Source organism: Aestuariibacter sp. GS-14 (assembly GCF_006494365.1).
Taxonomy (GTDB): Bacteria; Pseudomonadota; Gammaproteobacteria; order Enterobacterales; family Alteromonadaceae; genus Alteromonas; species Alteromonas mangrovi.
Map to the genome: position 1 here is coordinate 57,672 of NZ_VHIP01000009.1, position 57,671 is coordinate 115,342.

General features: G+C 48.7%; 53 protein-coding genes (2 of these 53 cut by a window edge). 25 read left to right on the plus strand and 28 right to left on the minus strand.

Annotated features, from left to right (window positions below; genetic code table 11):
- The 5 genes from FJ444_RS14695 to FJ444_RS14715 form a co-directional block, all read left to right on the plus strand.
- Positions 1-473, plus strand: the final stretch of a protein-coding gene (locus FJ444_RS14695; RefSeq protein WP_140959422.1) for a tryptophan halogenase family protein. Its footprint begins 1,030 nt before the window's first position; the window shows 473 of its 1,503 coding nt (coding positions 1,031-1,503); the start codon falls outside the window, past its left edge; the stop codon is at positions 471-473.
- The gene (locus tag FJ444_RS14700; RefSeq protein ID WP_140959424.1) at positions 470-1,132 is read left to right on the plus strand and encodes a DUF6445 family protein; all 663 of its coding nucleotides are present in this window, start codon (positions 470-472) and stop codon (positions 1,130-1,132) included. The genes FJ444_RS14695 and FJ444_RS14700 overlap by 4 nt, the downstream gene beginning before the upstream one ends.
- A gap of 325 nt (positions 1,133-1,457) precedes the next feature.
- Positions 1,458-4,511, plus strand: a complete 3,054-nt coding sequence (locus FJ444_RS14705) for a TonB-dependent receptor (RefSeq protein WP_140959426.1) — start codon at positions 1,458-1,460, stop codon at positions 4,509-4,511.
- A gap of 74 nt (positions 4,512-4,585) precedes the next feature.
- A complete protein-coding gene (locus tag FJ444_RS14710; protein ID WP_140959427.1) occupies positions 4,586-5,350 on the plus strand; it encodes a SapC family protein in 765 nt (254 codons plus the stop codon).
- Positions 5,347-6,858, plus strand: a complete 1,512-nt coding sequence (locus FJ444_RS14715) for a tryptophan halogenase family protein (protein WP_140959429.1) — start codon at positions 5,347-5,349, stop codon at positions 6,856-6,858. The genes FJ444_RS14710 and FJ444_RS14715 overlap by 4 nt, the downstream gene beginning before the upstream one ends.
- A 300-nt stretch (positions 6,859-7,158) precedes the next feature.
- Here FJ444_RS14715 and FJ444_RS14720 read toward each other — a convergent pair whose 3' ends face one another.
- The 7 genes from FJ444_RS14720 to tkt all read right to left on the minus strand — a co-directional run bounded on the left by FJ444_RS14720 (position 7,159) and on the right by tkt (position 18,633).
- Positions 7,159-8,511: a lipopolysaccharide assembly protein LapB gene (locus tag FJ444_RS14720; protein ID WP_140959431.1), complete on the minus strand. Its 1,353-nt coding sequence runs from the start codon at positions 8,509-8,511 to the stop codon at positions 7,159-7,161.
- A gap of 10 nt (positions 8,512-8,521) precedes the next feature.
- Positions 8,522-10,711, minus strand: a complete 2,190-nt coding sequence (locus FJ444_RS14725; RefSeq protein ID WP_140959433.1) for a DUF3857 and transglutaminase domain-containing protein — start codon at positions 10,709-10,711, stop codon at positions 8,522-8,524.
- Between the two features lie 253 nt (positions 10,712-10,964).
- Positions 10,965-11,315, minus strand: coding sequence for an energy transducer TonB (locus FJ444_RS14730; protein WP_181405182.1), 351 nt, complete (start codon positions 11,313-11,315; stop codon positions 10,965-10,967).
- A gap of 194 nt (positions 11,316-11,509) precedes the next feature.
- The gene (locus FJ444_RS14735) at positions 11,510-12,694 is read right to left on the minus strand and encodes an endo-1,4-beta-xylanase (protein ID WP_140959437.1); all 1,185 of its coding nucleotides are present in this window, start codon (positions 12,692-12,694) and stop codon (positions 11,510-11,512) included.
- The gene (locus tag FJ444_RS14740; RefSeq protein ID WP_255439201.1) at positions 12,695-15,412 is read right to left on the minus strand and encodes a glycoside hydrolase family 3 C-terminal domain-containing protein; all 2,718 of its coding nucleotides are present in this window, start codon (positions 15,410-15,412) and stop codon (positions 12,695-12,697) included.
- A 187-nt stretch (positions 15,413-15,599) separates the two neighbouring features.
- Positions 15,600-16,619, minus strand: coding sequence for an aldo/keto reductase (locus FJ444_RS14745; protein ID WP_140959439.1), 1,020 nt, complete (start codon positions 16,617-16,619; stop codon positions 15,600-15,602).
- Positions 16,612-18,633, minus strand: coding sequence for a transketolase (tkt, locus tag FJ444_RS14750; protein ID WP_140959441.1), 2,022 nt, complete (start codon positions 18,631-18,633; stop codon positions 16,612-16,614). The genes FJ444_RS14745 and tkt overlap by 8 nt, the downstream gene beginning before the upstream one ends.
- Before the next feature lie 225 nt (positions 18,634-18,858).
- On the opposite strand from tkt, the gene FJ444_RS14755 reads away from it, so the two are divergent.
- The 3 genes from FJ444_RS14755 to FJ444_RS14765 are packed head-to-tail and all read left to right on the plus strand — an operon-like array spanning position 18,859 to position 21,940.
- Positions 18,859-19,758, plus strand: coding sequence for an acyltransferase (locus FJ444_RS14755; protein WP_140959443.1), 900 nt, complete (start codon positions 18,859-18,861; stop codon positions 19,756-19,758).
- Between the two features lie 4 nt (positions 19,759-19,762).
- Positions 19,763-20,659, plus strand: a complete 897-nt coding sequence (locus FJ444_RS14760; RefSeq protein ID WP_140959445.1) for an acyltransferase — start codon at positions 19,763-19,765, stop codon at positions 20,657-20,659.
- A gap of 6 nt (positions 20,660-20,665) precedes the next feature.
- On the plus strand, positions 20,666-21,940 hold the full coding sequence (locus FJ444_RS14765) for a mechanosensitive ion channel family protein (RefSeq protein ID WP_140959447.1): 1,275 nt from the start codon (positions 20,666-20,668) through the stop codon (positions 21,938-21,940).
- An 86-nt stretch (positions 21,941-22,026) separates the two neighbouring features.
- Here FJ444_RS14765 and FJ444_RS14770 read toward each other — a convergent pair whose 3' ends face one another.
- Positions 22,027-22,218, minus strand: a complete 192-nt coding sequence (locus tag FJ444_RS14770) for a hypothetical protein (protein ID WP_140959449.1) — start codon at positions 22,216-22,218, stop codon at positions 22,027-22,029.
- Between the two features lie 283 nt (positions 22,219-22,501).
- On the opposite strand from FJ444_RS14770, the gene FJ444_RS14775 reads away from it, so the two are divergent.
- Positions 22,502-23,320, plus strand: coding sequence for a DUF2884 family protein (locus tag FJ444_RS14775; protein ID WP_181405183.1), 819 nt, complete (start codon positions 22,502-22,504; stop codon positions 23,318-23,320).
- Positions 23,321-23,418: 98 nt separating this feature from the next.
- A complete protein-coding gene (locus tag FJ444_RS14780) occupies positions 23,419-24,234 on the plus strand; it encodes an NAD-dependent epimerase/dehydratase family protein (protein ID WP_181405184.1) in 816 nt (271 codons plus the stop codon).
- Positions 24,235-24,277: 43 nt separating this feature from the next.
- On the opposite strand, the gene FJ444_RS14785 is transcribed toward FJ444_RS14780, so the two are convergent.
- The 3 genes from FJ444_RS14785 to FJ444_RS14795 all read right to left on the minus strand — a co-directional run bounded on the left by FJ444_RS14785 (position 24,278) and on the right by FJ444_RS14795 (position 27,000).
- Positions 24,278-25,705, minus strand: a complete 1,428-nt coding sequence (locus FJ444_RS14785; RefSeq protein WP_140959455.1) for a sodium-dependent transporter — start codon at positions 25,703-25,705, stop codon at positions 24,278-24,280.
- 174 nt (positions 25,706-25,879) lie between these two features.
- Complete coding sequence (locus FJ444_RS14790) at positions 25,880-26,596, minus strand: SDR family NAD(P)-dependent oxidoreductase (RefSeq protein WP_140959457.1); 717 nt, start codon at positions 26,594-26,596, stop codon at positions 25,880-25,882.
- On the minus strand, positions 26,593-27,000 hold the full coding sequence (locus FJ444_RS14795) for a thiol-disulfide oxidoreductase DCC family protein (RefSeq protein WP_181405186.1): 408 nt from the start codon (positions 26,998-27,000) through the stop codon (positions 26,593-26,595). The genes FJ444_RS14790 and FJ444_RS14795 overlap by 4 nt, the downstream gene beginning before the upstream one ends.
- Before the next feature lie 123 nt (positions 27,001-27,123).
- Here FJ444_RS14795 and msrA point away from each other — a divergent pair, with 123 nt between their 5' ends.
- Complete coding sequence (gene msrA, locus FJ444_RS14800; RefSeq protein ID WP_140959459.1) at positions 27,124-27,660, plus strand: peptide-methionine (S)-S-oxide reductase MsrA; 537 nt, start codon at positions 27,124-27,126, stop codon at positions 27,658-27,660.
- Between the two features lie 39 nt (positions 27,661-27,699).
- Here the strand turns inward: msrA and FJ444_RS14805 are convergent, their stop codons facing one another.
- The gene (locus FJ444_RS14805; protein ID WP_140959461.1) at positions 27,700-28,098 is read right to left on the minus strand and encodes an energy transducer TonB; all 399 of its coding nucleotides are present in this window, start codon (positions 28,096-28,098) and stop codon (positions 27,700-27,702) included.
- Between the two features lie 28 nt (positions 28,099-28,126).
- Positions 28,127-28,576 carry an Lrp/AsnC family transcriptional regulator gene (locus FJ444_RS14810; RefSeq protein ID WP_140959463.1) on the minus strand — a complete coding sequence of 150 codons (450 nt, stop codon included), beginning with the start codon at positions 28,574-28,576 and terminating at the stop codon, positions 28,127-28,129.
- Positions 28,577-28,773: 197 nt separating this feature from the next.
- Between FJ444_RS14810 and FJ444_RS14815 the strand changes: the two genes are divergently transcribed.
- The gene (locus FJ444_RS14815; RefSeq protein ID WP_140959465.1) at positions 28,774-29,610 is read left to right on the plus strand and encodes a PhzF family phenazine biosynthesis protein; all 837 of its coding nucleotides are present in this window, start codon (positions 28,774-28,776) and stop codon (positions 29,608-29,610) included.
- Positions 29,611-29,685: 75 nt separating this feature from the next.
- On the opposite strand, the gene FJ444_RS14820 is transcribed toward FJ444_RS14815, so the two are convergent.
- Positions 29,686-30,819 carry an esterase-like activity of phytase family protein gene (locus FJ444_RS14820; protein WP_140959466.1) on the minus strand — a complete coding sequence of 378 codons (1,134 nt, stop codon included), beginning with the start codon at positions 30,817-30,819 and terminating at the stop codon, positions 29,686-29,688.
- A 262-nt stretch (positions 30,820-31,081) separates the two neighbouring features.
- On the opposite strand from FJ444_RS14820, the gene FJ444_RS14825 reads away from it, so the two are divergent.
- From FJ444_RS14825 to FJ444_RS14840, 4 genes are all read left to right on the plus strand, one after another.
- The gene (locus FJ444_RS14825; RefSeq protein ID WP_255439204.1) at positions 31,082-32,893 is read left to right on the plus strand and encodes an alkaline phosphatase family protein; all 1,812 of its coding nucleotides are present in this window, start codon (positions 31,082-31,084) and stop codon (positions 32,891-32,893) included.
- Positions 32,894-32,914: 21 nt separating this feature from the next.
- Entirely contained in the window at positions 32,915-33,457 is a 543-nt protein-coding gene (fldB, locus tag FJ444_RS14830) for a flavodoxin FldB (RefSeq protein WP_140959468.1), read from the plus strand.
- The gene (locus tag FJ444_RS14835) at positions 33,447-34,241 is read left to right on the plus strand and encodes a CLCA_X family protein (protein WP_140959469.1); all 795 of its coding nucleotides are present in this window, start codon (positions 33,447-33,449) and stop codon (positions 34,239-34,241) included. The genes fldB and FJ444_RS14835 overlap by 11 nt, the downstream gene beginning before the upstream one ends.
- A gap of 135 nt (positions 34,242-34,376) precedes the next feature.
- The gene (locus tag FJ444_RS14840) at positions 34,377-34,778 is read left to right on the plus strand and encodes a biopolymer transporter ExbD (RefSeq protein ID WP_140959471.1); all 402 of its coding nucleotides are present in this window, start codon (positions 34,377-34,379) and stop codon (positions 34,776-34,778) included.
- A gap of 50 nt (positions 34,779-34,828) precedes the next feature.
- Here the strand turns inward: FJ444_RS14840 and FJ444_RS14845 are convergent, their stop codons facing one another.
- Both FJ444_RS14845 and FJ444_RS14850 read right to left on the minus strand, forming a co-directional pair.
- On the minus strand, positions 34,829-35,500 hold the full coding sequence (locus tag FJ444_RS14845; RefSeq protein WP_140959473.1) for a tRNA1(Val) (adenine(37)-N6)-methyltransferase: 672 nt from the start codon (positions 35,498-35,500) through the stop codon (positions 34,829-34,831).
- Between the two features lie 80 nt (positions 35,501-35,580).
- A complete protein-coding gene (locus FJ444_RS14850; RefSeq protein WP_140959632.1) occupies positions 35,581-36,207 on the minus strand; it encodes an NAD(P)H-binding protein in 627 nt (208 codons plus the stop codon).
- A gap of 378 nt (positions 36,208-36,585) precedes the next feature.
- Here FJ444_RS14850 and FJ444_RS14855 point away from each other — a divergent pair, with 378 nt between their 5' ends.
- Entirely contained in the window at positions 36,586-38,790 is a 2,205-nt protein-coding gene (locus FJ444_RS14855; RefSeq protein WP_140959475.1) for a S9 family peptidase, read from the plus strand.
- Between the two features lie 220 nt (positions 38,791-39,010).
- Entirely contained in the window at positions 39,011-40,855 is a 1,845-nt protein-coding gene (locus FJ444_RS14860; protein ID WP_140959477.1) for a S8 family serine peptidase, read from the plus strand.
- Positions 40,856-40,931: 76 nt separating this feature from the next.
- Here FJ444_RS14860 and FJ444_RS14865 read toward each other — a convergent pair whose 3' ends face one another.
- Complete coding sequence (locus FJ444_RS14865) at positions 40,932-41,306, minus strand: PH domain-containing protein (RefSeq protein ID WP_140959479.1); 375 nt, start codon at positions 41,304-41,306, stop codon at positions 40,932-40,934.
- A gap of 42 nt (positions 41,307-41,348) precedes the next feature.
- Entirely contained in the window at positions 41,349-44,231 is a 2,883-nt protein-coding gene (locus FJ444_RS14870) for a bifunctional diguanylate cyclase/phosphodiesterase (protein ID WP_140959480.1), read from the minus strand.
- Between the two features lie 209 nt (positions 44,232-44,440).
- Here FJ444_RS14870 and FJ444_RS14875 point away from each other — a divergent pair, with 209 nt between their 5' ends.
- The 3 genes from FJ444_RS14875 to FJ444_RS14885 are packed head-to-tail and all read left to right on the plus strand — an operon-like array spanning position 44,441 to position 47,443.
- On the plus strand, positions 44,441-45,436 hold the full coding sequence (locus tag FJ444_RS14875; protein WP_140959634.1) for a serine/threonine dehydratase: 996 nt from the start codon (positions 44,441-44,443) through the stop codon (positions 45,434-45,436).
- A 10-nt stretch (positions 45,437-45,446) separates the two neighbouring features.
- Complete coding sequence (locus FJ444_RS14880) at positions 45,447-47,102, plus strand: amidohydrolase (protein WP_140959482.1); 1,656 nt, start codon at positions 45,447-45,449, stop codon at positions 47,100-47,102.
- 56 nt (positions 47,103-47,158) lie between these two features.
- Complete coding sequence (locus tag FJ444_RS14885; protein ID WP_140959484.1) at positions 47,159-47,443, plus strand: pyrimidine/purine nucleoside phosphorylase; 285 nt, start codon at positions 47,159-47,161, stop codon at positions 47,441-47,443.
- 95 nt (positions 47,444-47,538) lie between these two features.
- Here the strand turns inward: FJ444_RS14885 and FJ444_RS14890 are convergent, their stop codons facing one another.
- The 3 genes from FJ444_RS14890 to dinB form a co-directional block, all read right to left on the minus strand.
- The gene (locus tag FJ444_RS14890; protein ID WP_140959486.1) at positions 47,539-48,393 is read right to left on the minus strand and encodes an MBL fold metallo-hydrolase; all 855 of its coding nucleotides are present in this window, start codon (positions 48,391-48,393) and stop codon (positions 47,539-47,541) included.
- A gap of 114 nt (positions 48,394-48,507) precedes the next feature.
- Positions 48,508-48,750 (minus strand): DUF1653 domain-containing protein, encoded by a 243-nt coding sequence (locus FJ444_RS14895; RefSeq protein WP_140959488.1) that lies wholly within the window; start codon positions 48,748-48,750, stop codon positions 48,508-48,510.
- 254 nt (positions 48,751-49,004) lie between these two features.
- Positions 49,005-50,084: a DNA polymerase IV gene (gene dinB, locus FJ444_RS14900; protein ID WP_140959490.1), complete on the minus strand. Its 1,080-nt coding sequence runs from the start codon at positions 50,082-50,084 to the stop codon at positions 49,005-49,007.
- Positions 50,085-50,252: 168 nt separating this feature from the next.
- On the opposite strand from dinB, the gene FJ444_RS14905 reads away from it, so the two are divergent.
- From FJ444_RS14905 to FJ444_RS14920, 4 genes are all read left to right on the plus strand, one after another.
- Entirely contained in the window at positions 50,253-51,056 is an 804-nt protein-coding gene (locus tag FJ444_RS14905) for a helix-turn-helix domain-containing protein (protein ID WP_140959492.1), read from the plus strand.
- Positions 51,057-51,103: 47 nt separating this feature from the next.
- Positions 51,104-51,574 (plus strand): carboxymuconolactone decarboxylase family protein, encoded by a 471-nt coding sequence (locus tag FJ444_RS14910; RefSeq protein WP_140959494.1) that lies wholly within the window; start codon positions 51,104-51,106, stop codon positions 51,572-51,574.
- Positions 51,561-51,725 (plus strand): YrhK family protein, encoded by a 165-nt coding sequence (locus FJ444_RS14915; protein WP_140959496.1) that lies wholly within the window; start codon positions 51,561-51,563, stop codon positions 51,723-51,725. The genes FJ444_RS14910 and FJ444_RS14915 overlap by 14 nt, the downstream gene beginning before the upstream one ends.
- Before the next feature lie 81 nt (positions 51,726-51,806).
- Positions 51,807-52,496, plus strand: a complete 690-nt coding sequence (locus tag FJ444_RS14920) for an ion transporter (protein ID WP_140959498.1) — start codon at positions 51,807-51,809, stop codon at positions 52,494-52,496.
- A gap of 40 nt (positions 52,497-52,536) precedes the next feature.
- Here FJ444_RS14920 and nqrM read toward each other — a convergent pair whose 3' ends face one another.
- The 7 genes from nqrM to FJ444_RS14955 form a co-directional block, all read right to left on the minus strand.
- Positions 52,537-52,770: a (Na+)-NQR maturation NqrM gene (gene nqrM / locus FJ444_RS14925; RefSeq protein ID WP_140959500.1), complete on the minus strand. Its 234-nt coding sequence runs from the start codon at positions 52,768-52,770 to the stop codon at positions 52,537-52,539.
- A gap of 5 nt (positions 52,771-52,775) precedes the next feature.
- A complete protein-coding gene (locus tag FJ444_RS14930; protein WP_140959636.1) occupies positions 52,776-53,774 on the minus strand; it encodes an FAD:protein FMN transferase in 999 nt (332 codons plus the stop codon).
- A gap of 132 nt (positions 53,775-53,906) precedes the next feature.
- The gene (gene nqrF, locus FJ444_RS14935; protein ID WP_140959502.1) at positions 53,907-55,139 is read right to left on the minus strand and encodes an NADH:ubiquinone reductase (Na(+)-transporting) subunit F; all 1,233 of its coding nucleotides are present in this window, start codon (positions 55,137-55,139) and stop codon (positions 53,907-53,909) included.
- 22 nt (positions 55,140-55,161) lie between these two features.
- Entirely contained in the window at positions 55,162-55,770 is a 609-nt protein-coding gene (gene nqrE, locus FJ444_RS14940) for an NADH:ubiquinone reductase (Na(+)-transporting) subunit E (protein WP_140959504.1), read from the minus strand.
- 3 nt (positions 55,771-55,773) lie between these two features.
- On the minus strand, positions 55,774-56,406 hold the full coding sequence (locus FJ444_RS14945) for an NADH:ubiquinone reductase (Na(+)-transporting) subunit D (protein ID WP_140959506.1): 633 nt from the start codon (positions 56,404-56,406) through the stop codon (positions 55,774-55,776).
- Positions 56,407-56,418: 12 nt separating this feature from the next.
- Entirely contained in the window at positions 56,419-57,174 is a 756-nt protein-coding gene (locus FJ444_RS14950; RefSeq protein WP_140959508.1) for a Na(+)-translocating NADH-quinone reductase subunit C, read from the minus strand.
- Positions 57,164-57,671, minus strand: the 3' end of a protein-coding gene (locus FJ444_RS14955) for an NADH:ubiquinone reductase (Na(+)-transporting) subunit B (protein ID WP_140959510.1). Its footprint extends 695 nt past the window's final position; only the last 508 of its 1,203 coding nucleotides appear in the window; the start codon falls outside the window, past its right edge; the stop codon is at positions 57,164-57,166. The genes FJ444_RS14950 and FJ444_RS14955 overlap by 11 nt, the downstream gene beginning before the upstream one ends.

Here is a 57,671-nt window from a genome sequence, read left to right on the forward strand (position 1 = left end):
CCAGCCTGCATCTGGTTCAGGTAGCTATTTCAAAGTTTTTCAGTTTCTTTCCGTTCCAAACGCCAACCCAGAGCGACATTGACGAATACAATGCGCAAATGGATTTTGAATTCACTCGCATTCGCGATTTTCTGATCCTGCATTATCACGTTACCGAACGCGAAGACACGCCTTTCTGGCGCTACTGCAAGCATATGTCTATCCCGGATACATTGCAGGAAAAAATCGATCAATTTAAAGCCAATGGCCGCATCAATAGATTCAACAACGAATTGTTTAATGATTTGAGCTGGTTTGAGGTGATGTATGGTCAGGGTTTGCGCCCACAAGGCTATCATGCGCTGGCCGATATATTTGGGGATGACGAACTGGCAAAACGTTTGGAAGGCATTCAGCGAGTGGTGAGAAAGTCGGTAGATTACATGCCCTCTCACGCCGAGTTTATTGCTAAAACCTGCCCGGCCAAGCCATGACAAGCATCTCGACGCTACCCGTGCCGGGCACTCAGTTTCAGGTTGTGATCATAGACAACTTTATGCCCGGCCCACGCAAATTAGTGGATTACGCATTAACCAACGGCAAGGCTCCTCATGATGAGGCGCTATACCCGGGACTTCGCATGCCAACGCCTCCCGGCTATCTGCGCTATGCATTGGCAAGCATTAATCTGGTGTTCAAAAAATTAAAAATTGCCGATACGCTTTGCGACGGCGAAGCTTTTTTTGCCATGGTGACCCGACCTCCAGCTACCTTAACCACAATGCAATCCATACCGCATTTCGACCGCCCTTATACCCACGAATATGCAGTAGTGCATTACCTGTGCTCGCCTGTTTATGGTGGTACCAGTATTTACCGCTACAATCCCACCGGGCAAATCGCCATTACCGAGGCATCGCTTAATCGCTACCAACAGAGCCTGGATGCCGAATTAGCCAGGCACCCGGTGCCGCCAGGCTATATCAATGGCGACACCGAACTATTTACCCGCATTGTGCAGATACCCTGCGAGTTCAATCGGGCGGTAATTTACCCCTGTGCATTACTGCATTCCGGTGACATCTGTGCCGATTTCAAGCCCGACCTGAATCCCTATACCGGACGCTTCACTGTAACGTCATTTTTGCGCTAAACCGCGCACAGGCAATCAAATAAAATCAGTTCAACAAGAATAACAAAATCAATAAATTGAATGTCAATTTAAGTAAGGATTTGGCCTATCCGCATTTCAAAAAAAGCACTTGTCATACAAAAAAAAATAATGGCTGCTGACGCCCCTCGCATGGAACAGTTAACAAGCCATTAACAGGTGCAATACAGGCGTATTGCATTTGATTTATTGCCTGCAACTTACATTCAACCCGTCAGTACCGGGGCAGTGTTGTTGCATAGCGCCAGGAGAAATTGACACCGCAGGCAGGTATGGCACACACACAATCCCATACAGGACATAACAGATGAAAAAGCCACATCAGTTTAAACAATCCATGGTCACCAAAGCAGTTTCCGTACTGCTGGGTACGGCCACTGTGTTTCCCGTGGTCGCGCAATCCGCCGACCCGGTTGAAGTAATAGAAGTTACCGGCCTGCGCTCAAGTCTTGCCGAAGCTGCCTCAATTAAACGCGAATCCATTGGTGTTGTGGATGCCATTTCCGCCGAGGACATTGGTAAATTCCCGGATACCAACCTTGCCGAATCACTCCAACGCATCACCGGTGTTTCGATAAGCCGCACAAACGGTGAAGGTAACGAAATTACTGTGCGTGGTTTCGGCGGTAGCAATAACATGATCACGTTGAACGGCCGCATGATGCCTGCCGCCCAAACTTATGGTGGTGGCAGTGGCGCTGACGGTACTACCCGTGGTGGCAGTACCCGTGCATTCGATTTTGCCAACCTGGCGTCTGAAGGTATTCGCGGCGTTGAGGTATACAAAACCAGTAAGGCCGACATTGCCACCGGGGGAATTGGTGCCACGGTAAACATTAAAACGGCGCGACCGCTGGATACACCCGGAGTACGAGCAACAGTGGGAGCCAAGGCCGTACACGACTCCACCAATCGCGCAGGCGATGACCTCACCCCAGAGCTGTCTGGTTTAGTGAGCTGGACTGACGATGACGCGAAATTTGGTGTGGCGTTAACCGGCAGCATTCAGGAACGTCACTCAGGCTATGTAGGCGCCACAGTAAACGACTGGAATATCGGCGTGTGGGGCGATCCAAACGACCCGGATACCCTATTCAATAACAGTGGTGATATTTATGAGAATGCGCCAGACGTTGGTCAGCTTTACGCCCGCCCTAACGACCTGCGCTATGCGTTCTCCGACACTGAGCGCACTCGTACTAATGCACAGTTAACCCTGCAATACGCAGCGTCTGACAACCTGGTAGCCACCTTCGACTACCTGTACGCTGAAAACGATATTCAGGAGCACCGCGGTGAAATTACTAACTGGGTGCAAAACGGTTCAAACGTGACCTCGGTTATTTTTGACGATGGTCCGGTAGCCACGCCCATCTACATTGCCGAGTCATACCCCGGCACCGTGGATGAAGGCTATGAGCAACAATGGCGTGAGCAAACCAACACGCTGAATTCTGCGGGTATCAACCTGGAGTATTTTGCGTCTGACAGCCTGAAGTTCTCTTTGGACGCACACAACTCGAAAATGGAGAGTTTACCCAGTGGTCCAAGTGATAACGCAGCCTCGGGAGAAATTGCTGTGGGTATCGGTTCGCCTACCGTGACCTCGCGTGAATGGTGGTTTGACACCGAACTGCCTACTTACCGCAATGTGTATGACGACAGCGCACGCGGCAATGGCAACGGTATGATTGATGCGGGAGACGTAGGTTCATCCATTCTGCGCTTCCGCCATGCATCACAAGCCACTGAAATCACTCAAATCAAACTCGACGGCACCTGGATGTTCGACGATGGTGACATCGATTTTGGTGTTGAAACCCGTGCGATGGAAATGGTGGCTCGCCAAACTGCTGGCGACAACATGACACTGGGTAACTGGGGTATTGCCAACCCAGGCGAATTCTCCGACGGCCTGCTGCAACCCATCAATGTAGGCGCAATGTTTGACGACTTCGACACTGGCCAGAGTCAGGGAATTGGTTTTATTGCCGACCCTATTGCGCTTGCCCGTGAAGGGATTGCACTGTACCCAAGCGATGCGAACTTTTTTGGCGTAAGCAGCGTATTTTCCAACAACGACGTGGTGAAAGAAGATACGCTAGCCGCTTACTTCCAGGTACGCATGAGCGGTGAAATGGGCGGTATGCCAGCCAACTTCCTGGCCGGTGTGCGTTATGAGAAAACCGACGTAACCTCAACCTCACTGGTAACCCCGCCCAGTTACCTGGTTTGGGAAAACAACAACGACTTTAGCTTGTACACGGATCCAAGCACCGACACCATTCCGCTGTCGGTGAAAGCCGATTACGACCACCTGCTGCCCAGCCTCGACTTTGACATCATGTTAACCGACGATGTGAAAGCCCGCTTCTCGTACAGTAAAACCATTGCCCGGGCAGGCTATGGTGACCTGCGCGTATCACCCAGCGGCTTCGGCACATCGGGTTCAACACTCAACGGCACCCGCGCAACAGCCAGTTCGTCTAACCCGGCCCTGCTGCCACTTGAGTCAGACAACTTCGACGTATCCGCCGAATGGTACTTCGACGAAAACAGCTATGCGTCGGTAGGTTTCTTTGAGAAACGCGTGGCTAACTTTATTGGTACCGGTCAGGAAGATCGCTCGTTCTTTGGCATTCTTGACCAAACCAATGGCCCTCGTGCTATTGCAGCGGCTGAAGCGTTGAGAGATCGCGGCTTTGCCGTAGATGACACATCATTGTTTGCCATGATGGTATTGCTTGAACACCCTGAGGCATTCCCTAACGGCGCAGACGACTACACAGGTACCTCTGAACAGTTACTGCAACTGGGTGAAACTCCCGGATGGGACATTATTCCTGAAGCCGGCGATCCGGAAATGGTATTCCGTACCAGCCTGCCCCAGAACAACAAAGAAGCCAAACTATACGGTACCGAACTGGCTGTACAGCACTTCTTTGGCGAAACAGGCTTTGGTATTCAGGCCAACTACACGCTGGTTCGCGGTGACATTGGTTTCGACAACACAGGTAACCCGAACGTATCGCAGTTTGCCCTGGCAGGTTTGAGCGATACCGCCAACTTTGTGTTTATTTACGACAAAGATGGTCTGACGGCGCGGGTTGCGTATAACTGGCGTGATGAGTATTTGAACCGTATTAACTACCGCGGCTCGAATAACCCAACCTACGTTGAAAGCTACGCCCAAATCGATGCCAACGTGAGTTACGCGTTTAACGACCAACTGACTGTGTTTGTTGAAGGGATCAACATCACCGGCGAGAACCGTCGCGAACACGGCCGTACACGCAATCAACTGTGGTATCTGGAAGACTTAGGCGCCCGCTATCAGCTGGGTGTGCGGTATAACTTCTGATATCGTAGGCTGTAACATCGTTGCCGGGCACCTGCCCGGCTTCGTTGTTTATTTTTCTCCTGTCCGGACACACTATGGCTACCTTACAATTACTTAATAATATTACCCATAAAGATCTTCGTGTGCAGTCGCACTACAGCGCAACGTTTGGCGACAACATCAGCAGTGTACTGGTTTTCCCCACCGAATTTGACGCGCTGCATAAAGAATACCCCGTGTTATTTCGCCGCCATGCCGAGCAAGGCATACAGGCCATTGCCCTACTGGGCCTCTGCGCTGGCGAAAACCTGTATTTAAACGAACACTATCCTCAGCCGCCTGTAGCAGGCAGTTGGATGGCCCGCTACGTTCCCGGCCTGTTGGCTAAAGGCCCCTTCATGATTGGCTATCAACAACAAAGTGGGGCCAGCGAAGCGGTGCTTCACGTCGACATGGACCACCCCAGAATAACCTACCCAATAAGCGACACAGAGAAGGATACGGGTAAACCGGTGTTTTTACCCAAAGGCGGTGAAAGCGATTACCTGCAGCATATAGTGGCTATCCTTAATCGCCTGCATTTGGGGCAGCAGGAAGCCAAGGCGTTTTATGCCGAGCTGGACCGCCTGGGTTTACTTACGCCGGTGAATCTAGCCATCACGTTGTCCAACGGCGATAAACTGGAAATTCAGGGCCACGAAACCATTTGTAAAGACACCTTTGCCGCATTACCCGCTGACACACTTGCCATACTTCACCAAAAAGGCTGGCTGGCCTATGTGTATGCGATTCAATCGTCACTGCACAATTTGTCGTGGTTAATTGACATGAAAAACGCATTGGAGCACAGCCGCTCATGAACCATTCCCAGCCGAATCATTCAGCGCAAGCAACCAAACCCCATGTTGTCATAGCCGGTGGCGGTACTGCCGGATGGATGACTGCCGCCGCGCTGGTAAAAAAGCTTGGCCCGCTGATCCGTATTACGTTAGTTGAATCGTCTGACATTCCCACCATTGGCGTTGGCGAAGCCACTATTCCGCCATTGCGGGTCTTTCATCAGCTATTGGGTATTAACGAAGCCGACTTCATGCGCGCCACGTCTGCTACCTTTAAACTGGGTATTGAATTTGCCAGTTTTGGCAAGCTCAACCAACGATACATTCACTCGTTTGGGCAAACTGGTCAATCGAGCTGGCTGGCTGAGTTTATTCATTTCTGGCGCGAAGGGCTGGACCGCGGCATCGCTACCGATTACGGCAGCTATTGCCTGGAACTGGCAGCGGCCAAAGCCAATAAGTTTTATACCTCTGCGCAAAACGCACCGCTGAATTACGCTTATCACTTAGATGCGGGTGCCTACGCCACGTTTTTGAAACGCTTGTCGGTGCAGGCAGGCGTTAAGCATGTAGTAGATACCATAGAGCAGGTAACACTAAACGACACGGGCAATATTGATGCATTGAAGCTCGCACAGTCGGGCAATTTACAGGGTGATCTGTTTATCGATTGCACCGGCTTTCGCTCGCGGCTGATGGGCGAGGCATTGAACGTAGGCTACGAAGACTGGTCACACTGGCTGTTTTGCGACCGCGCGCTGGCAGTGCAAACCGAACTCGCGCCACCACTAAAGCCTTACACGGTAGCCAGTGCCCACAGAGCTGGCTGGCGCTGGGAAATTCCGCTGCAACATCGCATGGGCAATGGCTTTGTGTACAGCAGCCAGTTTCTAGACGACCACGCAGCGCGTGACACCTTCAGCAAAGCACTAAGCAATAAACCATTACAGGAGATACGCGCATTACAGTTTACCACCGGCCGACGCTTAAAAGCCTGGCATAAAAACTGTGTGGCAATTGGCTTGTCCAGCGGTTTCGTGGAGCCCATGGAATCCACCAGTATTCACCTGATCGTAATGGGCATTACCCGGCTTATGCAGTTGTTCCCCTACTCGGGTAACACTCAGCATTTGCAGGACGAATACAATGCGCAAACGCAAACGGAGCTTGAGCGTATCCGCGACTTTATTGTGTTGCACTATCACGTAACCCAGCGCGAAGACTCGGCGTTTTGGCGTGCCTGTAAAAACATGCGCATCCCCGACTCACTGGCCGAACGTATTGAGTTGTTCACAGAGCACGGCCATGCCTTTCAGAAAGCCAGCGAATTGTTTCGGGTAGATTCCTGGTCTCAGGTCATGTTGGGTCAGGGTATATTGCCGCAAAACTGGCATCCGGCAGCGAAAATGATGAGTGACGAACAGTTAGCCGGGGCACTCAAAAAAGGCCAGATGGAAATCAGTCAGCGCGTGGCACAACTGCCGGAACACGGTGCGTTTGTGGGTCAGTATTGCGGGATTGGGATGTAGATGAAGATTGGGCGGTGGCCAATAATGTAGCCTGTAACTTAGAACGTAACATAGCGTAAATTCAGATAATAAGTTCAGCACATAATTGAAATATTGCGGCGAAGAGGCCGCCCTGGTTGTGCACCTAGCATAACGGCTTAACAGTTGTCACTGGACGCGGCGTGCTTGCCATCCCAAAACAGCACCGTAGCCGTGACCCAGGACGGCATCCTAGCCGTCATCCCAGAATCGCCCCCTAAACCGTCATCCCAGAATCGCTCAGCGATATCTGGGATCTCCAACGTTACCCTATCAGCCTAGTCATTGCCCCAGCGGATGCTTGATCAGATAATTCGCCACTGCAAATTCATAAAATTGAGCGATGTTCAGCGCTTGTATACGAGGCCAGTATTTTGCCGCGGCCTCTGGCCCTTGCTTCCCCAAGTGCTGTAATGCGGCAATAAACAGCGCCTCAGATTGCTCACACCGATCTGTGGAGTAGTCGAGTAGTTGCGCTTCGCTTATTTTACCTTTAGCGAAATCCAGCATATGAATGTGCCACTCATCAAGCTTGTATTCACCTTCTATGGTAGACAGCAAACGTTGTCGGGTAGCCTCATCACCGAGCATGGAGTAACTCATTGCCCCGTATACAACACCATAAAAATTCGAGTCATCATTTTCCCGGTAAACGTTCGCGAGTTGGGTTACTTTCTCCCAGTTTCCAACCGCAATACTGGCAAATATTTTGGTCTGTAAAATGAGCGCTTTAGCATTGTCAGGATCTAATCCGGTATCATTCAGGATCTTATTTAATTTCTGATCCCACAAGTACATTTCAAACAAAAAATCGCTATTAGTAGCATCTAACTTGGCAGCTTTGCTGGCGGCAAATGTTGCCAGGGTATATTTACCCTGAAAACGCAACGCTTCAGCCAGTTGTGACTGATAAAGCGCATTGTCGGGTACCAGCTTAGTGAGGCGACCGGCTTCACTGGCCACCTCACTGAAGGCATTGCCAATCTCGCCTTTGCACTGCTGTGCTTCCAGGTAACTGGTGCGATAGTGCACCCAGTCAGACAAGAGCTCGGGTTCTTCGTTGTTCCGTTTCAATCCTGTTGCTGCAACAAAATTTGCCAGTTCTAGCTTGTCCTGCTGGTAATAGAGATACGCCAACGCAATGTACGCGTTAATGAAAAAAGGATTATCCTGCAGACTCTGCTGTAGCATTTTGGTTTTCTCCGAATCACTTTGTGGTGGAGAAATCAGGAATTGCACATACACCGGTGGCGCCACGTCAAGCGTCGCTAAGAATGGATGTTGTTTATAAAATACCTGCCATTTGTCCAGATCATAATGCTTATCAACAAAACCCTTTTTAAGGTTTAAGCGATAGTATTGAAAGGCAAAATAGCGATCTGTTGGTGCCAGTTGCAGACCTTTTCTAAGATTAGACTGCAGCTTACTAAGCAAGGTTAAATCGGGCTCTTCATCAAACGTGGCTAACTGATAAGCCACCAGTTTCTGCAGCGCCTCGGTGTCTTTGGGATATTGCTGAACGTTTTGCAGCAACGTCTGTTCTTCAGCAGAGACATAGCTGACCTCTGGTGTCGTAGACGAACAGGCGCTCAGTAACATAACGCTGGCCACCAGCACAAATTGAATAGACTTCATCGTATTGTCCTTAATACTGATAACCGAGCGCTTCTGCACGTTTAAAGGCAGAATCAGAGGCTTCATCATTGCCATTGAAGCCCTGCACTATACCTAACAGGTACTGCACTTCGCCGTTGTCCTGATGTCCCGCCGCCAGCGCTTTTATGTACTCCAGTGCGTGCTCAAATTCAGCATTGTCGAGCATTGCTCTGGACCGGGCTATTTTATCTTCCAGGCTGACATCATCGTTTACAGAAGGTTTAGCCAGGATTTTTTCAAACACAAACATGCTCTCACTTTGCTTTTGAAATGCGTCGATAGCAGCATAAAAATCAGGGTAATCTTCCGCAGAAATCGTTTGAGCAAATAATACAAACGTTGTTTTAGCGATGACCTTGTCATCATTGGCTTCAGCTGTGTGAGTGACTTCAAAATACGGATTCTGGAAGTTCCTCGCCATATTCTGATTAACCAGCCTGGCCTTATCCCAGGGAGAAGGATAAACCGACTCAATATTCACAGTGATAGGCACCTGAATGTGCAAGCCCTGTTGTCGGCTTGCCGGTGGCTCCATGGTTGAAAACCCGGTAAATACCTTCAATATCTGGCTGTATCCCATTGAATAGTGGAAGTTTACAATCTCATCACCCAGAGTGAGCAGATTATTAAACTCGCCGCTTACCACGAAAGGCGTTGAGATATCGGCGGGATCTGACGCCACGTAAGAAGATACCCGGTTATCATGCGCAAATGGCGAAAGTAACTGTTCAATTACCATCAGCTTCTCTGGAGAATACTGATAGTAATTTCGCAGATTGGTTTCTACGTCTCCGTTAAAGGCCATTTTCACATCGATACCAATTTGCTTATCCTCTACCCGGTAATCGATGTTTACGTTAGCCACGTTATCTTCTGGCTGAATCGCCGGAATCTTCACCAGCCGCCCTTTCTTACCATCTACAACAAACGTGGTTCGATCGCCAAACTGAGCAGTAATGCCTGGGAAAGTACCCGTTTGCCCACTGGTATCCAGCCAGTAGCCACCGTCTTTCGAGTCCACATAAGTAATCATGTGATTAAAATCAAGAACCGGCAGATCATCGAAAATCAGGTTGCCGTTGTACGTGTTTATCAGCGCAGGGAATGCTTGTACGCCCCCTTCTTTTAGCAAGGCAATAATCAGCGTGGTTTGGTCTTTACAATCACCATAAGCATTGTTGAGTACTTCTTCAGCGGTATGCGGCTGATAACCGCCGCGGTTAACGTGCGCCCCAATATAACGCACATTTTTCTGCACATATTCAAATACCGCTTTAACCTTTTCACGCTCACTGTTTAAAGCCGCAAACAATTTACTCGCCAGCTCAGAAATATTCTGTGCTTTTACTTGTGTGGGAGTAAACATGTCCGCATACCAGTCATCAATGGTTTGCCAATCGTTCATCGTTGAAACATATACAGCAGGCTGCATGTCGTCGATGGGCGGCATACCTGATTCAACTTCGATTCCATCCAGATCGGTCATTTGCCATACGTACTGAACATTTCCGTCTTTTTTAGTGATAACAGGGGCAATATCAGTATTGCGATTCTTGGTGTAGAACGGGGTACTGGCCGGTAGGGTGAGTGTATTGGTCGATTCCAGAATGGGATCAATTCTCAACCAATTTTTTTGCGGCAGAAATTTGATATACCGAAAACCAACAGATGAATACCACTGTCCCTCAACAATCGGCTTGGTTTGTTCTTCATATATCTGATATTCAATGATATTCCCAACCTTTAGCTGCGGAACGGCAAATTCAATTTGCTTCATATCATCAAGGTAATCATCGGAGTTGGCAGATACTTCCGAGATTGCATCCTTTTGCATCTCGAATATCTGTCCATCCGGTGTAATTACCCGGGCAAACTCAATTTTGCTGTTGTGATAATAGGCGTTAAAAGAATTAACCAGTTTCGAGTAATCCGACACGGCTTCTTCATTGGTGAGATAAATGGCCCGGTAAAAGCGCGCTGTTTCAAACAGCTTGTCGTTTACATTTACCTGATTGCGGCGACTGAGCAATACTGCGCCATGTTTGGCAAAGGGTTCGGCCCTGCTCTTCAGGCTTAACAATGTCGCTTTATCCGGCCCAATACTGTTAGGATTTGCTATCGCGTGTCCGGCTAAACAATACATTACCAACGCTACAGCCAAACAGAATTTAACTACCATCCTTTCTTTCCTTGTAGAGGTTTAAGTACTGATGCTAACAGGTTTTTGGGTACCTTTGGAAGCTGCAAGCAACATCTGTTCACCCGCTTTAAAATCGACCATCACAACATGCGGGCAATCTTTAATAGCCACACCAGATGGCTACCCTGTTAGCGCACCATTCAGTCGAAACGGGTACTGAAATTTAGTGCTATTTCCGCCACGGCATGGCCAGTATTACTTTACGAAACTGCGTTAAACAAAAACGCCGCCCCTATTTCTCAGCTTCTTCAGATTGAAATTCAAGATGCACCCATTGCCCAACTTGCCTGACCGGCTTTCCGTTTTCGATCTTCAAACGGTATTTCCATTTCGATAGGGTCAGGACTGCCTGTTGCTCAAATGCCTTTGAACCGGAAGAGGCAACAACCTGAATATTGTCAGTTGTGCCGGTTTCCGTAATGTCGAATAACAATTCTACCCAACCGGTATCCGGTTCATTTACAAGGGGTTCAGTGATGTAGGATGGTGACGGTATGCCTGTTGTATTTAAATTTGAGTTAGGAGTGGCAGAACATGCCAATATCAGAAATAAAGATACAACAATAAACATGCTTTTGGTCATAGTTCCATCCAGAAAATACCTGTCCATTACTTGTAGTAATTTACCGGAACAAGTTGATTATTGCCTATCAAAATGTACAGCATTTGGTGTTCCTCGTTTTATTCAGAGTAGATTCTGGCTGAGTCGCTTTTCTTGCGAGATCCCTGATATCGCTGCGCGATTCAGGGATGACGGGATAGGAAAATTGAGGGCTACTACTTAATATGCTGTATTATCGCGTCATACGCTGGCTTCGGGCGACCATGGCGGTCGAACAGTAGCGGGTGGTCGGTACGACCGCGAATCGGCCAGTTGTTTCGCCACGAGTCGGCGTCTGTGGTACCCCAAAAAGTCACTCTGTTAATGCTATCGGCATGTTTAAGAAACAGCGTGAACAGTTGTTGATACAGGCTGGCAAGCTGCTGTTGCTGTGCGGCTGGCAAACCATTTGTATAAGGATCAAACACCGGGTGAGCAGCAAAGCTCTGGCTGATGTCTGCACCGTTAAAGGCATCGTCTGGCAGTGGCAATACCGATATATCCAATTCGGTAATGGCAACCGCTACACCAGCTTGTTTCAGCGAAAGAATACTCTGCTCAATATCTGCCAACGATGGATAAAACAGAGAATAGTGGCCCTGCATGCCCACCGCATCTACCTTAATACCCACTGCTGCCAATTGTTTTACCAGCCTCACAGCACCGGCCACTTTGGCGGGCTTATACAGGTTGAAGTCGTTGTAATACAACTGCGCACCTGGGTCGGCTTCCCTGGCAAAGCGAAATGCGTACACTAAAAAATCATCGCCGATGATTCGCCGCCACGGCGTATCACGCAACGTTCCATCTTCATTCAGGGCTTCATTAACCACGTCCCATCCGTACACCTTGCCCTTGTAACGCCCAACCAGTGTGTGAATATGTTCACGTAAACGATTGAGTAATGTGTCACGACTTACCGGATTACCCTGCTCATCCTCAAACACCCAGCCTGGCGTTTGCTGATGCCAAACCAGTGTATGACCTATCACACTGGCTTTGCATTGCTCAGCAAGGGCAATCAGCTCATCGGCCATGGCAAAATTAAATTGCCCGGGCGCAGGCTGAATGTGCTGCCACTTCATCGCATTTTCAGCCGTAAACGCATTAAACTCCCGGCACAATAATGTACTTGTTGCAGGGCGCTCCCCCATCAAGTCATGAGACTTGATGGCGGTGCCAATCAGAAAACTATTCTGATACTGCTGGGCTATCCCCTTAGGTGCAGTGCTTTGAGGAGCGCCCTCCCTGGGTGACGAGTCTTCATGAGTTGTGCCCACAGGTGCAGCAAAAGCCACACCTGATATTACCCACAACAACGCCGAGCAGAGCGTCAGTGGTTTTTTCAGCAAATTGTTCATTTAGTTTATCAGCACAGTAGCGTGGGCAATTTTGTTGCCTTTGCTAAAGCCTGGCTGACCATCGCCCACATACACTTCCAGCTTGCCTTTGTAAGGCACTTTATTGCCATTGGTATCTATATAAACCAATTCGTCTGCGGGTACAGTAAGTTGCACCGATACCTGTTCGCCGGATTTGACTGCGCTGCGGGTAAACCCTTTCAGGCTCACGTTGGGCGTGCGCACCGGGGCGTCGGGCATACGCACGTACAATTGAGTAACCTGTTCAGCATCGTAGTTGCCAGCATTTTTCAGTGTTACCGACAGTGTTAAATCACTGCTCACCGCCAACGCTGACGGGGCCTGCAATGCGCTGTACTGCATATCGGTATAGCTCAGTCCATAGCCGAACGGATACAACACGTCGCCCTTGAAATAACGGTAGGTGCGGTTTGCCATATCGTAATCGTCAAACTTCGCAAAGCCATCCAGATTGTGGTAGAAGGTTACCGGCAAACGGCCTGACGGACTCACATCACCCCACAGCACACGAGCAAGTGCGGTACCGGTTGCTTCTCCGGGATAGAAAGCTTGTACGATGGCATCTACATGCTCATTTTCCCAGTTAAGTGCCATGGCACTGCCACTGAAGTTCACCAATACCACTGGCTTACCTAGCTTATGCATGGCTTTGATCAGTGCCTGCTGTTCAGCGGGCAATGCTATGCTTGAACGATCACCGTAGTCGAAGCCTTCCAGTTTAACCGGCATTTCTTCGCCTTCGATACGCGGCGAAATGCCCACGGCCATCACAATTACATCGGCTTGTTCTGCTGCCTGCTTAGCGTCAGCCAGCAGTTTGGCGCTTTGATTCACCCAGCGTAATTGCCACTCCTGCAGCAAGTTGTCGGCGGTATTCGATACTGGATCAGTAGCGAAAACATGGGTAATTTCCAGCGCGTAGGCTTCGCCCGCTTTCAGCGACACAGCCCCCTGTATCGGTTTACCATTCAGGGTAATAGTGCCGTTGCCATCAAACAAGTAATCACCGCTTGTGGTCGGCACCAGCTCGGCTTTAACAACCATGCCGTAGTCGTCGAGCATCTTACCCGTTACCGGCGAATGCATGTTGCGAATAGTCAGTTCGTTCAGCGTTTCTGTTGCTGCGGCCTCACCGGTCATGTTGGCAGGGAAATGCGGATGTGCAAAGTTAGTCATCTTTGAACGCTCAACGGCAAAATAAGAGACTTGCGCACCCGGTTGCAAATTGCCATTGGCGTCGCGGTGGAACAACACGTCGCTGTCCAGGGTTTGCCAATGACCATAAATATCGGCAATCAGCGCGCTGCCTGGCGCGTAGGTTACGTTTTCTTTGCCTACTTTATTTGCAATGCCGTCTAACACAGTTACCGGATTCACCGGCAAACCATTGTAGTTGCCCAGCAATACGTCCTGATTGTCGCCATTGGGGCCAATCACAGCCACTTTAATACCTTGTTTAAGTGGTAATACGCCATTGTTCTTTAACAACACCAATGACTTTTCACTGGCTTGTAGGGTGAGCGCCAGATGCTCAGCCGACCCCACGCTTTCCATAGGAATAGACGAATAAGGTACACTGCTGTCCGGATCGAACATACCCAGCTTAAAGCGTGTCATGAACAGCCGGGTAACGGCCTGATCGATAAGTGACTCTTCAATGAACCCTTTTTGCACTGCGAAGGTCAGGTTGGCAAAGCTACTGAGCGTGCCTACCCCGCAGTTCAGATCGGTACCGCTGTTCACCGCCCAGGCCGCCGCCGCAGCCGGTGCCCGTGTAGAAGCATGGGCAGTGCGGTCGTAGAAGTCGGCTATGGCGCCGCAATCCGACATCACATGGCCGTCGAACGCAAACTTACCGCGCAATATGTCTTTTAACAGCATGTCTGAGCCACAGGCTGGCATACCGTTAACCCGGTTGTAGGCACACATTACTGCTTCTACATCGGCATCCACCACAGCCTTTTCGAATGCGGGCAAATAGGTTTCGTAGAGATCCTGATCTGACACCACGTAGTTGTCTGAATGGCGGGTAATCTCGGGGCCATTATGCACCGCAAAATGTTTGGCGGTAGCCGCCGTTTTCAGATAAGTATCGTCTTCGCCCTGCAGACCGTTGATAAAGGCCACGCCTAGCTCACCAGTTAAATACGGGTCTTCTCCATACGTTTCCTGACCGCGGCCCCAGCGGGGATCGCGGAAAATATTGATGTTCGGTGACCAGTACGTCAGTCCCGCATAGCGATACGATATACCCTGTGCTTTAAACGCATGATGTTTCGCTCGACCTTCGTCGGAAATCACTGTTGCAATGTCGTTCAGGAACTCGCGATCCCACATGGCGGCCATACCAATCGCCTGAGGAAATACGGTTGCCTCGCCAGCCCGCGCAACACCGTGCAAAGCTTCATTCCAGTAATCGTAGGCTGGTACCCCCAGGCGCTCGATGGCTGGGGCATCGTTATACATTTGCGCTATTTTTTCAGCCAGGGTCATGCTGTCAACCAGCGCTTTTACCCGGGTTTCCATAGGCAGAGCGGTATTCAGGTAATCAGGCTGCTGTTGCGCAGCTTGCGTTGTCTGATTCGCTGGCGATTGAGATTGAGAACAGCCAGTCAGTGCTAGCGCGATGGGCAGAGCGGTAAACACCAGTGCTTTTTTCACGGCATTGGCCGTTGGTTTAACGAACATCTGTTTCATATTTGAATCACCTTGGGAAGTATTCAGGCAAGATACCGCAACCACCAACAGGCACAATTGCCCTACGGCAAAACGTAAACAAGATGTAAAAAAACGCTATATATGTTCAACGCACAGAAGACAAAGACACGCCAACAGGCGTGTCTTAATGTATGATAAAATTACAATTTTCGCTTTTAAGGGCCAATTACAAAGGGCAACGAATGTGTTGCTCAATAGCGGATTCGTAGTAAGCAAACAAACGCTGATGAGTGGTTTTATCGATAACAGGTAACTGACTCACACTGGCATTTTGCGTTACCTGAAACGCTGAACTTGCGCCGGGAATAATGGTAGTTACCGCGTCGTGATCCAATATCCAGCGCATGGCAAATTGCGCCATCGTCATCCCTTCCGGCACTGACTGCTTCAGAATATCCACTATTTCAAGCCCCTGGTTAAACGCAATACCGCTGAAGGTTTCACCCACGCTGAACGCTTCGCCGTCCTTGTTATAATTGCGATGGTCTGTGGCCGCGAACGCCGTATCTTTGCTGAACTTGCCACTTAACATACCGCTTGCCAGCGGCAGACGCACAATAATGCCTACCTGCTGGGCTAAAGCCCGGTCAAACAGGGCTTCTATCGGACGCTGGCGCAACAGATTAAAGATAATTTGCAGCGATTGCAGATCGCTGTGCTCAAGGCAAATCTCTGCTTCTTTGTGTGTTTCCACACTGGCACCAAATGCGTTGATCAGGCCTTCCTGCTGGACTTCGCGAAGCCAGTCAAAAATATGCCGTGCGGCAAGCACTTGCTCGGGTACGCAGTGCAGTTGTAATAAATCGATACAATCCCGTTGCAAGCGGTCTTGTGCTCGACGCACACTGTCACGCAGATCCGTTAGGCTATACCCGTCGGGATAGGTACCCGCTGCACGTCCGTATTTAGTGGCTATCACTGCCTCTGGTGCAAGCTTATTCAATATCTTACCCAGATATTGTTCACTGATGCCGTTGCCATACACATCGGCGGTATCAAAAAAATTGATCCCCTCTTTTACCGCCTGTTCAATCACCGCTTCAGCAGTGGCGGCAGACACCGGGCCAAAGTCGCCGCCCAATTGCCAGCAGCCCAAACCCACTTCACTCACCGACAGACCGGTGCGGCCCAACGTCCGGCTGTTTACTTGTGTCTTATTCGGTGACTTGTGCGATGACTTATTCATATTGCGATCCACTTGTTTTTGCCAACAACGCCAGTGCCGTATTAACTGCGTTGTCGGGGGTAAATCCAAAGTGAGTTAACAATACGCCACCCGGTGCAGATTCTCCGAATCGGTCCATCCCGATAATGGCGCCTTCTGTCCCAACGTACTTGTACCAGAAATCTTTGTGCGCGGCTTCAATCGCCAGCTTTGGAGTACCGGCAGGCAATACGGATGCACGGTAACCAGCGTCCTGTGCATCGAATCGTTCGGTACAGGGCATTGACACCACACGCACAGCAACGCCCTGCTCCGCCAATGTTGTAGCTGACGATACCGCAATCGACACCTCTGAACCGGTGGCAATGATAATTAGTTGCGCCTGTGTGTCTGGCTCAACCAGCACATATCCCCCCTTTTGGATACTCTCGACCTGCTCATCCAGGCGTTGCTGAGCCAGGGTATTCTGACGGGAAAATACCAGCGCACTTGGCCCTTGCTGGCGCATAATGGCCTGGCGCCAGGCTTCCGCCGTTTCTACCGCGTCGCACGGGCGCCAGGTTTCAAGTTGTGGTGTCATGCGCAGGTTTGCCAATTGCTCAATGGGCTGATGCGTCGGGCCGTCTTCACCCTGTCCAATGGAGTCGTGCGTGTAAACAAAAATGCTCGGTACTTTCATCAGCGCTGCCATTCTCACGGCATTGCGAGCGTACTCCATGAACATTAAAAACGTGCCGCCATAGGGAATAAAGCCGCCGTGTAGTGCTATGCCGTTCATGATGGCGCTCATGCCAAATTCACGCACACCATAGAAGATGTAGTTTCCAGCGGGATCGTCCTGAATGCCCCTGGCATCCGGCCACAGAGTCAGATTTGAGCCAGCCAGATCAGCCGAGCCCCCCATCAACTCAGGTAACAAAGCCGCGTAGTGCCCTATTGTATTTTGAGAGGCTTTACGAGTGGCTATATCTGCCCCGCTTTGTTGGCAAGCACTTACATACTCTGCAGACTTTTGCGCAAAGTCTGCGGGTAATTCGCGATCCATTACTCGGCGACGGAACACACTGGCGAGCTCTGGATAGGTGTTAGTGTATTGCTCAAGTAAGGCTAACCAGTCAGCCTCGCGTTGCAGCCCTTTAGGTTTAGCATCCCATTGCTGGTAAACACCCTGGGGTATGTCGAATGGCGCGTAAGGCCAGTTAAGCTGTTTGCGTACCAGCGCAATCTCATCCTCGCCCAGCGGTGCACCATGACAGTCATGGCTACCCGACTTATTGGGTGAACCAAAGCCGATAGTGGTTTTGCAACAAATCAGTGTGGGGCGCGTTGTTTCGGCTTGTGCCTGAGCAATGGCATTGGCAATGGCGTCAGGGTTGTGGCCATCCACATCCGCAATTACCTGCCAGCCATAGGCCTGGAAACGTTTAACGGTATCATCACTAAACCAGCCCTCTACGTGACCATCAATAGAAATACCGTTATCGTCCCAAAACGCAATGAGTTTACCGAGCTTTAAGGTACCCGCAAGCGAACAGACTTCGTGGGAAATACCCTCCATTAAGCAGCCATCGCCCAGGAAACAATAGGTAAAATGATCGACCACGCTAAACTCTGCACGGTTAAATTGGGCCGCCAGGGTTTTCTCGGCAATGGCCATCCCAACCGCATTGGCAATACCAGCCCCTAGCGGCCCGGTGGTGGTTTCCACACCCGGGGTATAACCGTATTCCGGGTGGCCTGGGGTATTAGAATGCAACTGACGGAACTGTTTGATATCGTCAATGCTTACCGCATAACCACTAAGATGCAGCAGGGCGTATTGCAACATGGAACCATGACCATTCGACAATACAAAGCGGTCGCGGTTTACCCACCCCGGATTGGCCGGATTGTGTTGGTAAAATTGCTGCCACAACACGGTGGCAATATCGGCCATGCCCATGGGCGCGCCCGGGTGACCCGACTTAGCCCGTTGCACGGCATCTACAGTTAACATGCGAATGGCATTGGCAGCCAAAGAGTGAGTGTCAGACATAATTCATTCCGGTTTAAAAACAATAATTAGCCAGAGAGGGTAAACAGCCTGTTTGGGAGCAGCAATGTCCTAGCACAATTAAGTAATACCCATATTGAAAATCGTCACATTTGTGCGTTTGTGAATTTTTGGTGATTTTCACCACACATCGCTACTTTAAGTGTCGGCATTCGGCACGGTTTACGCTACACTGTGCGCACTTTTACAACTGGTAAGACGACTGCTGTGAAAACCTTTCTTCATACAATTAATGGCGCACTGTCTGCGTTGCTTTATGGGCTTAATACCTGCTTTTGGGTGCCGTTCGTGCTTTTTCTGGCTTTATTCAAGCTAATCCCCATTCCTTTTACCCAACGCGTATTAACGTACATTCTGGATGCCTTTGCGGTGGGATGGATAAGTGTGAACAATCTCAACCAACGCATTTTCAGCCGCACCACTGTAGAAGTAACAGAACAGGGCGAGTTATCGCGCAACGATTGGTTTCTGGTGATTGCCAATCACCAGTCGTGGGTAGATATTCTGGTACTTCAGCGCATTTTTAATCACAAAGTGCCGTTTCTGAAGTTCTTCCTGAAGAAAGAGCTGATTTGGGTACCTGTATTAGGTCTGGCCTGGTGGGCACTGGATTTTCCGTTCATGCGCCGTTACAGCAAGTCGTTTCTGGCTAAACATCCGCACCTGAAAGGCAAGGATATGGAAACCACCCAAAAGGCCTGTGAAAAGTTTAAATCGAAACCAGTGAGTGTGATGAACTTTGTAGAGGGCACGCGCTTTACCCCGCAGAAGCACGCTCGTCAGAAATCGCCATTCAAACATTTGCTGAAACCCAAAGCAGGCGGCATTGCATTTGTGCTGAATGCCATGGGTGGCCAGTTGCACAAATTGATTGACGTTACCATTCACTACCCACAGGGCATTCCTACCTTCTGGGACTTTGTCAGTGGTAAAGTAAACGACATTCGGGTACACGTAAACGTCACCCCCATTAAAAACTTGTTTCCGGCACACATCAATATCAGTGAGTATTTCGACAGTGCCGAGCAACGCGCGCGTTTTCAGCAATGGCTGAATGAGCAATGGCAAACCAAAGACAACCTACTAGAAAATTGGAAAGCAGTATAAAACCATGATCAGACGGTTACTTGCACCCCTCATATTTTGTATCCATTTACCGCTGCAACTGGCCAATCTGGCGCTATGGGGCATGCTGATTATTAGTCTTGGACTGGTGCGGTTTTTACTGCCAATCCCGTTAATTCAGCGCGCACTGGCTCCGGTCATGAATGGCTTTTTGTTGTGCTTTGGTACGTGCAGTGTGCTGCTCATCCGTTTGTTTAACCCCATCACTATTACGCGCAACATTCACGGGCAGTTAAGTAAGCAAAGCTGGTATCTGATTGTGGCCAATCACCTTAGCTACCTGGATATTGTGCTATTAATCGAGTTTGCCAGTTTTCGCATTCCTGCCCCGAAGTTCTTCCTGAAGCAAGAACTGATTTGGATGCCATTTGTGGGCCTGGGTGCATGGGCATTAGAAATGCCATTCATGAAGCGTTACTCACAGCAGTACCTGAAAAAGCATCCGGAAAAGCGCGGCGCAGATATTGAAACCACCAAGCGCTCCTGCCAGAAGTTTCGCCATCAGCCCACTACCGTAATCAATTTTGTTGAAGGTACGCGCTTCACACCGCAAAAGCACACGGCAAAACAAAGCCCATTCCACCATCTGCTGCCTCCTAAGGCGGGTGGCATTGCCTTTACCCTGGCTACCATGGGAGAATTATTCACGCATATTCTGGACGTAACCTTACTGTACCCAGATAACAGCAAACACCCCATGCTGTCGATGGTAGCGGGCCAGATGACCCGTATCATTATTGACGTTAACGTGATTGATGTGCCGGAAGAAGCCATTGGCGATTACTACAACGACGAGGCTTTTAAAACCGGTTTCCAACACTGGGTGAACAGCGTTTGGCAACGCAAGGATCACACTATTACCAGGTTATTGGCAGGAGAATAAATACCCATGCTGACCGCCGCCAGGTTTCGCGAACAATTTTTATCGGTACTCCAGGAATTTGATGCCGGTATCGTTTTAAACAACCCACTATACAATACGCTGGCGCTGGCGTTTATTGCAGTCATCGCCCTGGCATTTCATTTGGGCGGCAGATTGTTTCTGCATTCCGTATTAACCCACTGGATCACAAAAACACAAACCAACTGGGATAATGCCCTTCGCGAGCACGGTTTCTTTAACCGCTTAATTCACTTGGTGCCTGCTTTAGTGGTGTTTTTGATCACCCCTATTTTGCTTACTGACGACAGCCTGCTTTATGCGGTTGTGATGAAAGCGGCCCTGCTGTATTTAATGCTGATAGCGCTGGTGTCTACCAGTGCGTTGCTCAACACGGTTGAAGACTGGTACAACACCACTGAGTTTGCGCAAAAAGCCACGATCACCGGGTTTGTGCAGGTTATCAAGCTGTTGCTGGCCATTTTGTTTATTCTGCTTAGTGTGTCGTTGATCGTCGATCGCAGCCCATTACTGCTGCTCTCGGGATTAACCGCCATTGCCGCGGTATTATTGTTGATTTTCCGCGATACCATTTTGGGATTTGTGTCAGGCATACAAATCACCGCGAACCGTTTGTTCAAAAATGGCGACTGGATACAAATAGATAAGTTTAATGTAGATGGCGAAATTATTGAGCTGGGCCTGACTAACGTTAAAGTGCGCAACTGGGACAATACCATTTCAACGCTGCCCACCTATAACCTTACCAACGAATCCATTAAAAACTGGCGGGGTATGCAGGAATCGGGCGGGCGTCGTATCAAGCGCGCCATTAACATCGATATTCACTCAGTAAAATTATACGACAACGAAAGTCTCAAAAAAGTAGCGAAAATTCGCTTTATCGCGGCCTATATCGAAAGCAAAATTCAGGAGTTACAGCGTTACCACAAAGATAACTCCATTGATGAGAATGACCTGCTGAATCGTCGCGCGTTAACCAATATCGGTACGTTCCGCGCCTACCTTGAGGCCTACCTTACCAAACACCCTAAAATTAATCAGGAAATGACATTAATGGTACGCCAGTTACCGCCCAGTGAATTGGGGATCCCGCTGGAAGTGTATTGTTTTTGTAGCGATAAAGCCTGGGTAAACTACGAAAAAGTGCAGGCCGATATTTTTGACCATATCATGGCCATGTTGCCGTTGTTTGAGCTGCGGGCATATCAGCGTGACTCGCATTTGTCGGCACTGACTCAGGTAGCGCATCAGAACAGCTAATACCAATTCACTTAAACTGATTTACAGACATAAAAAAAGCGCGATTGCGCTTTTTTTATTTTATTACATTCGCTTGGTAACAGGGGTTATACAATGAGGTAACCCAGTACCAGAGACACTACCAGGCCAGATACACCCAGGTAGCCCATTTCGATTTTCTCGTGTAACGCTTCACTGCCTTGTTTGCTGCTCATGAAGCCAGAAATGATGCTGGTTAAACCTAAGGTAAAGGCCAATAACGCAACACCAAACAAAAGTGCATCAATCCACTCACTCATAATCTTATGTACCCTAGCCAAAATCTGCGCGTATTATGCACCAACCAAATAAAAATGAACATGCGGAATCACAATAATCCAATGAATATTGATTATGGTCAAAAACACCAACAATTAGTCAATACACCTTATTGATAGTGATTAATGCTCGCCAATCCGCGTCACAAAAAACGTAAACTATTGATATTTAAAAAATAAAAATATTGGCCCGGCTATTGCGAAGCCCATATCAAAGCCTGTTTATTGTAACAGCTGTTATACCAATTGCATGAAGAGGATCGCAATGAAAACAATCGCACTTTCAACTTTGTTTGCCGCAACACTGTGTACACTGCCAGCTCTGGCCCATACAGACAAGGATTCAGAGACAGGCAACCAGTGCAATACTCAACTGCATGGCTCAATTAACTATCAGTACGGAAAACTCACAGTCACCACTGAAGAGGGTGATGCTGTGCTGATCACGCCCAAACACGAATTGTTTATAAAGGGCGAAAAAGTGGAGTTGTCGGATGACGAACAACGTTGGGTAAGCGACTACTACACCAGCATTGAAACTGCCATACCCATGACAGTGCAAATTGCTACAGAAGGCCTGCATGTTGCTAGCTTTGCGGTAACTGAAGTATTTTCGGAAATGTTAGGCACCGACAATGAAATGGTGCAGGAGTTTGACGAATTCTTCACCGATCTGAAAGCCGAACTGGACACGCGTTTTTATGCGACCGATGGCAGTTACCAGTTCAACTCAGAGGGCCTGAATGGCAACAATTGGATTGATGACACCTGGGAAGACGAGTTTGAGTCTCGCGTGGAAAACCTGGTAGAGAAATCCATGGGACATATGCTCATGGCTATCGGCCGCCAGATGCTATTTGAAGATGGTGATATGGAAGATTTTGCCAGCCGCATGGAAAACTTTGGTGCCACCATAGAAGAGCGCGTTGGCGCACAAACCGAAGCCCTTGAACAAAAAGCCGACGAGCTGTGCACTGTGCTCGCCAAAGCTGACTATGCCGAAACTCGTATGCAGAAACATATTCCGGGTTTAAACGGCTTGGATCTGCTGGAAATCAGCCGCGACTACAAAATGCAAAAGTAACGGATTTACTTAACCGCCAAGTAATTTTAACCCGCTATTTCAACCCTTTTGCGTGATAGGCGCGTATACTGATGCAAAATCAATTTACGGGCTCTATCATGCAAAACAAGCTCCTGCTGTGCGGATGTGGTTGGTTAGGTGGCTACGCCGCAAAGCACTTTTCATCGCGCTATGTCATTACCGGTACTACTCGCAATCCAAGCAAAGCACAGCAACTCACTGAAGCAGGTATTAGCCCTTTAAAATACGAATTAGGGCAATCCGCTGACGCACTGGCAGACGCAGCCAATAACAGTATTGTGATCCTCAATATTCCGCCCGGCAGACGCAATCCTGACCTCTCTGACTTTACCCGCTCGATGTGTGAATTAATCACCGCGCTGTTTACCAAAGCCAAGCCTGCTTTAGTTATATTCATTAGCACCACATCGGTATACGGCGACAGCGAAGGCGTGATCACTGAAAGCTCAGCCGTTGCACCTTCAACGGCATCAGGGATTGCCCATGTTGAGATTGAACAGCATCTTGTGAGCACCGCCCCGCAACATAGCTATGTACTGAGGCTAGCCGGATTGGTTGGCCCCGACAGGCACCCGGTTAACACCCTTGCAGGGCGCACATTAACGGGCGCCAATCAGTTAGTTAACCTGGTGCATATAGATGACGTGTTACAGGCCATAGAGGCGCTTATACAGTTAAGGCCAACCAACCCAATATGGCACCTGTGTAGCAATGATCACCCCAAACGCGGAATATACTACCCTAAAATGGCATTGCGCCGCGGGCTCAACAATATTGAGTTTAGTGATAATCCGGATGAAACAAACCCGGGAGAAGGAAAACGAATTGATGCTAGCGCAACACTTAGCACACTGCAATTAGCGCTAAGCTACCCTAGCCCGTGGGACATGTAATCGCGGGCGAGGTAAACCTGCCCGCAACCCTAAGTAAGTAAGATTAACCGAACAGGCTGATACCGAAGTACTTAACCGCTACCGTATTAACAAATATTAATGCCAGAATTAACGGAATAAACGTACCTACCGAAATATCCACATAGCGTTCAAACCAGCTGCCTTTGTAATCCGGCGAACCCGTTTCCAATGCTTTATGCAGGTTGTGACGCTTCCAGCGATAGCTAACGAATAAACAAATCAGCAGGCCGTTCAGCGGCAGAATGGTGTCGTAGAACACATCATAAATAATATCGAAAAACGACTTAGGCGCACCGGCATAACTGGTAAATTCCGTAAAGAAATGCACAAAGCCAAACGACAACGCACACAGTACAGAAAACACCACTAACAGTAATCCCAGCAATACCAGCGCACGCGGACGGCTATAGTCTTTTTCGTCCATCAACGCCGCTACCGGTACTTCAAAAATAGACACCAGTGATGTAATGGCTGCAAAAAATACCAGCAGGAAGAAGATACTGGCTATCGCTGATGCGCCCACATAACCGATGCTTGCTTGCAACGCCAAAAAGATCTTCGGCAGGAACGAGAAAATCATACCAATAGACGATTCGCTCAATTCGGCAGGGTTAGTTTGCGGGTTAAAAGAAAAGATTGCAGGCAGCATCATCAAACCAGCAACAAACGCCACGGCCGTGTCGGTTAATGCCACCAGCTTGGCCGATTGTGGAATGTCAGACTGATCGTCGATATAGCTACCGTACGTGATCATGATCCCCATACCCAGACTCAACGAGAAAAACGCCTGCGACAAGGCGCCGTTGATCACCGAAGCATTAATTTTGCTGAAATCAGGGACCAGATAAAAGCTTACGCCTGCCATCGCATTGTCCTGGGTAAGCACAAAGATAACCAATAACAACAGCATCACAAACAACGCGGGCATAAGCAGTTTTGCTGCTTTTTCGATCCCCTGTTTTACCCCGCCCTGGAGGATCAGGTACACAATGGCCAGCACCGCCGCCATGTAGATAAAAATACCAGGAGAATTAATGAAGGTGCCGAAGGTATCCGGATTAGCGAGAACGTCTAAATTTCCGGTTAATGCCTCAAATAAGTAGCCGAAAATCCAAACGGTAATCACCAGGTAGAATACCGCAATCATAAATGGCGTAATAATCGATAACCAACCTGCCACTTTCCACTTGGGAGAATTATCGGTCAGCTTTGCATAAGCGCCCAGCGGGTCTTTTTTTGCATAACGCCCTACCGACATTTCAGCCATCATCACCGGCAAACAAATTGCCGCAACAAAAATAGCGTACATCAGTAAGAACGCACCGCCACCGTTCTTTGCCGCCCCAACCGGAAACCCAACCAGGTTACCAATACCCACTGCAGACCCGGCTGCAGCCAAAATAAATCCGATGCGCGATCCGAACTGTTCTCTGGCCCCGCTCCCGCTCATACCCATTTCCTCATAGTAATTTTTATTTTTTTAACTTCGGGAAACCGTTTCTGGCAGCTTTATTATTGTCGTTAGCTTACCTGGTCCCTGGATCCGAATATGCCATGGTATCAATACCGTTGCCAAAAGTCTTGGGTTTAGGCGCGCCAGACTCACCGCCTGGCGCGAAATTGTTTACCAGCTAATGGATTTGCCCGCCCAGTCAATAAAATAAGGGCTTTCAGTAGGGTTTGAGTGCTCAATTATTTGCAGTAATTGGCTTGCAGTGTAAGCCGGAGTGAACAGCTTTTCAGGTTTAACATTGCGCTGGAAAGGCTTGGAAAGGGCGGAGTCGACTGTACCAGGGTGATAGCAAATCAGAGAGGTGTGCTTTGCCCGACGCGCGTATTCAACTGCAGCCGTTTTTACAAACATATTCAGCGCAGCCTTGGATGTGCGATAACCGTACCAGCCACCAAGCTGATTATCGCTGATACTGCCCACTCTGGCACTGAGCACAGTGAGTGAGGAAGGCCCTTGTACCAGATGATTTACCAGCAACTTTACCCATAGTGCAGGTACCAGGGTATTCACAGTAAAATAGTGCTGCATGGCGCTGGCTGACACGTCTTCCAGTCGCTTTTCAGGCACAACGTTACTGTCGTGCAACACGCCGGTAGTGCACACCACATGCGTGAAAGCAGTCCCTTCCGCCTTACAGGCAGACAGCCAGTCGTGAATGGCCTGCTCGTTACCGGTATCTAACTGCACCGGCACCACTTGCTTTGGTTTAGCACCAGTGTAAGCCCTGCGCGACACAGCATATACCACAGCGCTGCTATAGCGTTGGCAAAATGCGTCAGTTACCGCCCTACCAATCGCGCCACCTGCGCCTACCACTAATATATTCATGGTTTCTTTAACTCACATTGCTGACAACGTTTTTGACCCGTAAGCCAATAGGAAATCTTGTAACGATGGCGCGCAAAGCGCACATAACACCAATCCGCAATCGGCTTGAAAAATGGCCAGCGCAGCGGCGCATAAAGCCAGCCTTTGCCCACCAGTTTCCACGCCAAATAGGTAACATCAAGACCATCGATAAGGCTGCCATCGCTACGCATTGCGTGAATACGGTTATTCAGCGCCTGCCAGTCGAGCATGGGAAAGCGCTGAGTAAAGTCGGCAGACATAATGTCTTCAAACCCCAGTTTGCCCTCTGTGTTCAAGCGCATAAGATGACGCATCTCAAACAAGCAAAGCGGGCAATTCCCATCGTAAAAAACGATCAATTCAGGTGAAGGCGTCGTATTCATATCAGAACCTTCTATGCGAGTTGGTATTACTTTACTGATACGATGAAAATAGTGGGTTGGATGACTTGAAGAAACGACTTTTCGCCACCACACTGCATGCATTAGCAATTTTGGAGCAAATCTATGTCTAACACGGCGTCAGCTACCCTTGCCGGAGGGTGTTTTTGGTGTATTGAGTCTGCGTTTAATCAGGTACAGGGCATTAAGTTGGCTACCTCAGGTTACGCCAATGGTCACCTTGATTCCCCTACCTATGAACAAGTCTGCAAGGGCGATACCGGGCACGCTGAAGTGGTGCGCCTTGAGTATTTTCCGGATCAGATAAGCTACCGTGAAATTCTGGAAATCTTTTTTGCTCTGCACGACCCAACGCAATTAAACCGCCAGGGCAACGATATTGGCACGCAGTATCGCAGCGGGATCTTCTATCACGACGATGAACAGAAAGCTGAAGCCGAGAAAATCATAGCGGAAATCACCGAAGAAAACATATGGCCCAACCCGGTAGTGACCGAAGTAACACCACTGAACAATTATTTTGCGGCAGAGGACTATCACCAATCCTATTTTAAAAACAACCCGCAAAACCAGTACTGCGCCATGGTAGTAGCCCCCAAACTGGCGAAGTTTAAAAAGACGTTTGCTCAGCGTCTGCGTTAATAGTTATTTGCCCCCGCCAAACCGGGGGCACATGCCCGGCTATTCGAACTGATAATCCAACCTGACTGCATGACAAGTACTTTGTCCCGGCGAGTATTGCCAGGTAGATAAGGCTTGAACAGACGTAACGACAAAGATATCCGATGGTGATACTTCTATCACGTTGATGTTTACCGGTTTACCTTCGGCTGACAGATCAAATTCAAGCACCGCATAGCCTTCAATACCATCACGCGCAGCCTTGGCGGGATAACGCGGAGCCCCGGTTGAAATAAGTCGCATTTCTACAGAACTGGCAAGATTTTCTTCTTTAGTCCGTTCAGGTATACCACAGCGGGACGGGTATTTAATGACATTGTTTGCTTCTTCCGTCTGAGCGCAGGTATAACCTGCCGCAAGCACTGCGAAAAACAACAAAGTCCGGAGTATTAATTTCATCGGCGTTCCTTATCCTGTTGGTGTTGATTTAGTCTGGGATCAGCGGGGGGAACCGCGGCTCTATAACATGGGATTTAATTATTGACGTATGGGTCTCAGCACAATCGTGCAGCGGTAACAGCACGTCATCCAACTCTGCGACATCGGTGAGTGCCAGTTTTGCCACAAAGCAATCATCACCGGTTACCCGCTCACAGCTCATAAATCGCGGCTGTTGTGCTATCAACTTTTCTACTTTGTGCAATTCGCCGCTACGGGGTTTGATTCGCACCAGCGCCTGTAAGGTATAACCGAGCGCACGTAAATTTATCCGCAGACCAAAACCATCAATTACGCCGTTGTCTTTTAGTCGTCGTACCCGCTCTCCAACCGCCGGACCGGAAATGCCCACCTGCTTGCCAATATCGGCGAAGCTCAATCTCGCATCCAGATTCAGGTGTTCAAGAATGGCGCGATCCAGATGATCGATCGTCTTCATGTCCTCGTGCTCCTGACTTAGTTAAGCATCAAAAGTAAAAGTACTAATTTACTGCTATATCAAAAGCAATATAGTGGATTGGCCCGTAAAATCACAGTGAATCCAGCGCATTCACCTTGCTACACTATATACCGAATATTCACTCAATCCTTTGCATAACGTCATGACTGTTCCCTTACTTTACGGAGACGCTAATAATGAATTTACAACGTATTGCCGCTTTTAGTCGCGGCGATCTGGGCGGCAACCCGGCGGGCGTTGCGTTACTGAGTGCGCCACTGAGTGATCAGGACATGGCGCGTATTGCTGCTGACGTAGGCTATTCAGAAACCGTGTTTGCTTACCCACTCTCGGAAGACCGCAAGCAATGGCGGTTACGTTATTTTTCGCCTGAATCTGAAGTGCCGTTTTGCGGCCATGCCACTATTGCACTGGGTGCCGTGTTGGGTGAAACCTATGGATTGCACACCTACGCACTTAATATCAATCAGGCTACTATTGAAGTTACCGCGGTGAAGGCTGAGCAAGGGATTGCTGCCGTGCTTACCTCGCCGAACACACAAAGCAGAGGGCTGTCTGATAAAGAGTTAAATGAAACACTATCGCTGTTTAATCTGCACGCCAGCGATTTGGATGCCCATTTGCCGCCAGCGAAAATACATGGTGGTGCCGATCACATAGTGCTGCCACTGAAACAGCGCGAGACGCTGGCGGCCATGCGTTACGATTTGAACGCGGGGCGCGAAATGATGGACCGACACGGACTGGTAACTATCATGCTGGTTTATACAGAGGATGCGCAGACGTTTCACTCCCGAAATGCGTTTGCGTCGGGTGGTGTACTGGAAGACCCGGCTACGGGCGCTGCGTCAGCGGCTTTTGCAGGCTATCTTCGCGATCGGCAATGGCCGCACGGCGGAAGCATAACACTGTATCAGGGGGAAGACATGGGTGCGCCATCGGTGATTAACGTGTCGCTCACTGATGAACCCGGTGCGCCTGTGTTGGTTTCGGGTTCAACCCGCAAACTATAACAAACAGCTGGCACGGAGTGAGCGTTACAGAAACAGCTTTCGGGGCGGAATGCTACCGCCCCATGCCAATCTGTTCTACCCTTTAAACCAATCGCTGTCTAAAGGCATGCTAAACAACAAAGGTGCCATACCTTCATAGCGGGCACGGTTAGCTTCGCATTGCAAATTCTTCATGTAATTCACTTTCCATGGGTCGTTAATCAACCACAAGGTATCACCTATCACGGCTAAGCCTTCAATGGATGCATTGTCCATGATTTCCTGCTCTGCGCAGTTCACCGGATCACCCGATGGCGCGCTAAATTGCAGGCTGATCTTTTTTGTCGGCAGTGCTTTGGCGGTATCAATCACCCATAGCTCATTGTCGTTTCTGGCCGCAGCCAGCAAAAATCCCTGTCCGTTGGCAGTTGAGTAATACTCAAGGCCATTTATGGGGTGTCTGCCACTGGCAAAGCTGGGCACGGCCAGGTTTGGATCGTCTACTTTAGCAAAGTCAGTTTCTTCCCAAAATGCGTCGTCCAGTTTGACGGAGAAAATGCGTGGGTTACCGGCGATATCCCGTTCAAGCCCCAGGTACAGGATGCCATCCGGACTCAAAGCCATGCCTTCAATCCCATCGTTAGGGAAATCACCCACCGCGAACTCGTGAGGAAATTGCAAGGGGCGCACATGTGTCATGCTGTAGCGGCCATCACCCTCTGATTCAATTCGCACCAACAAAGTAGGGTAATCCGTTGAACCGGTGCTTTCGTAACGCTGCTGACAACTGTCTGACAACGCCCCAGAGCGGGTTGCATCTTCCGTTACAGTGTAAAACACTCCCGGTTGTACAGGATCAGCTACCAGCGCTTCCAAATCCGGTTCATCCGACAAATATTGTGCGAAGCAACTGCGGCGAACACGCCCCGCCATCGACATAGCGTCAGCTTTTGCCGACAAGGTTGCCGTTACAGGATTGATTTCGTGAATTTGCAGCCGCTGTGATTGCAACGCACTGCCATCAGAAATACTGTATAGCATGCCATTGCGATGCGTTAAGCCGGATGTTTGCGGATCCAGCATTACACTGCCATCGGCCTCAAGAATCCACTTTCCAGCCAGCACGGGCTCAGTCTTTTTCACCTCTGCTACCGGCTCCTGAGCAGGGCTTTCTCCGCAGGCCACCAGCACACTCAGCGCTACGCCTGCAAATAACCATGTCGATTTCATCTTTTCTTTCCCAATCATAGGGTTGATAATGGCAGTATCCTCGCCGATGAAAAGCGGTGGGTCAAGGTTGTTAAACGGTGTGTGTGGCATGTCAAACGCACGTGACCCCGTCAGCCTGAGTCCGTATACTGTGTAGTACTCACTGTTTTATCGTGTTCTCTGTTATTCAACCCAAGGAGTGTTGGTTATTTCTGCTTCCCGCCCTTTAGTCATAGCCGGGCCTATTCTCAGACACACTACCAGGCAGGCATTTACACTCTGGATGGTAACGTCGGAATCTGTAGCACCAGAAATATCCGTCCTAGCCGGTCACGTTGAATGTCGGGGCAACACCACACAGGAACAGCTGCAGGTTGGTAAACACGCATTTGTTAACCTGCTCACCTTTACACCAGAACAACCATTTGATGCTGAAGCGCTGATTGCTTACGAATTACAATTTAAGCACTCAGTTCAGCAAAGTAACTGGCAACACACGCTGTCTACCCTGTTGTATCCCAATCAGCAAACCCTGAATTTCCGGATACCCGGCACACTTTCAAATGTGTTACACGGCTCCTGCCGGAAACCTCACCACCCGGCTCAGGATAGTTTATTGCGGGCAGATGCACTGGTTGCACAAGAGTTTACCAAGGGTCCACAACGACCCGACCTGCTGATTATGACCGGCGACCAGATTTATGCCGATGATGTTGCTGGCCCCATGTTACAAGCCATTCTGCAAACCATTGATCAATATGGCTTGTTCCATGAATCATTGGATCAGGCCGTAGTTGGCAGTACCCAGGATCTGATTGGTCATCCTTATTGTTATTACCACCGGCAGCAGATATTACCGCAAGTGAAAACGAACACTGCGCTATCGAAACTGTTTTTTGGTGCCAAGAAAAAGCCGGTATTTACATCGGTAAACGCACAAAACCACCTGATTGGACTGGCCGAAGTTCTCGCCATGTACTTGTTGGTATGGTCCGACACCCCCTGGGCGCACGTTGCATTCAACGCGGACGAAGTCCCTCTGCCATTTCGCCACAAATTCGCGCAAGAACTCAACACAATTACCGCATTTGCGGCCGATTTAGTAAAAGTACGTCGTTTGTTGGCGCATATTCCTTGTTACATGATTTTTGACGACCACGATGTCACTGATGACTGGAACCTGACCCGAGGCTGGGAGCAGGAAGTATATGGTCATCCGCTATCGCGCAGAATGGTGGGAAATGCGCTGGCGGGTTACTGGTTGTGTCAGGGATGGGGCAATGCGCCAGACAGGTTCGCACCGCTGGTTAAACAGGCCGTTGAGAATTTCACGCCTGCAGGTTTACAACGCCACGAAGACTTTATTGACGCCTTGTTTAGCTGGGAAGACTGGCATTACGGGCTGGACACCCAACCACCGGTGCAAGTATTAGACACCCGCACCCGCCGCTGGCGCAGCGAATCAAGCCTGAACAAACCTTCAGGACTCATGGACTGGGAAGCCTTGTGTGAGTTTCAACAGCAAACCTTTGGTAAAGAGGCCGTTATAGTAGTCTCGGCTGCACCGATATATGGTGTTAAGTTTATCGAAGTTATTCAGAAACTGTTTACCCTGGCCGGCAAAGCGTTAACCGTAGATGCGGAAAACTGGATGGCGCATAAAGGCACAGCCAGCGTTATTCTGAATATCTTCCGACACTACAAAACACCGCCGCATTTTATTATTCTGTCGGGCGATGTGCACTACTCGTTTGTATATGATGTGCGACTGCGTTTTCGCCGAAATAGCCCCCACATTACACAATTTACCTGTAGCGGTATCAAAAATACTTTCCCCGATACGCTGATCCGCTGCTTGGACACACTTAATCAGTGGTTTTACAGTGCCCGTTCACCGCTGAATATCTTCACCCGACGCCGCAATATGTCGGTTCACGACCGACACCCAGATTGCGCGCCGAATCAAGCGCTATTGAATCGTGCCGCCATCGGACAATTGTTGATCGATCCGAATTGCCAAGAAGTACGTTGTTTAGCATTGTGTAGTGACGGAGAAACGGTAGAATTCCCGCCTGAATCGAATGTAGATAACTAACCAGCGAGGCAACGCATCCCAATGAGTGATCCTGCACTGAAAATTGGCCTTTTTTACGGTTCCACCACCTGCTATACCGAAATGGCCGCAGAAAAAATTCAGGCACAGTTAAACAGCATGTTCGACGATCAGGTAGTCGACGTATTTAACATTAAGGATGTGTCACTCAGCCAAACCGCGCATTACGACATTTTGATCCTTGGGATCTCAACCTGGGACTTTGGTGAATTACAGGAAGACTGGGAATCAAGCTGGGATGACGTGCATCAGTTGCCACTGGGCGGAAAAATTGTTGCGCTATTCGGCTTAGGCGACCAGTATGGCTATGCCGACTGGTTTCAGGATGCGCTGGGCATGTTGCACGATGCCATTGCCCCTTCGGGCTGCCGGTTTATTGGTTACACTGCAAACGAAGGCTATGAATTTGCCAAGTCAAAAGCCCTAATCCAGGACGACACCCAATTTGTCGGTTTGTCGCTGGACGACGAAAACCAGTTTCAACAAACCGACGAGCGCATCGCACGTTGGTGTGAACAACTCGTAACCGAACTCAGTGAGCTCTAGCACCCCGCCCGGACGTTTACACCAGTCATACTACCGCAATGGCCAGAGTCATCGGGACGGCGCGGATGTCAGTTTTCACGATATCCGCCGGCTGTTTGGCTTTCAATCTATTACCATTGGCCGTTGGGTCAGCGCCCAGGAACAGCAGATCGCTGCCAATTTGTTTTTTGATGCGCTTTACGATCTGATCGATATCTTACAGATCAATGAACAGGTAGTGTCGCTGAATGGATCGCTGTCGCTGGCATTTGGCACCGGCGGTCAAAAAAACGCCAACGCGCATTATCATCCGTCCAAACGTCAGCTGGCACTGGCGAAAAACGCGGGTGGCGGCGCACTTGCCCATGAATGGTTCCACGCATTCGACCATTATATCAGCCAAAAATTTCTGGTAAGACCTCATCCCACTGCATTTGCCTCGCAGGGCTGGCTGGATGACGCGGATCTGGTGGATCACCCGCTAAATCACAAGCTTGCAGACTGTTTTCAGATCCTGTTTCTATGTGCCGATGGTCACTCGCCAAATGAGTATGTCTTACGCTCAGTGGAAGCAGATAAGGCTTTGAAATGTTTCTATTTTGCGACTCCTCAGGAGTTAGCAGCCCGCGCATTTGAAGCCTGCATCCAGGATCAAAACATTAAAAATGCCTTCCTCGTACAGGGCACAAAAATGTCGGCAGAGGCTAGACTTGGCATTTATCCTCATGGTACCTTGAGATCACAGCTAAACGATGCCTTCAGGGTTTATTTTTACCAGCTTGGTATGGCGCTGTCTGCTAAATAGTGTCGCTTTCTAACGAAAGTTATCGACAAATGCATTAAATTCATCGCACCTTGGTAATTTCTTTGTACAAATCACTACAGTTTTTTGTTACAAACAGTATACTAGGCGCACAAGTGTTAGAGATTAGAAAACCAAATGAAAAGAAAAAAGCATACATCCGGTGATGATGAAGCACAGGTCGACATGACACCCATGTTGGACATCGTGTTCATCATGTTGATTTTCTTCATCGTAACTACCTCTTTCGTTAAAGAAAAAGGGTTAGACGTAAACCGTCCGGAAAACAAGCCACCATCAGATAACCCTACCCGCTCGCTGTCTATCCGCATCGATGAAATGGGTAAAATTATGATGAATGGCCGTGAAGTTGATATCCGTCGTGTTGTTGCAAACATCCAGACTTACCTGGCTGAATCACCAACTGACTCTGCCGCTATTCAGGCTCACAAAGACACCGAGCACGGTGTAGTTGTTGAAGTTATGAACCAGGCAAAAGAAGCAGGTATCAACAAGGTATCTATTCTGGTTAAGTCGTAACAATCAGTTATGATAAAAAAAGCGCGTATATCGCGCTTTTTTTGTGCCTGTTAAAAATTCACATAAAAGTCCTGACACAATATCTTATATTCATCGGTGTATGTGTTGTCTTCATTCCTTATCGTTAGCGAGTGTATCTGTGTAACGGAAGCCATGGCAGACAACCGATAGACACTGACCTTTGGCACACTGTCTGCTTTATTGTGAACATCCCAGCGCTGATCAACGAAGAACCCGGCATCACTTGCGGCATTAATCACATCGTTATGCCGTTGATGAGGATAGACGCAATAAACACATCCCTCGTTAGCCAGTAACCTGGCGCAGTGCCTGAAGAAATCGTCAATACGCAATCCATTTTCGAGACGTGCGAGTTTTCTCTGCTCGCCCATGGTTTCATATGCGCGGGTTCTGTCATCATGCCCGGCAAAATAGGGCGGGTTTGAAATGATCAGATCATAACGCGCGTCAGGCTCGAAGCGAGCAATATCCTCTTGCTTAACACATAAACGCCCAGCCCACGGACTTTGAGCAAAGTTAGTCTCCGCTTGTAATCCTGCACGTTCATCAAGTTCGACCGCATCCACTGTACAGTTGGCGTTGGACTTTTGCGCCATCATCAGGGCCAGTAAGCCGCTGCCTGTACCAATATCCAGAATACGCCTGGCGTGAACCGGCTCGGCAAGACTACCTAATATCAGGCTATCAGTACCGACTTTCATAGCGCACTGTTCATGCGCAACGAAAAATTGCTTACATTGAAACCCTGCCGGTTTGGTCACCGAAACATCCACCTCTTATATTATGAAAACGGCTGCAGACTTATCATTTCCCGCGCCACCAGCTCTGGATACACAGCCCGGTACTTTTTCAGCGGGCCAACCATTATTGGCTTAAGTAACGTCAGAGTATTTGCCGTCATGCGTTCCAACATGCGCTCGTCGCCTTCTCGCTCACCAATCAACACGCTGGGTCTCACTGCTGCGGCATGTTCTAACTGGGGCATGCGCAAAATCGCGTTTTCCAATTCGCCTTTAACCCGCAAATAAAAGTGCTTACTTTTGGCATTGGCGCCCACCGCAGAGATCCACACGAAACCTTTGGCACGCTGGGCCCTAGCCAATTGCGCAGCTACGTGTACATATTCAAAATCGACCTTTCTGAACGCCTGTTTACTGCCCGCACGCTTCAGCGTGGTGCCCAAGCAGCAATACACGTGGTCAACGGTAAAATAGCCCTGGTAGGCTTCCGGATCGTCAAAGTTTATCACTACAGGTTGCAATTTGCGGTGAGGGTCCCGGTAGTGCTGCGTGGCCAATGGCCGCCTGAGCAAACAGGTTACCGACCCATAGCGAGGGTCATCCAGCAACAACTGAAGCAGTTGTCTTCCTACCAACCCACTGGCGCCTAAGACCAGTGCGCTTTTTATCGAACTCAAAGTGTGTCATCCTTCCGCGTTGAATGTACCTATAATAAAGGCCTGTTGGTCTCTACTGTACGACTTTTGGTCTATATGAAAGCATTTTAATCGCGAAACAGCCCTGAAGGCATGGTTGTTCTACGTCAAAGGGCGGTGACAAAGAGTAAAATGCTTTCATGACGACCCCTTCGGGCAGCGCCCGTATGTCATTTATACTGTGTTGACTGTTTTTGGTTTAGCCCACTAGACCTGCAAACAGTCGCCGTGTCTAAATGACATACGCTAGCCGGCTACGGACTGCTGCAAAAGCGTACAGTAAAGACCAACAGGCCCAGGAAAGCATCCCCCTGTTAGGGATCATTTTAAACGACAGATAGTAGCCTATTCATGAAAAAAGCTTTAGTACTTGGAGCCCTTATGCTCAATCATACGGTGATGGCTGACACGTTAACCATTGAACGTATTTATGAATCCCCGTCGCTGGACGGCAGCTCACCGCGGAGTTTGCAGGTGGCACCCGACGGCAAACGCGTTACGTACCTGCAAGGAAAGCAATCCGACTACGAGCGTCTGGATTTGTGGGAATATAACATTGCTTCCGGTGAGTCACGCCTTTTGTTTGATTCGGATGATTTGTCTTCGGGCGAAGAAACACTGTCCGACGAAGAAAAAGCCCGCCGCGAACGAATGCGCTTATCTGGATCAGGGATTGTGAGTTACCAATGGTCGGCAGATGGTACTGCCTTGTTGTTCCCGCTGGGTGGCGACGTTTACTTCCACAAACTGGGTGAACAGGGTGCCAGGCAATTACTCGACACCGAGGCGTTCGAAACCGATATCATGCTCTCTCCTAAAGGGAACTATATTTCGTTTATTCGCGATCAGAATCTGTTTGTTAAGCATATTGCCAGTGGCAAGGAAACAGCCATAACCACAGAAGGCGGCGGTAACCTGAAATATGGCATGGCTGAATTTGTGGCGCAGGAAGAAATGGGCCGTATGACCGGCTACTGGTGGTCTCCAGATGAGCAGTACATCGCCTTCACCGAAGTTGATGAAACACCAGTAGACACCATTACCCGCTCCGAAATTTACGCAGACGACATTAAAATGATTGAGCAAAAGTACCCATCAGCCGGTACGCCCAATGTTAACATTCGTCTGGCAATTCAACACATCGGCTCGCAAAAGCGAAGCTGGGTTGACTTAGGAAAAGACAAAGATATCTATCTGGCGCGTGGCAAGTGGATGCCAGACAGTAAACACTTTACCTATCAGTGGCAAAACCGCACCCAACAATTGCTGGAATTGCGTAGTGTTAGCGTAAAAGACAATTCGCAACAAGTTTTGCTAACTGAGTCGTCTGATACCTGGGTAAATCTGCACAATGACTTTACCTTTATCAATAACGGCACCCAGTTTATCTGGGCATCCGAGCGCGATGGCTTTAAACACCTGTATTTGTTTAACAGCAACGGTAAGCTGGTGCGTCAGTTAACCGAGGGCAAATGGGTAGTTGATCAGCTTGAGGCAGTCGATGAAAAATCGGGTAAGGTATACTTTACCGGCCGCAAAGACACGCCACTTGAGAGCCATTTATACAGCGTAAACCTACAGGGTGAAGACGTTCAGAAACTCACTGCGCGGGAAGGCTTCCACCACATTACATTTAGTGGCGATGCTTCCATATACATTGATATGTCTTCTACTGCTAACACTCCTTTTCAGGTGAGTTTGCACAACGCATCGGGCAATCAAATTACCTGGCTGGAAGAAAACAAGCTGGATGCAAACCACCCGCTTACCCCGTATATAAAAGACTGGGTTAAACCGGAGTTTGGTACCATTACCAACGATGAAGGCATTGAGCTTTACTATCGCTTATACAAGCCAGCCAAACTGGAAGGGAAGCACCCGGTAATTGTGTACCTGTATGGCGGACCACACGCACAGGTGGTGAACAACCAGTGGGGCGGTAACCGTGGATTGCTGATGCAACATTGGGTAAGCAAGGGTTATGTGGTATTCAGTATTGATAACCGCGGTTCAAACTACCGGGGCAAAGCCTTCGAGGAACCCATTTACAAAGCCATGGGTAGCGTAGAGGTAGAAGATCAGGTATCCGGCGTGAAGTTTTTGCATACCCTGCCCTACGTAGACAAAGACCGTATTGGTGTTTATGGCCACAGTTACGGTGGCTACATGACGCTGATGAGTATGTTCAAAGCCGGCGATTACTTTAAAGCCGGAGTATCAGGTGCACCGGTTACAACCTGGCGCTTGTACGATACACACTACACTGAGCGTTATATGGGTAATCCCAACACCGACAGTGAAGCATATGATGCCTCATCGGTATTCCCTTATGCGCAGGATCTGAAAGGCCCGCTGTTGATTTATCACGGTATGGCCGACGATAACGTGTTGTTTACCCACAGCACCAAGCTGTATAAACACTTGCAGGATATGGCCAAGCCCTTCGAGGTGATGGATTATCCGGGTAAAAAACACAGCATTCGAGGCAAGCAGACCGGCATTCACTTATACCACACCATCACTAACTTTTTTGATCGACATTTTGGTGTGCAATAACATCCAATAAATACCTTGCGCGACAGAGACTTCCTGTCGCGCACTCATTCCAGCCTGAACTTAACGAATACAATCCCATACCTATTATTGACTTCTTCTTATTGCCAAGCTGATTTTTATTGCATAGTTTCAATATTGGGTTTACCCAAATTATGCATAATCCAATGAGACCGAATTTAATTCGGCAATTAATCTAAAAACACAAGTGAAGAAGTATAAAATGATAAAAACGACCCTAAGACCTACCATGGCAGCGGTACTGCTGGCCGTGAGCGCATCCGCTACGGCAGCAAACGACAGATACATTATTCAGGTAGATAACCCGTCGAAAGGCGTAGTAAAAGCCCTGACGAAGCAGCTCGGTGGACAAGTTCACGTTGACGCCGACGGTTTTATCGCTGCCACCTTCTCTGGCAAATCATTGTCGGAAGTAAAAGGCTTACTGAACAACCCACACGTTAAACTGGTTGAAGAAGATGCGTTGCGTTCTGCTATGGCGCTGTTTAATGATGACGCCGGCAGCCCGATGCAAAGCCAAATTACACCCTATGCCGTTTACCAGGCGCAGGCCGACCAGGTTGCGTTTAACGCGAACGCTGGTATGAAAGTGTGTGTTATCGACTCAGGTTTAGACAGCACAAACCCAGATTTTGTGTGGGCAAATATTACTGGCGACAACGACCCAGGCACAGGCAACTGGTTTAACGCAGGTGGCGAACACGGCACCCACGTAGCCGGTACTATTGGTGCGGCAGATAACAGCTTCGGTGTAGTGGGTATGGCACCGGGCGTAGACATGCACATTATTAAAGTATTCAACGCTGCAGGTTGGGGATATTCTTCCGATTTAGCTCAGGCGGCGCAGTTGTGCGGCCAGGCTGGCGCTAACATTATTAATATGAGCTTAGGCGGTGGAGCGGCTAACAGTACCGAGGAAAACGCCTTTAAAAACTTTACCGCCGCTGGTGGTTTAGTGATTGCAGCTGCGGGTAACGATGGCAATTCCTCTCGCATGTATCCTGCAGGCTATTCATCGGTAATGATGGTCGGTGCCAACGATGCAAACAACGCTATTGCAGATTTCTCTCAATTTCCAAGTTGCACCACAGGTCGTGGTAAAAACGTAACCAGTGATGAAACTATCTGTGTTGAAGTCACCGCAGGCGGCGTAGATACCCTTTCAACGGTACCAGCAGGCACGGCGGTGATGTCAGGACTGAGCATGGATGGCAGCGGCTTTGCCTCCAGTGCCATGGAAAACACCGGCAATGCGAGTGGTCAAACGTTCTACATGGGCACAGCACAAAGCACAGATGCGGGTGCGTCTGGCAAAATATGTGTTATCGACCGTGGCGTCATTTCTTTCCATGATAAAGTAGCCAATTGCGAAGCCTCTGGTGGCATTGGCGCAGTGATCATTAACAATGAAGCTGGCATGCTTTACGGAACACTGGGTGATACAAACTCAACATCTATTCCTGCAGTAGGTACTGCTCTGGAAGACCGTGCAGCCATTCTGGCTGCGGGCACGGCGGATATTTCTGTTGGCGCCAGTGACTACGGCTACCTGAGTGGTACCTCAATGGCAACGCCAGCGGTTTCAGGTGTTGCTGCACTGGTATGGTCAAATCATGCATCCTGTACAGGAACTGAAATTCGCGACGCGTTAAAAGCCACAGCGATGGACGCGGGTGCAGCGGGTAAAGATGTGTATTTCGGCTACGGTATTGTTCAGGCTGCGGCAGCTGATGCCTACCTGACAGCCAACGGCTGTGCCGGTGGAAACGGCGGTGGCGGTGATAATGGTGGTGGTGGCGACACGGGCACCGGCCTTACCTTAACCGCAAACGGCTACAAGGTAAAAGGGACGCAACAAGTTGACCTTAGCTGGGCAAACAGCAGTGCAGCTATGGATATCTTCCGCAACGGCAATACAATTGCAACTGTTAGCGGCACCACCAGCTATACCGACACAATAAATGTAAAAGGCGGCGGCGTGTATGATTACCAGGTGTGTGAGTCTGGTACATCAACCTGTTCTGCTGTGGTAACAGTGGTGTTCTAAAGTAGCACTGCTTTACACAACAAAGCCCACCAAACTGGTGGGCTTTTTCGTATCAAGCACGAATTGGTATTCGCTATTAACCAAACATGGCATTCGCCAGTGACTTCTGCACCCCAATGGCGGTGTCTTTTTTCAGTTCGAATTTCATGGCTTCGGCCTGTCCTGATATAAAAATACGCAGTTCTGCGTCCATATCAAAATGCCCGGCAGTTTCTACTTTAAACTGCGTAATGGCCTTGTAAGGCACCGAGTGATATTCCACTTTCCGGCCTGTTACACCTTGCTTGTCGATAAACATAAAACGATGGTTGGTAAAGACAATCAGGTCTCTAACCAGTTTGTAAGCACTTATCACGTTTTCAGTATTACCCAGTATAGGTTGTAATTCTTCCTGTACTTCTGTTACATCCACTTCACTGGCATTGCCCAGTAATGCATCTAGTAATCCCATGGAACCTCCTGTTTGCCCGACATCACATACAGAGTTGGGCTGTTAACTAACCAACTGCAACAGGTTGCAGTGATTGACTAATGGTTCAGGATACCCCAAAGCGAAACCTTGTCCATAGTCTATTCCCAGTTCAATCAACGCTTCACGCGTGGCGTCGTCAACGACAAATTCCGCGATAGTTTGCTTGCCCATACTCTGGGCAATGTTATTAATGGCTTTTACCGTTTCATAATCGATCTTGTCGCGCACCATGTTACGCACAAAAGAGCCGTCAATTTTTACGTAATCCACATCCAGGTTTTTCAAATACGTAAACGACGACATACCAGCACCAAAATCATCTAACGCAAATCGGCATCCCAGTGCCCGCAGTTCATCAATAAACCATTTCGCAGAAGAAAGGTTAGTCACCGCCGAAGTTTCGGTGATTTCAAAACACAACTTTTCTGCTGGTATATTAGAGCATTGGATCTGATGCACTATTTGCTTCAGCAGCTTTTCATCACTCAGCGTAATGCCCGACAGATTAATGGCGATCTTGTCGAGCTGACGGCAGAATGCAGGTTGTTGATGCAAGAACCTCAGGGTGTTGTCGACTACCCACCAGTCAATTTTATTCATTACGCCGTGTTGTTCCGCCAAAGGAATAAACACGCCGGGACTAATATACTGTCCATCCTCACCAATTAGCCGTAACAGTACTTCTCCGTGAGTTCGCTGGTTGGCACTTTTTAAATCAATAATAGGCTGGAAGAATAACTCAAATCCATTGTTGTCGAGGGCCATTTGGAAGTGTTGCAATACTTTGCTTTCAACCATATCCAATGCTTGTTGTTCTTCGGTTGGTGTATACACAAAATAGCGGTTTCGGCCCATAGACTTGGCTTTGTAACAGGCGTTGTCGGCGGCCTTAATTAAATCTGCCGCACTGTAACCTGGTTGGTGTATGTCGATAACACCGATACTGGCTCCCACGAAGAACACTTTATCCTCTACCGTAAACCGATAAGCGCCAATGTGCTGTAACAGTCTGTCCAGTTTATCCAGGACCTGCTCGAGTGTGAGGTTTCTGAAAATCATGCAAAACTCATCACCACCAATGCGTGCCAGTAAGTCTTTTTCATTTACAAACTCACCAAACACATTTGAGACTTCTTTTAATAAACGGTCGCCTGCCGGATGGCCGCAGCTGTCATTCACCAACTTAAACCTGTCCATGTCGATAAAACACATCACTGCACTGGCTTCGCCGGCATTTACCTTGCTAATAAGTCCGGTGAGGTAGTGATCAAACGCGTACCGGTTCATCAAACCGGTTAGCTGGTCGTGACTGGCCTGGTATCTTACTTCTTCCTGCAACGCAAACTCTTCAGTCACGTCACGAGCAATACCTTCAATGGCAATTAATTTGCCCTGTTCATCAAATACGCCCGCATCAGCGAATTCAATCACTTTTGTATCACCACTCTCTGCACGTAATTTCAAACGATAGGGTTGCGGATTCTCACCAGATTGAATGGAATACACTATGTTTCGATGGTCAGCATGCGACTCCACCATAAAGCGACGTTGCGCAAGGCAAAACTGCTCTGCGTTGATCCCCAAAATAGATTGCACTCCATGACTCACATACACAAATGATTGGTCGAGTGTTTTGGTATACACAAAATGACGGTACAGCCCATCGATTAAGCGGCGGTATTTTTCCTCACTCCGAAGTAATGCCCGTTGTGCATTAAAACGCTCGGTGACATCCCTGAGTGTGATCGCGATATCTTTACCTGCCCGAACAATTTGTACCTTTAACCACTGCGGCTTTATCAGGCGGCTCTTAATTTCAATATAGTCGTCAAAGGGCTCGCCTGTTAGCACGACCTCATCGATGCGCGGCACTATATGATGCTGCTTAAACGTTTTTAACTGAACCGATAATGGTTTGTCTTTTATTAAACAGACATCGCCCTGAAACAACTGATTGGCAATTTTATTCGCCTCAACCAAAAAGTAATCGTCCGCCACTTTTTTGTAGATTAACAAAGCATCCAGTGCTGCTTCACTTGCCGTTTTATAACGCAACTGGCTCTGATCCAAATTCATGGCACTTTTCAGTAACTTATACAACACAATGGTAGCCAGTAGTGACATAACCAGGCCTACCAGTGAAACTAACAACGCACCACTGAAGGCAGGTTCAGGTAACGCTAGTTGCAAGCGCCACACCCGGCCAAGCACGTTAAACAAATCACTTTTGACGGGAAACGATTCCACATTGGCAGGCGCATTTGAGCCTACTGTCAGAGGATTCAGAGTAGAGTCGGTTATCAGAAAATGGTAATGCTGTTCAACCAATTGACCATTGGACATGGCCAACCAGGCTTGCAAATCAAAGGTGGCCAGCACGTATCCCAAATGCGGTTCCTGAGGGCTGATTAAGCGTCCGTATAACAGAAAATGCTGCCCGCCCATCCCGCTGACTAACTGGCTGAAATACTGCTCACCATTGGTAAATTCCAGGAAGTCGGGTAATTCAAGAGACTTACCCACAATGTTATCATGCCAATAAGGGGCAGACGGGTACTGTGGCCTGACCAGCCACTGAACCAGTCCATTGCTATCTATCAGCATCAAGCTGCTGTAGCCACGCTGTATACTGAGCAGAGTGATTGCCTGAACATTGAACCAATCCAGATAATTCGGTTCCTGCGTTGGCCAGTTTTGCATGAGTGACTCAAGTGCCTGATGACGCTCTGCCGCCATGGTTTGCAAATTTACCACAACCTGCGCAGACAGGTTTTCTGCTTTACTGCGCTCAACAGTAAACTCGCGATCCTGTAAATAAATCCCAACGCTGACAAAGAATGCAGCCAGTAAACAAAACAGAATGATGGGCGTAAAGTAAATGCGTTTTTGAGCTTTTTGCGACATAAGTAAATACCACCTGGATTTCGCGCAGTCGCCGACAATACCGCATGATTATTAAAATTACGTGACGCAAATACGGTGAATTTACAACCGGTGCTGATCGTTTTCTGAGTAAAACTCGCCTTTGTGCTGCAGCAGTGACACAATGGCTGTTGTACTATGTTGTTCAATCTGCTGTTAGCGATTCTTCGAAAGGAAACTCTGTGACGCAAGTGTATACCGGCACAACTTATCAGGACGTTCACGATGCGTCCCTTCGCCTCGTAGGCAAAGTACAACGCACTCCCATCCTGGAGTCGTCATTGTTAAACCGCTGGTTGGGGCACAGAGTGTTGTTTAAGGCGGAATGCCTGCAGCCCACTGGCGCATTTAAGTTGCGTGGCGCCACGAACTTTATTACGGCGCTGCAGGAATCAGGTACGATCCCCAAACATATTGTAGCTAACAGTTCAGGCAACCATGCTCAGGCGGTTGCCTATGCGGCCTCGAAAGCCAGTATTCCGGTAACCATTTACGCAACCAACACCATCTCGCCGGTGAAAGCCGCAGCAACCCGTGCCTACGGCGCCGAATTAAAACTCTACCCTACCCGTGTAGAAGCAGACCAGGCAGTGGCCGATGCAGCCGAAGCCGAGGGCACCGTTTGGATACCGCCATTTAACCACCCGTTAGTGATTGCAGGACAGGGAACCGCCGCAATGGAAGCGCTGCAGGATCACCCGGACATAAATGCCATATTTGCACCTTGTGGTGGCGGTGGTTTGCTCAGCGGTACATTACTGGCCTCTCGTGCGCTTGCGCCGGATGCACTGGTTATTGGTGCAGAACCTCAGGTGGCCAACGACGCTTCGCGCTCCTTGCAATCAGGACGTATTGAGTCGCTTTCCGGTCCGGTGAGTACATTGGCCGATGGGGCAGCAACGCCATCAGTGGGTGAATACACATTTCCGTTATTGCAGGAACTGGATGATTTTTACGAAGTCAATGAACAGCAAATTGCTTACTGGACTCAGTGGCTGCAACATCTGCTGAAGATTCATGTAGAACCCACCAGTGCCATGAGCATGGCGGCAGTAGCGGCCTGGGCAGTGAATACGCAGCCAGGACAAACCGCTTTGGTGTTACTCACCGGTGGCAATATAAGCCAGTCTGCCATGGCCAAAATCTGGCAAACCGATTATTTACTCCAACCCCCAACTATTGCATGAGAACCTAACAATGCGCAGATACGTGTCGCTCACCCTGCTGCTTGTATGCAGCTTACTCATGAGTGTGGCCTCAGCCAGTACGCTCATAGAAAACGTCCGCGGTTATACGCTCAACGAGAAGGGCGAACTTGTACAGTTCAAGCGGATACTCCTTAATCGTGGCAAAGTGATCAGTCTTGATCCCACGTCTGTGCCAAACAAAGCGGAAGTTATCGACGGCAGAAATGCTGTGATGTTGCCAGGGTTAATAGATGCTCACGGCCATTTACTGGGGCTGGGAGGCAATTTGCTGGAAGTGGATTTGCGCGATAGCAAAACCATGAGTCAGGCCGCAAAATGGGTAGCAGACTACGCGCTGGCGCACATGGACCAGGATTGGATAAAAGGCAGGGGCTGGAACCAGGAACTGTGGAGTGACCGCTCGTTTCCAACAGCGAAAGCACTGGATAAAGTCATTGCTCAAAAGCCTGTATGGTTAAGCCGGGTAGACGGTCACGCGGCCTGGGTAAATACCAAAGCGCTGCAACTCGCCGGTATCACACGCGACACTCAGGACCCGGTTGGTGGGCAGATCCTGCGCGATTCACAAGGCAATCCTACCGGTGTACTGATTGATAATGCCATGGACTTAGTGGCCGCTGTTATGCCTACCGAGAGTACAAGGCAATATCAGGCACAATTGAATGCGGCCGGTGAGCATTTGTTGTCCGTGGGGATCACCGCAATGCACGATGCCGGTGTGAGCCATCATGTTTACGATTTTTACCTGGCGCGCGCAGCGGCGCAAACGCTACCTGTGCGTATTTATGCGATGTTAAGTGCTACCGATCCGCAACTCGATGAAATGTTAGATACCGGCATTATTCGCAGTGCCGATGATTTTCTGTCGATTCGCTCTGTAAAAGCCTATGGTGACGGCGCGTTAGGCAGTCGCGGCGCTGCATTATTAAAGCCTTACAGTGATTCCCCCCATCAGCATGGCTTATTGCTTACTCAACCCGACGATTTCCCTAAAATATTTCAAAAGGTGCTGGGAGCAGGTTTTCAGCTGAACTTCCACGCAATAGGCGACAAAGCCAATCGTATGGTACTGGATGAGTTTGAGAAAACCTTTGCAAGTGTTGGCGGCCAATCACTCAGAAACCGCGTCGAACACGCACAGGTAATCAACGTGAACGATCTGCCCCGATTTGCAAAATTAAACGTGTTACCATCAATGCAACCCACCCACGCAACCTCTGATATGAATATGGCAGAGGCACGTATTGGGAAAGCGCGTATGGCAGGTGCCTATGCGTGGAAAACGTTGATAGACAGTGGCATACCCATGCCTCTGGGTTCAGACTTCCCGGTTGAGCTGGCGAATCCGTTTTATGGGCTGCACGCTGCTGTAACGAGACAAGACCGCAACAACCAGCCACTCAAAGGCTGGTATCCGGAACAAGCGTTAACCGTAAAGCAGGCATTTAAAGGCTTTACCCTGGATGCGGCCTACGCTGCGCATATGGAAGATGCCCTTGGCACACTAACACCAGGCAAGTGGGCGGATTTCATTTTAGTTGATCAGGATATTTTTACGGTGACGCCTCAGGACATATGGAAAACCAAGGTGATGCAAACCTGGCTGGCCGGTGAAAAAGTATTCGATGCAAATAGCCAAAATTAACTGGAGTCACGGCACAGGCTCATGCACAATGCGCTTTTTTCATTGAGAGCACAACCATGACTTTAAGTGTAAACAGCTATTTTAACGATGCCGTAAAATCCATTGCTTTCGAATCGGCTAACGGCCCATGCACCGCTGGTGTAATGTTGCCTGGTGATTATGTGTTTGGCACCAGTCAGGACGAACTGATGAAGGTAACCGAGGGTGCGTTAACCGTAAAATTGCCTGGCGAAAGCGACTGGCAAACGTTTGAAGCTGGTACCGAATTTCGCGTTGCAGCTAATCAGTCATTTGATGTGAAAGTGGCAACGACTACAGCCTACTTATGCTTCTACAGCTAGCTGAATCCCAGATTTCAATCGCAGTCTAATATGAAAACACCACGCAATTGCGTGGTGTTTCTTTAATTTCACTTTGTTTTATGCAAACAGTGATATCAATACAAGGTGCGGATCCACTTTTCTTCTGTGATAAAATTCCAGTTCCACGACTGCCACTCGTCTGGTAATCCGGCTTCAACCACCTCGTCTACCGACATCCCTTTTGCTTTTTGTGCATTCACGAAAGCCAGGGTAGCCTTCATCATGGCTAAGAAAGCCTGATAATCCTGCTTGGTAGCGAGTGGGCCATGACCGGGTATAATTTTTGTGTCTTCATCAATGCGATCAAGCAGCACCTCGACTGAACGAATATACCCGGCAACTGTGCCACCTGCTCCCAAGTCGATATAGGGGAATAACCCGTTAAAAAACAAATCGCCGGTGTGTAATACATTGGGCTGTTCAAACCACACTACACTGTCGCCATCGGTATGGCTGGCTGGCAGGTGAAACACATGCAGAGTTTCACCGTTAAAATGAATTTTCACGCCCTGTTCGTAAGTAACAACCGGCAATGCCGATGTAGCCACGGAACTATCGCTTGCCAGTCTTACACGCACGTTGTCGTGGGCGAAAATTGTTGCGCCTTTATTATCATGGAAAAACGCATTACTTCCTGTGTGATCGCCGTGAAAATGCGTATTGATAACATAACTGGGTGTATTGTTACCAAGCTCACCCAGCGCTGCAGAAATTTTAGGTGCAAGTGGGGCAAATTGATCGTCAATTATCAACACCCCATCTTCACCGGCAGACACGCCAATATTGCCACCAGCACCCGTTAGCATGTGAACCGAACCCGCCAAGTGCGCTGATTGTATTTCAACTGTTGCAAAGCGGTCATCTGCGTATAACTGTGTGGCCGCAAACGCCGCCGTTAGCGTAAAACAGCATTTAACCAATTGTTTCATTAACCATTCCTTACCTGGACCAAGTAGGTATTATATGCAACTGACTGCCAATTGGTTCACTGAAAAACGCAATTTATTGGCGCTCATAACGACACGATTTACAGCACAGCCAAACTATACCGCTATGCTGTTTTCTTCATAATGTGCGGCCTGGCCGATGTACCTGAAACGCTCAACTGAACGCCCATTCACACTCACCTGCTCAGTAAACATATCTAACGGGCGAACCCATAGTGCGCCCTCACCGTACATGGGACGATACACCACTACCTGACTTTCGTCTTCAGAGTGTCTGGCAACACCAATTACTTCGTAATTGTTCCCTTTATAATGCTGGTAAACGCCGGGTTTAATCATTTTTTGTCTCCTTTATTGGGTGGCAAAAGCGTTAAGTCCTGTTTGTCGATGTTGTCGGGAATGACGGGGTTATGGGTATGGCTATCTGGTTCGGTTAGTTTCCTCGTTAATTCACTTATGACGCATCTATTCATTCACGTAATTTACACGTAGCATTACGTTATATCGCCTTGCGCATAGTCATGCAACATAAGCCAACTTTATGGCATTTGTATGTATGAAAATGCAAGTTTAGTAGAAGATTATACTTTCTGCTAATTCTGTTCGAGCGGCAACGTTAATTGCTGCACATCTTTGGGTTCATCTAGCCCGACATGCAAACCCACCAAGCGAATTCCCCGCTCTTTAGCACGTGAATACGCTTCTTTTAACAGCGAGTGAAAGCGGCCTTTTTCCACCTCGGTATAGCGATGCTCAACGGTGGTGAGCTGGAAATCCTGGAATTTCAGTTTTACGCCCAGCGATTTTATTCGTATGGGTTTACTGGAATGGTATTTCTTTTGATGCAACGCCAGTCGGTTGCACAATGTATCGTACAAATATTCCACTACTTCCCTGCATTCAGCTTCGGTATGAATATCAGCACTCAGTGTGCGCTCTACCCCCACTGATTTACGTACCCGATCCGTTTGGACGTCTCGCTCGTCAATACCATGTGCACGTTGCCATAAAATATGCCCAAACTTACCAAATCGCTTCTGGATCTGTTCATAAGGGTATTGTCTGACATCATCACAGGTGTACAACCCCAACTGATGTAATTTTTGTAAGGTAACCTCTCCAACACCCGGTATTTTTTTTAACGGTAACCTTCGCACAAAGCTATCGAGTTGTTCGGGTGCCACAACGCAAAGTCCATTGGGCTTATTTTCGTCGCTGGCCACTTTAGCCACAAACTTACAGGGGGCCACCCCCGCCGAGGCAGTGAGATTTAATTCCTGTTGAATGCGATAACGTATCGCCTCTGCGATGCGCGTTGCACTGCCCTGATATAGCTGACTGTCGGACACATCCAGGTACGCTTCATCCAGTGATAACGGCTCTATTTTGGTTGCATAATCAGCAAATATCTCGCGAATTTTACGCGATTCTTCCTGGTACACGGCCATGCGCCCCGGTATCAGTTTGAGTTCCGGACATAACTTTAATGCGTAAGCTGACGCCATGGCAGAACGAACGCCAAACTGACGAGCCTGATAGTTACAGGTGGCAATAACGCCACGCCGGTCTGAGCTGCCACCAATGGCAATGGGCACATGCTGTAGAGCCGGATTATCCCGCATTTCCACTGCAGCATAAAAGCAGTCCATATCCACATGAATTATTTTACGCACAACCGACATACCAGCCTGAAGTAACCTAGCACCGGCACATATTAGCGCACAACTGTACATATATCCAGTCAACTGTAAAACACGTTGTTGTGGTTAATTTTCAGGCAATAGTGTATTACCTCTTCATTAGTGTGTAACATCGCAGTGTATTTTTACCAAGCATTGATTATGAAACCGGAGTCCATCGGCATTATTGTGCCTTCGTCATTCTCGCAGTATGAGCCAGGCTGGTTTATCCCCGTACCGGCACTGGCAAATTACGTTCAATGCATTTGGACCCTGCCAGTCCAGCAAGCAGGCAGTGCAATCAACGCAGAAAAACTCTATCCTGATGCGGGCGCAAGCCTGATGTTTGAGTTTTCTGGTGATACGGTAATATGTCGCTTCTGCTTTAATACCCAAACGCTTCGGCATCAATGGTCGCCTGAGGCAGAACATCTGAGTATTCGTATAAAGCCTGGCGCTATATGTGCGCTACTGGATGTTCAGTTTCTTCATTTCGCGAACGCTTCACTGCCTTTGGATGAACCCGATTTAGCTGGCATTAACAGATTATCAGACGAGTTACTCCCACAAAATCACTGGCAGCGGGTTGAAACAGTACAAACCTGGCTGATAAACCGGCTTAGTCAGCGTCAGGCAGGGATAAACGCCGGACTCGTTACTGCGTTGTCTTCCATTAATACAGCGCCTGAGCAATATGCGAATAAACTCGGTATGTCGCGGCGCACACTGGAGCGACGCATGCGCTCGCAGTTGGGAGTTTCACCTAATCAAATGCTGGATTTCCGTCGAATCAGACTTGCTCGCGAACAATTGATATCGGGTACCGAATCGTTAGCCGATATCGCATTAACTACCGGATTTTACGACCAGGCTCACTTTACCAATCTGTTTCGCGACGCCACCATGGAATCGCCGGCGCAATATCGCCGCAGAAAATTGTCGCAAATTTCCAATACCCGAATTTAAGTATTGCCTACCCTCTTATTTAATTTTCTAATCAAGAGGAGCAACACATGACCGCTCATATCACACCAGATGAAGTTTTTGAACGGTGTCCCCGCATTACCCCCCACTTACTTGGCCTGGGAAAAGTGAGTAATAACGTTGAGGTGCCGACGTTAATCCAGCACTTGGTCAAACTCAGGGTATCCCAACTCAATCATTGCGGATTTTGTCAGGTAATGCACGCGGCTGAAGCCCGAGCCGATGGAGAGTCACAAGTGCGGCTGGACGTGCTGCCAGCCTGGCGAGAAGCGCCTTGCTTTAATGCAAAAGAGCGAGCAGCGCTGGCTTGGGCTGAAGCCGTCACACTGATTGCTGCACAACCTGACGTGTCGCTTTCTTTTTCGCAGTTGACGAGTCAGTTTAATAATCAGGCTATCGTAGAACTCACTACGGTAATACTGGAGATTAACAGCTGGAATCGCATTGCTGTTGGTTTTAATTTCACACCTGAAGTGGAGGGTGTCCATGCATCAGCCTAAGAACAAGAAACTCGTCGTTGCCAGCCTGTGTTTTCTATTTGGCAGTACGTTGTTTCTGCCCCAACTGGCTATTTTTGCCACCATTGGCGTGTATTTATTTATGTTGGGGTCGCTGCTCATGTTGATTGATACGCTAACGGCCAAAGCGTAGTGTTGCTTTCACCAACATATTCGGATGCAAAGCCATTTTTTGGCTGATACTCTGTGCTTTTGGATGGTCAAAGGAAAAGTGATGAACAATAAACAAGATTGCTTTTGGGACAAGCCGGGCCCCTCCTGGTTAATTATTGCCCTGATCCTGTATTCTGTTTTGTCCTTTTCCTTAGAGACCATTCCAGATTTACCTTCTGCGTTAGTGACATTTTTACATTACTCAGAATTTGTGGTTGTGTTGGTCTTTACGCTGGAGTACGCGACACGCGTATATAAAGCAAAGCATCCATTGCGCTTTGTCTTTAGCTTTTATGGTATCATCGACCTGCTCGCCATTTTGCCGTTTTATCTTATGCTGGCAATCGACCTGAGAGCTTTGCGATTGTTCCGCCTGCTGCGGCTTGCCCGCTTGTTAAAACTTACCCGATACAGCAATGCAATCAGACGTTTCAGTCAGGCATTGTACTCGGTAAAAGAAGAACTGGTGATATTCAGTTTTGCCAGCCTGGTCATTCTGTTTTTGGCTTCTGTTGGCATTTATCATTTCGAACATGCCGCTCAGCCAGAGGTGTTCACTACGCTTTTTGACTGCATGTGGTGGGCAGCAGCAACCTTAACCACGGTCGGTTATGGCGATATTTACCCAGTAACTGTCGGCGGGAAATTGTTTACGTTTTTAGTGCTAATGCTGGGACTGGGTATGATTGCAGTGCCCACTGGGATCATTGCCACGGCGTTATCAACGGTTAGACAATCCGAGAAAAACTAGCGGATAAGTTCGTTCACTTACCCGCTGGTTAATAGCAATCTCAGATAATGCGATCTTTATCCCAGGCCTTCAGTTTTTCCTGGCGTAATGCCTCTTTTTCCTGACGGGCTTTCTTCCGGTCACACGGCTCAGGGCAATCGCAGGCTTTATCGATACCCAGTGCACCCAGGCCACCGCAACTGCCCGAAATAGTTTTCTTTTGAAGCAGGTAACCAATCGCCATGGCGACTACCATTACCAGAAAAAATACAAACGCTAATATAAACGTACTCATTCCTACTACTCTTCGTAAACCGTTACCAGCGATTCAAATGCCGGACTGCTGTATTCCACAAATCCAGTATCTTCACGCTTTACTATAAATACCGCCAGGTCGTTTTCTTCAGCTAATACGATAGCACTTTCCCATCCCATCACATTAAATGCCGTTGCCAGCCCATCCGCAGTCATTGAAGACGGGTGAATCACCGTAACCGAAACGGTATTGTGCTGTATGGGTCTGCCCGTGCGAGGATCAATCAAATGAGAGTACCGAACGCCGTTTTGTTCGTAGTAGTTGCGGTAATCACCTGATGTTGCAATTGCGTTATCGCCAATTGAAATCACCTTTTGTACTGCGCGTTCGTTCGACACAGGCTTTTCAATAGCAATGAGCCATTCACCGCCACTGCCCTTACTGCCCTTGACGCGCATTTCGCCGCCAATCTCAACCAGGTAACTGTTGATCCCCTGCGACTCTAACAGGTCAGCCACCACATCCACACCGTACCCCTTGGCAATTGTAGACAAGTCTACATATAACTGCGGGTGTGCTTTTACCAATCCGTCTTCAACTACAGTCAGCTTGTCCAAACCTGTATAAGCTCTTACCTCGTCGACTTCCTGTTGGCTGGGAATCGTTTCGGGGCGCATGGTTGGGCCAAATCCCCACAAATTTACCAAGGGCCCTACTGTAACATCCAGTACGCCATCACTTAATTCGCCTAGTCTAATCGCTTCCAGTACTACCTTGCGGGTTTCCGGCGAAATCGCAAAGGGTTGCTCAAACCGATACTGATTAAAACGCGATAACTCCGACGTGGGGTCATAAGTCGACATGAGTTTATTTACATGAACTAGTCGCTCATCGATAAGCTGTTTTACTGCTTCTTTGTCGGCACTTTCCACTTTGGGAAATTTAACGTTATACGTCGTGCCCATAGTGTTGCCGTAAATGTGTTCTATTTCTACTGGTGGGTTCGAGCACGCCACCAACAAAAACACTAACAGGCCAATCATATACCTGAACTTATTCAAACTCGCCTCCGTGATTAGGTAGACTTGTGTATCTTTACTGCACCAATTACAAACATGATCTCTAAGTAAGTAAAAAAGGGGGCTGACTGCCCCCTTTTAATGCTGAACTTAGTATTAACCGCCGAAGTCATCCAACAGGATATTTTCGTCTTCAACACCTAACTCTTTCAGCATGTTGATTACGGCTGCGTTCATCATAGGTGGTCCACACATGTAGAACTCACAGTCTTCTGGCGCAGGGTGATCTTTCAGGTAGTTTTCCAGCAATACGTTGTGGATAAACCCTTTGTAACCATCCCAGTTGTCTTCTGGCTGTGGATCAGACAGAGCAACATACCAGTTAAAGTTGTCGTTTTCTTTTGCCAGCATATCGAAATCTTCTACGTAGAACATTTCGCGCAGTGAACGGGCACCGTACCAGAAGCTGATCTTACGATCAGTTTTAATACGACGCAGCTGGTCAAAAATGTGCGAACGCATTGGCGCCATACCAGCACCACCACCAATGAAGACCATTTCGGCATTTGTTTCTTTAGCGAAGAACTCACCAAATGGACCAGAGATTGTCGCTTTGTCGCCCTTTTTAAGGCTCCAAATGTATGATGACATTTTACCAGCAGGCAGAGTAAGGTTATTAGGCGGCGGCGTAGCAATACGCACGTTCAGCATAATAATCCCTTCTTCTTCCGGGTAGTTTGCCATTGAGTAAGCGCGAATGGTTTCTTCATCTACTTTAGATTCGATGTTAAAGAAGCCAAAACGCTCCCAGTCGCCACGGTATTTCTCTGGGATATCAAAATCCTTGTACTTAACGTGGTGAGCAGGCGCTTCGATTTGAATGTAACCGCCCGCACGGAACGGTACGCTTTCGCCATTTGGAATCTTAAGCTTCAGCTCTTTAATAAAGGTGGCTTTGTTGTCGTTAGAAATAACCTCACAATCCCACTTCTTAATACCAAAGATTTCTTCTTCCAGCTCAATTTCCATGTCTTGCTTAACAGATACCTGGCAAGACAGACGGCAACCTTCACGTGCTTCACGCTTAGTGATGTGATCAAGCTCAGTTGGCAGGATTTCGCCGCCACCAGAGTGAATTTCCACACGGCACTGACCGCATGAACCACCACCACCACAGGCTGACGATACGAAGATACCCGCATTCGCCAGTGCACCCAGTAGCTTGCCACCTGGTGCAGTAGTAATGGCTTTGTTTGGATCGCCATTGATTAAAATCCTTACATCGCCAGTAGGCACCAGTTTGGATTTTGCAAACAGGATCACAAACACCAGCGCAAGAACGATTACAATGAACATTCCAACGCCAAGAAAAATTTCGATTTGATTCATAATTTCTACTCCTTAGCGTTAATTACAGCTGAACGCCAGTGAAGGACTGGAAGCCCAGTGCCATCAGGCCAGCAATCATGAACACAGAACCCAGGCCGCGGATACCGTTTGGCATATCAGCGTACTTCAGCTTTTCACGCACTGCTGCAAGCAATACGATAGCCAGAGCCCAACCCATACCACTACCGATACCGTATACAATACTCTCTGTGAAGTTGTATTCACGTTGTACTGCAAACGACACGCCACCGAAGATGGCGCAGTTAACGGTAATCAGAGGCAGGAAGATACCCAGTGCGTTGTAAAGCGCCGGGAAGAACTTATCCAGGCTCATTTCCAGAATCTGTACCAGTGCTGCAATTACACCGATAAAGGTAAGGAAGTTCAGGAAGCTCAGGTCGGCATCAGGGAAACCGGCCCACGCCAGCGCGCCTGGAGCAAGGATGTTTACGTAGATGATTTGGTTAGCAGGTACAGAAATACCCAGTACCACGACTACGGCAATACCCAGACCCATGGCCGTTTTAACTTTCTTTGATACCGCCAGGAACGTACACATCCCCAAGAACAAAGACAGCGCCATGTTTTCGATAAAGATCGAGCGAACAAATAATGATAAATAATGTTCCACAAATTACTCCTTAGGCTCGACTTGATCCGGACGGAAGGTACGCAGTACCCAGATCAGACCGCCGATCAGGAAGAATGAACTGAATGGCAGGATTAACAGACCATTCGCTTGATACCAGCCGCCGTTCTGAACCAGAGGCAGGATTTCAAAGCCAAGGATAGTACCGAAACCGAACAACTCTTTAATGATACCAACAATGATCAGCACACATGAGTAGCCCAATCCATTACCAATACCGTCCAGGAAGCTCATCAGAGGTGGACTCTTCATGGCGTATGCTTCCGCACGGCCCATTACGATACAGTTGGTGATAATCAATCCAACGAATACCGACAGCTGCTTGGAGATCTCGTACGAGTACGCCTTCAGAATTTGGTCAACAACGATTACCAGCGAGGCGATAATGGTCATCTGAATGATGATACGCACACTGCTGGGGATCTGATTTCGAATAATCGAAATAAACAGGTTTGAAAACGCGGTAACGCTGGTCAGTGCCAGTGACATTACCAGTGCCGTTTCCAGCTTGGTAGTAATTGCCAGTGCAGAACAAATACCCAGGATTTGTAATGCAATTGGGTTACTGTCTAAGATCGGTCCAAAGAGGACCTTTTTCATTTCTTTAGAATCAGCCATGATAATAACCCCTTACGAACGCCAGGCTTGTTTTTTCAGGAAAGGACCAAAGCCGTTGTCACCTACCCAGTACTGAACCGTGTTGTTCACACCGTTACTGGTTAAGGTTGCACCAGACAGTGCATCAACCGCATATGGGTTTTCGTCGCCAGCGGCTTTTTTCACTTCAATGGCTACTTCGCCATCTTTGTATAGCTGCTTGCCGTCCCACTTAGCCTGCCAAGCCGGGTTTTGTACTTCACCACCCAGTCCTGGCGTTTCTTTTTGCTGATAGTAAATCAGTTCACGTACTGTTTCGCCGTCTGCATCCAGTGCCAGGAAACCGTACATCAGATCCCACAAACCACTGCCATGTACTGGCAGAATTACGCGGGTAACAGCACCAGCAGTGTCGTGAACCAGATAAACAGGCGCAACGTCAGCGCGACGCTGAAAACCAACATTACCTACAACCTTTACGCTGGTTGAAGGCTCTTTGGCGGCCTTGTACATATCGTAGTCTGCCGATGGCGCGTCTACGAATTCACCACTGCTCAGGTCAACGAATTTTTGCTCTACAAACTTACTGTAGGTGCCCTGAATGTCGCCGTTTGCTTCGCTCAGCAGACCCGCAGCCTGCAGAATGTTAGACATCTGGTCTTTCTTAGCATTGCTTTGCTGAATGTCACGCAGACCTACAGCCGCGCCCGATACAATAATTGAGCAAACTAAACACACTGCCAGAACAACGCCGACTGTTTTTCCAAAAGTTTCTTTTTTAGCCGACACGAGCTATCCTCCGCTTGATATTGCTTTGAGCGACAAAGTAGTCGAACAGGGGTGCCCACAGGTTAGCAAACAGAATTGCCAACATTACACCTTCAGGGAACGCAGGGTTCAGTACGCGAATCAGTACGGTCATAAAGCCGATAAAGAAACCGTATGCCCATTTGCCCTGGTTCGTAAATGACGCAGACACTGGGTCGGTTGCCATAAAGAACATACCAAACGCCAGACCACCCACTACAAAGTGCCAGTGTGCTGGCATAGCAAACATTGGGTTCGTGTCGCTACCAATCAGATTAAGCAGTGTGGCGAAGAAGGCCACGCCTAACGCTACGCCCGCTACGATGCGCCAGCTGGCGATTCGCATGTAGATGATGAACAGGCCACCCAGCATAATTGCCAGTGCAGACACTTCACCCGCAGAACCAGGGATAAGACCCAGGAAGTGGTTCATCCACAAGTCTGAGTTGCTGTAATCCAGTCCACCGTTTGCGCCCTGG

Bases quoted from the DNA above. Each gene is read 5' to 3' on its own strand.
- FJ444_RS14905 (WP_140959492.1), top strand. From the start codon at position 50,253: ATGAAACCGGAGTCCATCGGCATTATTGTGCCTTCGTCATTCTCGCAG.
- FJ444_RS14895 (WP_140959488.1), bottom strand. From the start codon at position 48,750: ATGATTAAACCCGGCGTTTACCAGCATTATAAAGGGAACAATTACGAA.
- FJ444_RS14765 (WP_140959447.1), top strand. From the start codon at position 20,666: ATGCTGACCGCCGCCAGGTTTCGCGAACAATTTTTATCGGTACTCCAG.
- FJ444_RS14870 (WP_140959480.1), bottom strand. From the start codon at position 44,231: ATGTCGCAAAAAGCTCAAAAACGCATTTACTTTACGCCCATCATTCTG.
- FJ444_RS14740 (WP_255439201.1), bottom strand. From the start codon at position 15,412: ATGAAACAGATGTTCGTTAAACCAACGGCCAATGCCGTGAAAAAAGCA.
- FJ444_RS14860 (WP_140959477.1), top strand. From the start codon at position 39,011: ATGATAAAAACGACCCTAAGACCTACCATGGCAGCGGTACTGCTGGCC.
- FJ444_RS14910 (WP_140959494.1), top strand. From the start codon at position 51,104: ATGACCGCTCATATCACACCAGATGAAGTTTTTGAACGGTGTCCCCGC.
- FJ444_RS14715 (WP_140959429.1), top strand. From the start codon at position 5,347: ATGAACCATTCCCAGCCGAATCATTCAGCGCAAGCAACCAAACCCCAT.
- FJ444_RS14710 (WP_140959427.1), top strand. From the start codon at position 4,586: ATGGCTACCTTACAATTACTTAATAATATTACCCATAAAGATCTTCGT.
- FJ444_RS14795 (WP_181405186.1), bottom strand. From the start codon at position 27,000: ATGAATACGACGCCTTCACCTGAATTGATCGTTTTTTACGATGGGAAT.
- FJ444_RS14885 (WP_140959484.1), top strand. From the start codon at position 47,159: ATGACTTTAAGTGTAAACAGCTATTTTAACGATGCCGTAAAATCCATT.
- FJ444_RS14930 (WP_140959636.1), bottom strand. From the start codon at position 53,774: ATGATTGGCCTGTTAGTGTTTTTGTTGGTGGCGTGCTCGAACCCACCA.
- FJ444_RS14825 (WP_255439204.1), top strand. From the start codon at position 31,082: ATGGTAACGTCGGAATCTGTAGCACCAGAAATATCCGTCCTAGCCGGT.
- FJ444_RS14735 (WP_140959437.1), bottom strand. From the start codon at position 12,694: ATGAACAATTTGCTGAAAAAACCACTGACGCTCTGCTCGGCGTTGTTG.
- FJ444_RS14785 (WP_140959455.1), bottom strand. From the start codon at position 25,705: ATGAGCGGGAGCGGGGCCAGAGAACAGTTCGGATCGCGCATCGGATTT.
- FJ444_RS14720 (WP_140959431.1), bottom strand. From the start codon at position 8,511: ATGAAGTCTATTCAATTTGTGCTGGTGGCCAGCGTTATGTTACTGAGC.
- FJ444_RS14705 (WP_140959426.1), top strand. From the start codon at position 1,458: ATGAAAAAGCCACATCAGTTTAAACAATCCATGGTCACCAAAGCAGTT.
- FJ444_RS14730 (WP_181405182.1), bottom strand. From the start codon at position 11,315: ATGACCAAAAGCATGTTTATTGTTGTATCTTTATTTCTGATATTGGCA.
- FJ444_RS14915 (WP_140959496.1), top strand. From the start codon at position 51,561: ATGCATCAGCCTAAGAACAAGAAACTCGTCGTTGCCAGCCTGTGTTTT.
- FJ444_RS14745 (WP_140959439.1), bottom strand. From the start codon at position 16,619: ATGAATAAGTCATCGCACAAGTCACCGAATAAGACACAAGTAAACAGC.
- FJ444_RS14700 (WP_140959424.1), top strand. From the start codon at position 470: ATGACAAGCATCTCGACGCTACCCGTGCCGGGCACTCAGTTTCAGGTT.
- FJ444_RS14790 (WP_140959457.1), bottom strand. From the start codon at position 26,596: ATGAATATATTAGTGGTAGGCGCAGGTGGCGCGATTGGTAGGGCGGTA.
- msrA (WP_140959459.1), top strand. From the start codon at position 27,124: ATGTCTAACACGGCGTCAGCTACCCTTGCCGGAGGGTGTTTTTGGTGT.
- nqrM (WP_140959500.1), bottom strand. From the start codon at position 52,770: ATGAGTACGTTTATATTAGCGTTTGTATTTTTTCTGGTAATGGTAGTC.
- FJ444_RS14945 (WP_140959506.1), bottom strand. From the start codon at position 56,406: ATGGCTGATTCTAAAGAAATGAAAAAGGTCCTCTTTGGACCGATCTTA.
- FJ444_RS14855 (WP_140959475.1), top strand. From the start codon at position 36,586: ATGAAAAAAGCTTTAGTACTTGGAGCCCTTATGCTCAATCATACGGTG.
- FJ444_RS14810 (WP_140959463.1), bottom strand. From the start codon at position 28,576: ATGAAGACGATCGATCATCTGGATCGCGCCATTCTTGAACACCTGAAT.
- fldB (WP_140959468.1), top strand. From the start codon at position 32,915: ATGAGTGATCCTGCACTGAAAATTGGCCTTTTTTACGGTTCCACCACC.
- FJ444_RS14865 (WP_140959479.1), bottom strand. From the start codon at position 41,306: ATGGGATTACTAGATGCATTACTGGGCAATGCCAGTGAAGTGGATGTA.
- FJ444_RS14845 (WP_140959473.1), bottom strand. From the start codon at position 35,500: ATGAAAGTCGGTACTGATAGCCTGATATTAGGTAGTCTTGCCGAGCCG.
- FJ444_RS14805 (WP_140959461.1), bottom strand. From the start codon at position 28,098: ATGAAATTAATACTCCGGACTTTGTTGTTTTTCGCAGTGCTTGCGGCA.
- FJ444_RS14820 (WP_140959466.1), bottom strand. From the start codon at position 30,819: ATGAAATCGACATGGTTATTTGCAGGCGTAGCGCTGAGTGTGCTGGTG.
- FJ444_RS14890 (WP_140959486.1), bottom strand. From the start codon at position 48,393: ATGAAACAATTGGTTAAATGCTGTTTTACGCTAACGGCGGCGTTTGCG.
- FJ444_RS14770 (WP_140959449.1), bottom strand. From the start codon at position 22,218: ATGAGTGAGTGGATTGATGCACTTTTGTTTGGTGTTGCGTTATTGGCC.
- tkt (WP_140959441.1), bottom strand. From the start codon at position 18,633: ATGTCTGACACTCACTCTTTGGCTGCCAATGCCATTCGCATGTTAACT.
- FJ444_RS14775 (WP_181405183.1), top strand. From the start codon at position 22,502: ATGAAAACAATCGCACTTTCAACTTTGTTTGCCGCAACACTGTGTACA.
- FJ444_RS14780 (WP_181405184.1), top strand. From the start codon at position 23,419: ATGCAAAACAAGCTCCTGCTGTGCGGATGTGGTTGGTTAGGTGGCTAC.
- FJ444_RS14880 (WP_140959482.1), top strand. From the start codon at position 45,447: ATGCGCAGATACGTGTCGCTCACCCTGCTGCTTGTATGCAGCTTACTC.
- nqrF (WP_140959502.1), bottom strand. From the start codon at position 55,139: ATGAATCAAATCGAAATTTTTCTTGGCGTTGGAATGTTCATTGTAATC.
- FJ444_RS14815 (WP_140959465.1), top strand. From the start codon at position 28,774: ATGAATTTACAACGTATTGCCGCTTTTAGTCGCGGCGATCTGGGCGGC.
- FJ444_RS14725 (WP_140959433.1), bottom strand. From the start codon at position 10,711: ATGGTAGTTAAATTCTGTTTGGCTGTAGCGTTGGTAATGTATTGTTTA.
- FJ444_RS14840 (WP_140959471.1), top strand. From the start codon at position 34,377: ATGAAAAGAAAAAAGCATACATCCGGTGATGATGAAGCACAGGTCGAC.
- FJ444_RS14760 (WP_140959445.1), top strand. From the start codon at position 19,763: ATGATCAGACGGTTACTTGCACCCCTCATATTTTGTATCCATTTACCG.
- FJ444_RS14920 (WP_140959498.1), top strand. From the start codon at position 51,807: ATGAACAATAAACAAGATTGCTTTTGGGACAAGCCGGGCCCCTCCTGG.